Here is a 54,570-nt window from a genome sequence, read left to right on the forward strand (position 1 = left end):
TGTGCTGTTCGGGCTGGGACCGATGATCGCGGTTTATGAAAAGGAGCGGCGCTAGAAGCCCTTCCGGTCTGATCGGATCGCAATCAGACCGGTAACCGGTCACTTCCTGAAGTTCAGGAGGCCGAACCTGATCGGATTCGGCTCAAGATCAGCCAGCCAAAATGTTTGACGCAGACCAGCTGATCGATGATCGCGACATACGACGCAGCGCCGTGCCCGATTTGCGGCATGCGCTGCCGCCGGGTTGAGCGCATTGCTTCGGACTCAAAAAAAATAACGGCCGAAAAGCGCGGCCGCAGGAGACTTTTTAATCGAAAAGACCGGGAGGCGCTGACGGAGCCGCCTAAGCGGCGTGAGAAGCCGCCTTCTCGGTGAGCACCGCATAGATCGCAGCGCGGTCGCGGCACGCGCGCAGTTTCTCGACGGATTTCTGATCGCGCAGCAGGCGCGACACGCGCGCGAGCGCCTTGAGGTGATCCGCGCCCGCGCTTTCCGGCGCGAGCAGCAGCATGATGATGTCGACGGGTTCTTCGTCGATCGACTCGAAGTCCAGCGGCTCTTCAAGGCGTGCGAAAACGCCGACACTTGCCTTGATGTTGGTGAGCTTCCCGTGCGGGATCGCGATGCCGGAGCCGACCCCGGTCGACCCCAGCCGCTCGCGCTGGATGAGGGTGTTGAAGATCTCGACGCTGTTCAGCCCTGTCAGATCGGCCGCGCGGTCGGACAGGATTTTGAGCGCCTGCTTTTTGTTCGCGGCCTTCAGAGAGGGAATCACCCCGTAGGGCGTTATCAGGTCGCTCAAATCCATATCGTCTCCCACGCGTAATCCTCCATATGCTGCCCGCATCAAAGCACCATTACGATTTCGCGCTTGTGACAACGCCGCCGGTGTCGATCCATCCGATATTGCCGTCAGCACGCCGATACACGACGTTGATCCCGCCATGCGCGGCGTTGCGAAAAACGAGGAAAGATCTGTCGGAAAGATCCAGCTGCATGACCGCGTCGCTGACCGACAAAGCCCTGACCTGCACGGGGTTTTCTGCGATTACCGCCGGAGCGCCCTCGCCATCGTGCGCGTCATCGGCATGCTCATCGCGCTCCACATCGATAACGTAGTCGACACCCGCGCTCTCGAACTGCTGCGCGGCCGCGTCGCCCTTGCCATGGTCATTAATCCGGCGCTTGTAACGGCGCAACCGCTTTTCCAGGCGCTCCAAAGCGGAATCCACACTGGCGTAACCATCCACACCCGTGCCTGTCGACTGGAGGTCGAGGCCGCTTTCGAGATGAATCGCGCAATGCGAGAAGAAACCATCGGTGTTTTTCTCGACGCTGATTTGCCCCGAAACGGTGCGACCTGAATATTTATCAAGCGCAGACTCGACCCGATTGAGAGCGTATTCGCGGAGACTTTCTCCGAGATCGATATTTTTGCCGGTTACTTTGATTGTCATTTCAGTATTTTTGTGTTGCACCGTTCTGGATTTAGCCGCCGCTCACCCGCCCATCATAATATAGGATCGGGCGAATATTGGGCAACAGGTAATAAAGTTATTTCAACACGAGGAGAACATGCGCGCGTTTGCGCAAAGAATCAACCGGGTTGACAGACCCGGCATCCGCGCCGCGCGGCGCATTCCCAGCCGTGCTGCATCTGGCGTTATCGCGGTGCGAGCACCATGATCATCTGACGCCCCTCAAGGCGCGGCTCCAGCTCGACCTTGGCGATGGCTGTCGTTTCCTCTTTCACCTGCTGCAGAAGCTGCATGCCGATGTCCTGGTGAGCCATTTCGCGGCCTCGAAAACGAAGAGTGACCTTGACCTTGTCGCCTTCTTCGAAGAACTTCTTGATCGACCGCATCTTCACGTTGTAGTCGTTCGTGTCGATGTTCGGACGAAGCTTGATTTCCTTGACCTCGACTGTTTTCTGTTTCTTGCGCGCTTCTGCCGCTTTCTTCTGCGCCTGAAACTTGTACTTGCCGAAATCCATGATCTTTGTGACGGGAATTTCCCCGTTCACTGCGATCTCGACGAGGTCAAGACCGGCTTCCTGGGCTTTCGCAAGCGCGTCGCGCTTCGAAACTGTTCCGTGATTTTCGCCAGCTTCGTCGATCAATTGGACATCGCGAGCAATGATGGCTTCGTTAATGCGCGGCCCTTCTTTAACGGGGGCGCCTCTCATGGGACGGCGTATCGGACTCTCCTGTCGTTGTTTATGGAAGCAGCAATTCGGCCGTGCTCGACCCGAGCACGCGCCCATAAAATGAGGATAAAAATCCGCCTAGACAAGTCAAGCGCCATATTGATGCATAAGAATTTGGCGCCGCGTTTTCAGGACATCGCGCGGCGGATTCAGCGTGAAACGGCATTGGCGAAATTCACCGCAAGCTGCGTTCCGATGAGGCGATCGTAAACCGCAAGCGTCTGATGCTGAAGGGCACGCTTTGAAAACGACGTGCGCGCACGATCCATGGCATGCTGGCGGAACGCATCGAGCGCGGCCGGCTCAAGCGCAAGGGCGGCTGAAAGGGAATCGCACAAAGCCTGGGGATTGCCCGGCTCGAAAAGCCACGGTCTCTGCCCGGCAGGGGGCACCGCCTCGGATAACGCGCCTGCTCCCGCGCTTGCGAGAATACCGGGTTCCGGCGCGATCGTCTCGGGCAGCGCGCCGATGTTCGACGCAATCACAGGGCAACCCATCGCCTGCGACTCGATCGACACGCGGCCGAACGCTTCGGCCTCGACCGACGCAACGACCGTCAGCCACGAAGCCTTGAAGGCTGCGGGCATGTCGTCGCAATGGCCCGCGATGATCACACGGTCGGAGAGGCCGCGCGCTTCCACGAGGGCGGCCAGTTCCTCGCGGTACGGCGTACGGCCCTGATCGTCGCCGACGAGCACGAAAACCAGATCGCCAGCGCGCGCGCTCAGGAGCGCGGCGGCCTCGACGAGAACGCGCTGACCCTTCCAGCGGGTCAGGCGTGCGGGCATGAGAACGATGCGTTTGCCGGACGGCACGCCCCACGCCTCGCGGAGTGCGCGGACACGCTCGGTCGATACGAGCGCCGGGTCGAACCGCTCGACATCGAGCCCGCGATAGATCACGCCGACGCGGTTCGTCGCCTTCGGGTGACGCTCGCGAACCACCCGCGCTGTGTATTCGGAGTTGCAGATCACGGCGTCGCCTCTGGCCATGACGCCGTTATAGAACGCCTTGACACGGCCTTTCTGGTTATAGATGCCGTGATAGGTGGTGACGAAGGTGCGCTTCAGACGCCGTGACGCGATCCATGCGCTCCAGGCGGGCGCGCGGCTCCTGGCATGCACGAGACTGACGCCGCGCTCGCGGATGACCCGCGCAATCCGCATCGCGTTGGCGAGCACGAGCGCCGGATTCTTCGTCGCCGCCGACATGCGGATGAGTTCGCCGCCAACCGCAGCAAGCTCGTCTTCGAGGCGCCCGCCCTCGGATATCACGAGGGCCTTGCCGCCGCCGAGCGTCACGGCTTCGGCGATCTCGATGGCCGTCCGCTCCGCGCCGCCCGTGGAAAGCTCGGGGACAACCTGAAGAATGAGTGGCCAAGGGCTTCGTTTGAGCATCATCGCCCCCAAATTTCACACTGTACGGCGAGGGGTCGCGACAAAGGGCGAACGGACCTCACTGTTCTGCTCGGTCTCATGGGAGAAGCATAAGATGAACAGCGAAAAACTGCAATTGCTCCCCGTTCCGGCAGCGGACGGCAGTACTAGCTCTATCGCGTGGCAATTTCGGAAAGCTGAAGAAAATAGGACGACATTCGTCTGGTTCTCGGGTTTCAGATCGCAGATGGACGGCGAGAAGGCGACGGCGCTGGACGCGTGGGCTGCCGCGAACGGCGCGGGATGCCTGCGTTTCGATTATTCAGGCCATGGCCGTTCCGGCGGAGCCTTCGAAGACGGCACGATCAGCCGCTGGCTCGGCGAGGCGAACGCGATTCTCGGGGCGGCGGCGATTTCCGGTCCCTCGGTGTATGTCGGTTCGAGCATGGGCGGCTGGATCTCGCTCCTGCTTGCTCGACGGCTGGCTGACGAGAACCGCGCTCCGCCCGCCGCGCTGGTGCTGATCGCGCCCGCCTGGAACATGACGCGCCTGATGCTCGACCGCTTCCCGGCGGAAGCGAAGGCCGCGCTCGCCCGCGACGGCGTTTTCCTTCGCCCCTCGGCCTATGGCGCGGAGCCTTATCCGATCACGAAGACGCTTGTCGATGACGGCGAACGCCATCTGTTCGGCGAAACAATCCCGGTCCGCACTCCCGTGCGCATCATCCACGGTCAGCAGGACGCGGACGTGCCGTGGCGGCATTCGCTGGATTTGATCGACCGCCTTGCCGCGCCCGATGTCCGCCTGACGCTCGTCAAGGACGCCGGGCATCGTCTGTCGCGCCCGCAGGATCTCGCGCTCTTGTTCGCGACGCTTGCCGAATTCCTGTAGCCGCGCGTCAATTCTCCCTTGCGAGCGCGCGCAAGCCTTCGCGGTAGGTCGGGTAGCGCAACAGCACGCCAAGCTCGCGCTTGATCTTGGCGTTGTGCACGCGCTTGTTGCCTTCGTAGAAGCTGCGCGCCATCGGCGACAGCTCGGCTTCCTCGTAGGGAATGAGCGGCGGCTTCGGCACGCCGATCAGATCGGCCGCATAGGCGAGAACGTCCGGATTCGGGGCCGGTTCGTCGTCCGTCACGTTGAAGATATGCACACCGCCGAGCCGGTCGCGGCGAATCGCGGCGATGACGGTCTGCGCGATATCATCGACATGGATGCGGTTGAACACCTGCCCCGCCTTGTGAATCCAGCGCGCCTCGCCCGACCTGATGCGGTCGATCGGGCTGCGGCCGGGGCCGTAGATGCCCGCCAGCCGGAAGATGTCGAGCGCGATGCCCTTCTCTTTCGCGAGCGCCGTCCATTCGATCTCAACCTCGGCGCGCGCCGACCGCCGTCCAACGGTGGCGGACACAGGCGTTTCCTCATCGACCCACCCGCCGCCATGGTCGCCGTAAACGCCGATCGTGGACAGATAACCGATCCAGTGAAGCTCCGGCGCCTCCAGCAGCGCGTCGCGGTAGGCAAGGAGCGCGGGATCGCCCTCAGCTTCCGGCGGCACCGATACGAGGCAGTGAGACGCCGTCTGAAGCGCGGCCTCCACGGCTTCGGCGTCGCTGAACAGGATCGGCGTGATCCCGTCTCGCGCGACATTTTCCAGCTTCTCGCGCGAACGCACCGTGCCCGTCACCGGCCATCCGCCCTCGGCGAGGTGCGCGGCGGTCGCAAGCGCGGAATATCCAAGTCCGAAAACGAAAAGGCTGCTCATGGCATCCGCTCCCATTCCTCGCGCACTGTGGCGTCTTTTTCTTCTGAACTATATCTTTCTTTCAGTTTCGATTTAAGCTCAAGCCCGCCTAATCGTGACACCGCCCAGACTGCCATGCCCCGCACGAGCGGCGAGTCGTCGCAGATAAGCCGCAATGCGTCGTCGAGAAGCGCCGGATCGCCGGAGTTGCCCGCCGCGACGAGCGCGTTCCTCACAAATCGGTCGCGCTTGATGCGCTTGACAGGGGAGCCCGCGAAGCGCGCGCGAAAGGCGGCGTCGTCGAGGCGCAGAAGCTCGTGAAGAGGCGGATTGTCGGCCGCCTCGCGCGCATGGAAGCGAACCTCGCTCGCTTTTTGCGCGAACTTGTTCCACGGGCACGCCGCGAGGCACTCGTCGCAGCCATAGATGCGATTGCCGATGGCTTCACGAAATTCGGGCCCGATCTGCCCCTTGTGCTCGATGGTGAGGTACGAGATGCAGCGGCGCGCGTCGATGCGATGCGGCTCGGGAAAGGCCCTTGTGGGGCACGCGTCGAGGCAGGCGCGGCAGGTGCCGCAGCGGTCGCGCTCGGGCGTGTCGGACGCAAGTCTGGCTGTGGTGAAGATTGCGCCGAGGAAGAACCACGAACCGAGATCGCGCGAGACGAGATTGGTGTGCTTGCCCTGCCAGCCGAGTCCCGCCGCCTGCGCGAGCGGCTTTTCCATCACCGGCGCGGTATCGACGAAAACCTTTACATCTTCGCCCGCCATGGCGGCAAAATCCCGCGCCACCGCCTTGAGCTTCGCCTTGATGATATCGTGATAATCGGCGCCCTTCGCGTAGACGGAGACGGCCCCTCGCGAAGCATCCGCTCGCGCGGTGCGCGGATCGGCGTCCGGGCCATAATTCAGCGTGACGAGGATCACGGAGCGCACCTCCGGCCACAGCACACGCGGATCGGCGCGCTTGTCCGCGTTCGCTTCGAGCCACCCCATGTCCCCATGAAAGCCGGCCGCGAGAAAACCGATAAGCCCCTCGCCCGCCCCGCCAATGGCCGCCGGGTCCGCGATGCCGACCGTGTCGAACCCTTCCGCCAGCACGCGCGCCTTCACGACGCCGGAAAGATTATCTCCGGCCGCCGCCGTTCGCACGGGCTCAGAAGTCAAGATCCGCATAAGTCTCCGGAGGGCTGAAGCCCGGTATGCGATCGGCGAGGATGGATCTGAACGATGGCCGCGATTTCAGGCGCTGATACCATGCCTTCGCCTCGGGAAACTCCGTCCAGGGCACTTCGGACAGATAATCCATCACCGAAAGCTGCGCCGCCGCCGCCACGTCGGCGAAGCTGATATGATCGCCGCCGAGCCATTTCCGCTGATCGCTCAAAAAGCTGACATAGGAGAGATGATAGCGCAAATTCGAGCGGCAAGCGCGGATGGCCGGAAGATCCGGCGCGAGTCGGCCGCGCGCCATCGGCTTGAAGAGCTTTTCGTCGAGCAGGGTCTGGCTCACCTCGCCGTCGAATTTCGTGAGAAACCAGTCTGCCACGCGCCGCGCCTCGGCCCGCTCGGCAGGCAGTCCGGGCCAGATCTGCGCCCGTGCCGCAGCCCCCGTCTCGCGCGGGGTCGTCTCCGCGAGGTATTCGATGACCGGATACACCCCGCATATCGCCCTCGCGTCGAGCATGAGAACGGGCAGCGTGCCGGCAGGGTTGATATTCAGGAAGTCGCGCCCGAGTGCCCAAGGCTTCACCTCCGACAGATCCGCCTCCACGCCGCACTCGAACAGTGCCACCCGCGTCGCGCGGGAGGCTGGGCAGAGCGGAAAATGCAGCAGCGTCGTCGGCATCGGCCTTGTTGCTCGCTAGGCGGTGCGCGGAGCTAAAACGCCGCGGCGCGGCCGGTGGAGAACTCGCCCCTCGGCCGGTAGCGACTGAGATAGGGCGGTACGATCACTTCGATGCTTTTCGGCTCCGTGACGCCCAGTCCCTCGAGCGTGCGCTGATCGCGGATTGCCTCGGCGCTGACGACATTGTCGTGCTGCAAGAGGCGCACCTGATCCAGCGTGATCGGGGCGCCCGGAAGCGCCTGAACGAAAAACGCCTGTAACTTCGCCGCCCAGAACGGCACCGGCAGCAGGACGCGGGGCCGCTGCGTCCACTCGCAGACTTTCTTGAGAATTTCGCGGAAACTGTAGATGCTCGGCCCGCCAAGCTCGTAGACGGCGCCCTCGGTCGCGCGTCCCTCGACCGCCGCCGTCACGGCGCGGGCGACATCGCCGACATAGACCGGCTGGAAGCGCGTGTTGCCGCCGATGAGCGGCAGCACCGGCGACAGGACCGCCAGCCTCGCGAAGCGGTTGAAGAACTCGTCCTCCGGCCCGAAAACCAGCGACGGACGCAGAATCACCGTTTGCGGGAACGCGGCGAGAGCGCGTGCCTCGCCCTCCCCTTTCGTGCGCGCATAGGCCGAGCGCGAAAGCCGGTCGGCACCGATGGCCGAGATATGGACGAAGCGCTTTACGCCCGCCGCTCGCGCCGCCTTCGCGATGGTTTCCGGCGCATCCGCATGCACCGCCTTGAAACGCTGTCGCCCGGACGGTGCGAGGATGCCGACGAGATTGACGACGGCATCAGCGCCTCTGACTGCCTCCGCGACGGACTTCTCGTCGCGGACATTGGCGCTTACAATAGCGATCTGGCCGACCGAGCCGAGCGGCTGGAGATACAGCGCCAACTCAGGACGGCGCACCGCAACCTTGATGCGGAACCCGGCCTTGGCCAACGCCTGCACCACATATCGGCCGAGGAACCCGGAGCCGCCGAAAACGGTGATCACGGTCGAATTTCCATTTGCATATGCCATGCGAAACCCTGTGGAGATCGAAGCGCGCGTGAGGGAAAGGGAATTAAGCATAACGCATATCGCGGCTTCGCCCGAATGAAAAGCTGCGATGGTCAAAAGAGCGTTCCGACGCGATTGACAAAGGGCGCAACGCCATCTACGTACTACCCCCACAGCCCAGATGGCGGAATTGGTAGACGCACTAGTTTCAGGTACTAGCGCTGCAAGGCGTGGAGGTTCGAGTCCTCTTCTGGGCACCACCTTGTTTGTAACGAGTTGGTTTTGTTGGCTTTTTTAGACTGTTGGACAGTCTGTTGGACACTCATCATTTTGGCGGCAGCCGCCAGCGCCATGCGTTTCTGCGCGGCAGCCTTGATGTAGACCCGCGCCATCGCAGGATCATCCCAGCCGAACATGACGCACATCTCATATTCCGTCGCGCCCGCCTCGGCGCACCGAACAGCCGCGATCCGGCTCTCGCGAGGGATCGAATCGCGCCGCCGTAGAGTCCGACCCCACCTTCCAAGAGTTCAGCAAGACATCCGAGCCTTGTGCAATCATCGAGCATTGAGTCGCCACGGCCTCCGGCATAGGCGAGAACTACTCATTCTCGGTCAATGCCCTCGTCGTGCTCCTTTTCTATAAATCCTCCGTACGCTATATTGCGCGCATGATGAGAGGTCTTGTCCTTCAGAGGCTGCGCGATCAGGAGGCCGAGCTGCGCCAGTTCGGCGTGAGGAGCCTTTCTGTGTTCGGATCGGTGGCGCGGGGCGATGAGAGTGACGTGTCCGACATCGACCTTGCTGTGACATTCGACCCCGCGCAAACGCCACGCGGCCTTGCCTATTTCGGACTTCTGGAGCGCTTGCAGGGGCGGCTTGCAGAGACATTGGGGCGCGATGTCGATCTCGTGCCCGAACCTACGGCGAAACACTCTCTTCAGAACGAGATAGACCGTGACCGCGTCATCGCGTTCTAAGACAGCACGCAATCTCGCTCAGGTCGTCGAGAACATCGACGCCATCGAGGCCTATGTCGCGGGTCTCGAAGAAAGCGCCTTCATTGCCGACACAAAGACGAGAGACGCGGTCGAGCGTTGTCTGCAAAGGCTCATCGAGGCCCTCGATCGTATCCGCAAACGCGGCGATGACGGCGTCATTCCCGGCTTGCCATGGGCGGGCATTCAGGGCCTCGGCAACCGCCTTCGGCATGAATACGACGCCATAGACGGCGCGCAAATCTGGGCGACTGTGAGAGACGACCTCCCTGCCCTCAAAACGGCAGCGTTGAAAGCTCAGGAGGGGTTTGGATAACACCTTCGGGCTCTCAAAATCAGGCGATCTTCAGCCTTGCCATGGCACCGATTTGTGACACTCAGAAATTCAGCTCGGCCGAATTTTATGTAGTCAATTCAAGTAGTTGAAGTCGAGCCTGGCAAATCTTCTCTGGGCACCAGCGTGACTTCAAGTCACTAAAAACACTCAAAGAATTGGCATCGTTACGGTTCTGGTCGCCCCACTGTGACAGACGATGCTATTTGTGAACCGTCCGATGCAGCGAGTCGGCTCTTCTCTCATCCAGTTACGCAAGCGCGTCCGGGCCCGCAGCCACTCACCAGGAAGCAACGGGTCGCACTCTCGGGGCTCTTATATAAAGCTTTCGGTTGCCCGCACGCGAATTACAGCGCGCCGCGCAGGAAGTCACGGAGTGGTTCGACACGAATTGCCATGACACGGTGACGCTCGCCGTGCGTCAGCGAGCCGATAAGGCTTCCGTTTCCGACGTGTTTCCGCGGCCGCCGGGACATACCCCCATATGGTATATTTCACCGGCGAGGCGTTCGCGAAGACGTGTGTTGTCATCAGCCTCGGACCTGCGGTTCTATCCACGCCAGGGCACGGTTTCGAACCCGCCCGCCTCGCCGAATATGCCTTCAATCGGGGGAGGAATGGTCACAGCGGCCTTCGTGGCGACATCGGCCATGGTCCTTCTTATGCCGGGACCAACCAACACGATGCTGGCGGCGTCCGGCGCGACGCTTGGATGGCGCAAGGCCGCGCTCCTGCCCTTTGCTGAAGCGATGGGCTATGCGGTCGCCATCTCGATTTTTGCCCTTTTTGCCTCGATCGCGAAGAACGACGCTGCGGCTATGGCCGCCCTCAGGCTTGTCGCCGCGGTCTGGCTGCTCCACACGGCGCTCCATTTGTGGAGGACGCCCATCGCAAGCGCTACGACGCGGCCGCGCGAAGCCTTCGCCCGTGTATTCGTGACCACGCTGCTCAATCCAAAGGCCATGCTCGTCGGAACCGTTCTCATCCCCGCCGACGCCGCAATGACTGGTCTGTGGATTGCCACGTTTGTGTCTCTCTCAACGCTGGCCGGCTATGTGTGGATGCTCGCGGGCTCCCTCGTTCCGTTCGGGCTTCGGCGGCACGCATACAAGGCGACGTCCGTCATCCTTGGCGGATTTTCGATTGCGGCGGCAGCTGGCGCATTTGTGCAAGGCGTTTAGCCGGTCACGCCGACCGCGCAGCGGCAAGCAGGCGCTCAACATAGGCGGGTACGACCTCCGTAGCCGGGCCGTGGATCGCGTCAATGAAGCGGCTGATGCCGTGCGAGGGCTCGAGATTGAGTTCGACCGTATGCGCGCCGACGCGAAGCGCCTCCTCCACGAAACCGGCGGCGGGATACACCGTCCCGCTGGTGCCGATGGAAATGAACAGCTCGCAACCGAGAATCGCCCGATAGATGCGCTCCATCTGGTAAGGCAGTTCGCCGAACCAGACGACATCGGGACGCAACACCCCGGTTCGCCCACAGGACGGGCAGACGCTTTTCAGCGTGATGTCATGATGGATCGCGTGGCGCGACGCGCAGGCCGAACACAGCGCCTTCATGAGTTCGCCGTGCATGTGCACGAGCTTTTTCGAACCGGCCATCTCGTGCAGCGGATCGATGTTCTGCGTCACGATCAGCACGTCACCAGGATACTCCGCTTCGAGGCGTGCGAGGGCCAGGTGCGCCGCGTTGGGCTGAACGTCTGCGTTCTGCCTGCGCCGCTCGTTATAGAATTGCAGCACGAGCTTCGGGTTGCGCTTGTAGCCCTCGGGCGTCGCGACCTCGCGGTAATCGTATTGTGCCCAGATGCCGTCCTTGTCGCGAAAGGTATGGAGACCCGATTCCGCCGAAAGCCCCGCGCCTGTCAGGATGACGATGTTGTTATAGCGGGTTCGCGTTGAAGCGCCTCCCCTTGACTTGTGCGGCATGCCCAACCCACCTCAATCATCACAGCGGTGTACAAGACTAACCGATTTTCCCCGGGAGATGACATGTCAAATCGGCTTGAAGGGGTCGCACATCTTGCGGGGCAGACGCTTCGGACGGTGAGCTATGCCGCGCTCTACCGTTACACGACGCGGCGTTCGCTTGCGCTGGGCGCGGACGTCGACAAGGTGCAGCTTACGAGACCGGCGCCCGGTCTTTTTCCGCTGGTGCAGGACGTGCTGAAGCTTCAGGCCAAGGACGCCAAGGCGGTCGCGAACGGGCTTTATCCCATTCCGCTGGAAGAAAGCGGCTCGTTCGCTGAGCGGATCGAGGCGGTGCGCCGCATGCTCGACGATTTGCCGAAATCGGCCGAGCGGCGCGCGGGAAAGCGGTTCGACGAGGCGGCGGCGCTGCCGGAGGCAGAGGGGCTGCCCGGTTATTACACGCAAAACTTCCATTACCAGTCCGGCGGCTGGCTCACGGACGATTCTGCGAGGCTCTACGACATTCAGGTGGAGACGCTGTTCATGGGGGCGGCGGGCGCGATGCGTCGGCAGGCTATTCCTCCCATCGCCGAGTTCGTGAAGGGCCGCGACCAGCGGCAGCTTCGACTCGTGGATGTCGCTTGTGGAAGCGGCCGCTTTCTTGGGCAGCTCGCGCAGGCGTTCCCCGCGCTGCCGATGACCGGCACCGACCTGAGCCAGGCCTATCTCGACGAGGCTGCGCGCTTCCTCAGCGATAGACGTAATATCGGATTCCGTCAGGCGAACGCGGAAACCCTCCCCTTCGAGACCGCCAGTTTCGACATCGCAACGTGCATCTACCTCTTTCATGAATTGCCGCGTGATGTACGCCGCCGCGTGACGGGGCAGATCGCCCGCATCCTGAAGCCCGGAGGCCTGTTCGTGTTCGTCGACTCGATCCAGTGGGGCGATGTGGACGGCTATGACGGCCTGCTGGAAGCCTTCCCGCAGCGCTTCCACGAACCCTACTTCCTCGACTATTGCGCCGACGATCTCACCGGCGTCGGCGGAGTATTCGCCGATGCGGGTTTCGAGATTTGGGACGCCTTTCCGGCCTTTTTGTCGAAGGTCGTCGTCTGCAAGAAGAAGAGCGCAAGCTGAAGGTCAATTTTCGTTTCGTCCGTATTCGCATAAGGGAACATGCGCTTGCCAGCGTCATTGTCATGGAAAGCCAGAATGGAGGTATTACCATGGCAGAAGACGCAGAACGCGCAAAAGACGTTTTCATTACCGGCCTTCAAAATGCACACGCGCTCGAAAATCAGGCTCTGGAACTGATGAACAGGCAGGTCGAGCGCATCGAGAACTATCCGGACATCAAGGCCAAGCTGCAACAGCATATCGACGAGACGCACGGGCAGATCGAGCGGCTGGAGAAGATCCTCGAACAGCGCGGGCAGAGCAGATCGGTTTTGAAGGATAATCTTCTCTCAATCACCGGCAACATGGCCGCGATAACGCACGCTTTCACGCAGGATGAGATCATCAAGAACTCGATTGCGAACTTCGCGTTCGAGAATTTCGAAATCGCGTCCTACAAGTCGCTGCTGGAGCTTGCCGACCTCACCGGGCAGACGGACGCCAAACAGCCGCTCGAACAATCGCTCCACGAAGAAGAGCAGATGGCGCAATGGCTCGATCAGCATCTGCCGCAGGTGACATCGACCTATCTTCACCGTTACGCGGCGAACGAGAAGGCCGGGCTCTAGCACGCTGCCGCTTCCTGTCCGGTTTGACCAGTGGAGCCTGAAGCGCGCTTTCTACACGGAAAGCGCGCTTTGGATATGGGGGCTTTGTGCGGTCCGACTCTTCGATATCGCACCCTCGAAGGCCGGATAGATTATCGAGCGCGGCGGCATTTCCGCCAAATCTCCAGGCTCTCCTGTCTTGCAGGCGGACGAACGAAGCGCAGCCCCGCTTCCTAGCCGAGCGTGATCGGCTGGTCCGGAAAGGCGAGCTGATCCCTGTCGCGCCATGTCGGGCTGACATAGTTGATTTCCATCAAACGGCGGACGCCGTAGATCGGGCGCGGTTCGAAACCGTGCCAGCTATGCGGGCCAGAAATGAAGATGACCGCCGAGTTGAATTCCGCCGTCCCGCGCCCGCACCACTGCTTGTCGTGATCGTAGATGTCCGTGCCCCAATCCTTCGCGAACGGACCGGTGCAAAGGTAGATCACCATCGAGAACAGCTTTTCCTTGATATCGCGGTGCGGTTCCAGCCACATGCCGTCGAGATCCTGGATGTATTCCATGCGCAGATAAGCGCCTTCGACGTTCACGTGGCAGGTTTCCGCGAACTGGCGCGCGACGAGGCGAGACTGCATCGCGTCGCTCAGCACCGACATGGCGGGGAAAAGTTCGCGCATCTTCGGCGTGAAGAAGATCCGCTGATTGTTGAAGGTGTCGCGTGCGCCCTTGGTGTCGATGGTGACGACCGGTGGCGCGATCGGAAGCGTGAGTATCCCCGTGCACATGGCTTCCGGCAGACAATCGAGGACGCGCCAGCGGCGATAGGGTTCTTCGATTATGTCGGGCCGCGAAAGCGCGAGGGCAAAATGCTCCGCCACCTCGGACGGTTCTGGAAGGAGGGGATAGGTCATCGGCACGTTCTCCCTTTAAATGCGTTACTTTTGCTTTTGCCGTCCCCGATTGTTCAGAATGCCGGCAGCGAGCGATTGTTTTCGCTGACTGCGGCAATCCCCTCGATTTCGACAAGCCACTCCGGGCGGCAAACCGGCCCGTGGACGACGACGGCGGGCACATCGGGGAAGCTCTCGCGCAGCATGCCGCTTATGCGCGGGTAGTCCGACGCGTCGCGCAAATAGACAATCAGATGCTGCATGTCGTCACGGGAGGCCCCCCCCGAGCGAAGGAGCGCGTCGACGTTCGCGATGGCGCGGTCGAGTTGACGGCATACGTCGCCGGGATGCAGCACGCGTCCCCTGCGGTCGATGCTGGCGGTTCCGGAAATATAAAGATGAGCGCGGTCGGCGAAAGCGATTCTGGTGCCGCGTTCGAAGGTGACGCCGTAGTCCTTCGTCGCGCACAGCATGTCGAAGTCGTTGAGATAGGAGACCTGCCCCGGTTCGAGGTCGAGGAGCGACAGAGCATCCATCGAAACAACCTCATGGCGGTTGGGCGAACCGCCTTCGATCCCGGTGCTCGCGATATAATGCGTCGCGGCGGTGAGACCGGCGCGCACGAACAACTCCCGCCGCGCCGTCACCATTCCCTGGTAGAACACATCCGCGTTGCGCAGATAGATCCATGTGCGCACGCAGTTTGCCGCGAGAGAGCCGCCGAGGCCGTGCAACGTGTCGGCGAGCGTCGCGAAAATGGCATGCGTCTGTTCCGCCGCGTCCGGCTCCGGGTTGGACGGGATCGAGCCGAGCCCCGCGCTCCACAAGTGGCGGCGGCCGTTTCTCGTGACGAGCACGTGACGCGCTGCCAGCCGCGTCTTCGTCATCGGCGCCTTGCTGTTGATGTGATAGGCGAGGAGCGCGATCTTCCCGCCGGGCAACGGGGATTGCTGCACGATGGAAGTGGCGACGGGATTGCCGCACCGATCCACTGCCAGATCGCTGTCCTTGACGAGAGCAATCTGATTCAGCGCGTCACTCAGAAAGAGACGCCGGAACACGGCGCTGCCCGCGTCGAGGCCGAGCGACTTCTGAACGTCCTCATAAGCGGCTTGCATGTGCCGCAATTGGGCTTCGAAAGCGAGATGACCCGGCGGCACGATGACGATCTGGTATTCCTCGTCGCCATCATCGCCGCAAAACCGCTTGAAGCTGACGCCGTCCCTCGCAATAACCTTCAACATGCCTTCTCTCCCGCCGCCGGCAGCATCGGCGGCCGAGGCAAAAAATCGCTGTCGCACGCACTTTCAAGGAAGCTGGGGGTGAAGTTCCCACGCCTTAACAGCAGGACACCGTTTGCTGTTGCCATTCTTCATGGCTAGGAGGATCGGCTTGCGGGGGGCTTGTGCGAGGAAGGCGTGAAGCTGTTTTGCGCATCCTTTCAACAGCTTTTTCAGGAAAAGGCCGTGAGCGGCCAATCGAAGATCCTGCGTCTCGTCAGGCAACCTTTCGTTGACTCAGAATGTTACCGATGCAAAAGGGCGCCGAGCCGGTTTCGGCGCGACGCCCTGGGCGTGACGGAAATCAGAGGACCCTTGCGGAGCCTTTCCGCCGTCGCGTCAGGTTCTGATCCCGAGCAGGCGGTAGGCGGGGCAGAAACCGATAAAGGCGGTTGCGAGCGGAACGACGCCGAGCCAGCCCCAGGGCGTCTGCGGTCCGACGTAGACGAGCGCGATGAGACCAAGGCCCACGACGATCCGCAGGATGCGGTCAAGTCCGCCGACATTGCTTGTCATGTAAAATCCTCCACATTTCTTGATGCTGTCTGATGGGGGGAGGCTAGGCGTTCCCCAGGGGCGGGTCTGTGACTTAGTCACGGGAGCGAAATTTATCGCTCTTCTTGCGAATGCGCCCACTTTTGCGGATCAAGTTCCCGCCAAAAAAAGACCGGTTCGATCAGATGACGCGCAGCCTGATCCAACCGGTCTCAAACCTTACGAGCGCGTGCTCGGCGCAATGCGCTCCCGTGTCAGCCGAGCTTGATCTTCGTGTCGCCGATGAAGTCATAGGGCGGAATATCGAGGTTGCGCGGCGCGGGGCCTCCACGGACGCGGCCGGCCGTGTCGTAGATCGAGCCGTGACAAACGCAGAACCAGCCGCCGTAAGGCCCGCGCGGGTCGCCGGGGTTCTGACCCTTCGGCACACAGCCGAGATGCGTGCATATGCCGATGGCCACGAGCCAGTTTTCCTTGCCGGGCTTCGTGATGTTGCCGTCTGTCGCGGGGATCTCAGCGGTGCTGCCAAGGATGCGCGCCACGGGATCCTTCAGATCGCTGACGGCCACGTTCTTCGCCTTCTCGATCTCTTCGGGCGTCCGGTTCCGCACAAAAACGGGCATGCCGCGCCACAAAATGGTGATGGCCTGCCCGTTCTGGATCGGAGCGAGATCGACTTCGATCGTCGCCAGAGACAAGGCGGACGCATCGGGGTTCATCTGGTCGACCAACGGCCAGAGCGCTCCCGCTGCACCGATCGCGGCAAACGCGCCGGTGGCGAGATAGAGAAAATCGCGGCGCGAAACGTCGCCCCCGATATCTTCAACAGTCGCGTTCATCAGAGCGACCCTCCTTCTCGAATGAAACCGATAAAGAAGGGTGGGCGCGTGCGAAGCTGCCGTCTGTGACTAAGTCACAGAACCGTGATCGCTTGAGCGCGCGAAGTCGAAAAGTGCGCTGTCAGCCGGAACGGAAACAAGCCCCCGCCCGATCTTGAGCCAGCCCCGGCGCTGGAATTCCTGCAATTGCCGGCTGACGACCTCGCGCGCCGTGCCAAGTTCGGTCGCGAGTTGCTGATGCGTCGCCTCGACATCGCCATTTGCATTGCGAAGCTGTGCAAGCTTCTGCGCGAGCCTGATATCCACGCGCGAGAAGGCAATCTCGTCGATGATACGGAACAGGTCGGTGATGCGGTCGCTAAAGGTCTTGAAGACGAAGCGCCGGAACGGAGCGGACTGGGCGATGAGATCCTCGAACGTCGCGCGCGGCGTGGCGACGGCTTCCACGGCGGTCTCGGCGACAGCCTCGGCGCGGTAATCCTCGTAACCAAGAATGCAGGCCGTCGTCAGCGCGCAGCTTTCGCCCGCCGAGATGCGATAGAGCACGATTTCGCGCCCGTTTTCCGAAACCTGCTGAACGCGGACGCTGCCGCTCAACAGGATGAGAAAGCTGGACGGCGCCTGACCCGGGCCGAAAATGCGCGTGCCTTCAGGCAAGGCCACAAGCCGACTCTCGTTCAGGAGCCGCGCGCGAAGGGTCGCAGGAACTTCTTCGAGGGCCGGGAATCGGCCGATCCAGTCGCTCATCGAGATTCGTCTTTCTCCGGCAGGACAAGCATGCCGCTGACCCGCAATCAGCGTCATTAAATAGGAATTTCCGTTGCCTTGCGCCGGTTTAGATCAAACCTCGGTGCGTAAATTCTAGGCACGAGCCCTCACTGCTCCGGTGAAGCTGGTGAAAATATAGGCATCGTCACACAATTGCAACTCTCGGAGAGCTTCGAACAAGGAGTCGTTATCTCGTCGTTGCGACCGCCCTATAGCCGCGCGATAGTTCAGCTGGGTGCATATGGGCAATTAGAGACGGAGTGTATATAAAGTGGCACTTGGGGGTGTTTCGAAAATTGGGGCGGGCTTGCTGGCTGGCGCGGCTCTCGCTCTTACTTCAACGACGGCGATGTCGGCCGACCTGTACAGCGGCGGTCTGAAGGATGGCCCGGTTGCGGTCAACCCGTTCACGTGGTCGGTCTGGGCCGGCGTCACGACCGACTACCAGTTCCGTGGCATCTCGCAGAACCGTCGCGACGCGACGTTCCAGGGCGGCGCGGACGTGTCCTATGGCATCTTCTATGCCGGCACGGCACTTTCGGGCGTGAACTTCGATTCCAGGTATAACAACAATTTGCAGGTCGACTCGAACCTCGAAGTCGACTTCTACGCGGGCGTCAAGCCGGTGTGGAACGGCGTCACCTTCGACTTCGGCGTCATCACGTACAACTACCCGAACCAGTTGAAGGGGACCGCCGACCTCAACTTCGTTGAGATCAAGGCTGGCGCCAGCAAGACCATCTGGAGCGATCTGACGGCCGGTGTCACGGCTTACTATTCGCCGGACTACACCGGTGAGGTCGGTGGCGCGTGGGCCGTTGAAGGCACGCTGTCGAAGCCGGTCTACAAGTACGCCGACGTCGATTTCACGCTGAGCGGCACCGTCGGCCACCAGTTCTTCGATGAAGAAACTAAGTACGGTCTCAATGACTACACCTATGGCAACGTCGGTTTGACGGCCGCTTACAAGGCGTTCTCGGTCGACTTCCGCTACTGGAACACGACCCTCGACAAGGGTGAGGCGCCGGGCGGTGCAGACACGTCTTATGCCCAGGCCGGTTCGGCTTTCGTCGCGACCGCGAAGGTTACGTACTAGTCGCTTCCGCGACCCCTTCCGAACTTCCGAAAAGGCCGGGGAAACCCGGCCTTTTTGCTGCGCGCTCGCCTTCTCATGAAAGCCGCATGCCTTGCTCGTTCTCAGGCACGCGCTAAACCGGCGTGACGAGCTTCCCGCCCTTGCGGGCCTTGTAATACGCCCATAGCAGCCGGGCGGCGGCGCTGCCACGGCGTCCACGCATCCGAAATCTCGCGCAGCGCCCGCGTCGAAGGCCGTGCGGGGAGGTCGAACGCGAGCCGCATCGATTCCTGAAGCGCGACATCGGCCGCCGGGAAAATATCGGGGTGTCCTGCCGCGAACAGCAGATAGACTTCGGCCGTCCAAGGCCCGATGCCCTTGATCGCCGAAAGCTCGACGATGGCACGCCCGGCGTCCATGGCTTCGATGGCGGCGAGGTCGAGGCCGCCGGAAAGCGCCGCCTCCTGAAGCGCGCGCAACGTGCGCATCTTGGGCCTCGAATACCCCGCTTCGCGCAAGATCGTGTCGTCCGCCGCCGCGAGCGTCTCGGCGGTGATATCGCCCAGCGCGCCCTCAAGCCTGCCGTAGATCGCCCTGCCCGCCGCCACCGAGATCTGCTGCCCTGTAATGACGAAGACAAGGCCCCTGAAGCCCCGGTCCAGCCAGCGCACGGGGACGACGCCCGCCGATTCCCGGAGCGGTGCGAAGACAGGGTGCGCACGCACAAGCTCTTCGATGTGCCCTGCGAGATCCTCGTCGGAGCGGATGAAATGCATCAGGACGGCGCCGTTTCGACGGCTTCGCTGAAAGGTTCTGCCGTGGCGCCTGCAAGACTATCGGACAGAAGCGTCTCCTCGATCCGGAAACCGTCCCTCCTGTTCTCGACAGGCCCGGCGAGACAGCCCGCGTAGTCATGCCCGACGAGCTGCGACATGAGCCAGAAATCGTAGCTCGCGTTCTTGACGCGCCGCCCGTGCGCATCGAGATCGGGAAAAAACTCCCGGACCTTCGTGCCCGGCTTCGCCCAGGCGATATGCGCCAGCCCCGCGCCGTGCGGCGCGACGATCGCCTCTGCATTGCGGAACAGCGCCACCTGGCGCTCGATGGGGAGCTTGCCGAGCACCAAACGCTCGAAACCGAAGGCTCGCAGAATCGGCACCAGCTGTTCCTCGTTGAGCACGCGCCGCAGACGCGCATCGTTGCGGCTGATATAAAGGCGCTTCGGATCGTCCGGCCGCTGCGAGCCGCCAGCCACGAAACGTCCGAGATCGTCAAGCAGCGCAAGTGCCAATGGCGACTGTAATCCGCGCGGATTATGGGGCACAGGCACATCCGCCAGAAGGCGTGGCACAGTCGCCGCGTCGGCGGGGCCGAGAGCCTCGATAACGCCGATGCCGTAACGCTCCTTCAGATATGCCAAGGTGCGGTCCTGAAACGGGCTCGGAGTCGCGTTGACGAGAAGTCCCGGCTTCTCCGCTGCCCGTCCGCTTTCGAGGTAGGCGAGCAACGGCAGGATGTAATTGCAAAGCCAGTGGAAGATGTGGCCGCGCGCTGGCACGGGCGTCATCAGGTTGAACCACGGGCGCTCGGCCGACAGGGCGCGCATGCGGTGCGGACGCGCGCGAAGGCCGCTTACCCAATTGTGCCGCGGCCGAACGGTGAGCAGCAGGCCATCCTTGATCATCGCGCCCGCCCAGCCGGTCACGATGACATCATCGAGCGTATAAATGTGGTCGGTCAGTTGCAGCGGTGACGGCGGAACGAGGCCAAGCGTCCGGTGCACATCCGGCAGCGGGGCCTCGACCCGGACCGAGGGCAGAGCGATATCGCCGGACGCCACATCCCCGATGGGTACCGGCTCGACAGGAAGCAGCCAGCGACGCTGGAGCGCCGGGAAAAGCCGCGCGGCCTGATCCGACAGGATGTAACGCAGGCTTCGCGCCGTGAATTTTCCACGGTGTATCCGGCCCTTGTATTGAAGGGAAACCATCGTTCGGGCTCCGCATTTTTCGCGTGCATAAGCATAAGGCCGCTGGCGCGCAAGCGATTTCCGGCGCCCCCGCGCCGTTGAAGATACGCGGGCGCCGTCGAGGCCGCCGCCGCCCCGAGCATTTCCGCGCCCATCTGTCGATGGCACGAAATTCCCGCCCCAAAACCGGAAAATGTGCTTGTGCGACCGGCATCATGTGTTATGTAAACGAAATGCGGACGCCACTCGCGCTGTTCGCTATTCCCCGGTAGCTCAGTCGGTAGAGCAAGCGGCTGTTAACCGCTGGGTCGCTGGTTCGAGTCCGGCCCGGGGAGCCACCTTCCTGTTTCTGTTGATGTTTCAGGGCGTGGCTTCGATAAGGCCGGCTCAATGTGTCATCGCCAGCGGTCGGCGCGGACATTGTCGGTCTGGTGCGCATCCACCCAGCGCCCGCCCTCGTTTCCTTCCTCGAATTTCCAGAACGGCGCGTCGGTCTTGAGCCTGTCGATCAGGAATTCGCAGGCCGCGAACGCTTCCACGCGATGCCGTGCCGCTACCCCCACAAAGACGATGATTTCGCCGGGCATCATGCGGCCCACGCGATGCACGATGCGAACATCAAAAAGCGACCAGCGCCCCCTCGCCTCCGCTTCGAGCCCAGAAAGCGCGCGCTCCGTCATCCCCGGATAGTGTTCGAGCGTCAGTGCGAAAAGCGTGCCGCCTTCGTCGCGAACGAGACCGACGAAGGTTGCGATGGCTCCCGTATCACCGGCGCGGGCGAGGTGAGAGATTTCCTCGCCCGGATCGAACGCGTCGCTCTGTACCCGGATCATTTGCCCTCCTGACCATGGAAGACCGCGCGCAGGTGCGGACGGTTCCTGGAAGCCTTATATATAGGATCGGCATTCAGCCACTCCGGGGAAACAGCCAATGATTCCTATCGGCATCGTCACCGTTTCTGACAGGGCATCACAAGGCGTCTATCGCGACGAAGGCGGTCCGGCAATCGAGGCTTGGCTGTCGCGCGCGCTCGTCTCGCCATGGCGGCCCGAAAGGCATCTCGTCGCCGACGAGCAACCGCACATCGAGGCGGTGCTGCGAGCGCTTGCCGACGACGACGGGTGTGCGCTCGTCGTCACCACGGGCGGCACCGGCCCCGCTCCGCGCGACGTCACGCCGGAAGCGACAGCCGCCGTGTGCGCGAAAATGCTTCCGGGATTCGGCGAACTGATGCGCCGCGAGAGCCTGAACGCGGTGCCTACGGCGATCCTCTCGCGGCAAACCGCCGGGATTCGCGGGCGAACGCTGATCGTAAATCTGCCCGGAAAGCCCGCCGCCATCGACGTCTGCCTTCGCGCTGTCATGCCGGCGATCCCGTATTGCATCGATCTCATCGGCGGCGGTCGCCTCGAAACGAACGCCGACGTGTGCGCCGCCTTTCGCCCGCGCTGAACCGATCAGATTTGATCGACCTGATCGGACCCGACTCTAGTGGAGCGAATTTGACATTTTAGTCCCGGTGGCTGCGAGCTCTCGCTCAAATGTCAAATTCAAAAGCTCCACTAGAATCAAGATGTTGCTAGTGGTTTTTTCGATTCCGACATTTGCTCGCAAGCGAGCTGCAAACGGATGCAAATGTCGGAATCGGACCACTAGTCGAGGCGCGCCGCCACGAGATGCTCGGACAGGAACCACACCTGCTGTTCATGCAGGCGTATCAGATCGCTGACGAGAAGGTCGTTCGTGCCGTCGTCACCCGACTCGGCGGCTATTTTCGCCCCCTCGCGAGCTTCCGCAAGAATGTGCCGGTGCGCTTCCAGCAAACGCGATATCTGTTTCGCGGGGTTCTCGCGCCCCTTGGGCGGACGGCGGATCATCGTCATTTCGGCCACGTCGGGCGCCATCGCCACCTGCACGCCGCCAAGCCCGCTGATGCGCTCTGCGATGGTGTCGACAAGCTCGTTCTGCTCGCCATAGTGCTTATCGAAAAGCAGATGGAGCTGGTAGAAGGTAGGGCCGCTCACCTGCCAATGATGTTTCTTGTACATGTCGCGCAGCGTGATCGTGTCGGCCAGCACCTGATTCAAGGTCTCGATGCTCTGCGCGCGCACATTCTCCCCGAGCGCGATGGGAAGGTCTGTCAGCGTGCCCCAGGGTTGTGTCTCCTGCCCCTTGTCCAGATCGAGATGCGGTTGCGCTTCGGGGGCGCGGACGACGTGCTTTGCTGCGTATTTGTCGCTCATGGCGGATATTGCCTCGCTCGTTCGGTAAGTTCCCCGGGAGAAGCTCGCAAAGGTTGAAATGTTCCGGCATGACCACAAAGCTCGCCCGACTGGCGGCAATGTCATGCCCGCATGGATAAGGATAATTGATCGAGCCTGAGACAGATATGTCTTGCCGCGCTTGCGCGTTTCGTTGTTATGGGGGCATATCCACGGTCGTCATGGAACAAACGAGCCTGCATTTCAGGGAGAACGCGGCGCGCGCGCTCACCGATTCCCGCCTTCAACGCGCGCTGGGCAACGTCAAAACGGGCTTCATCCTGAAGCGCGCAGCCGCTCGCGCGGCGTTACCAGAGTTCGACGCGCTGCGCGACGAAGCAACGGCCATCAAGACGCACGTCATCGGCCACCTCGATATTTATCTGGAAGAATACGAGCGCCGCGTGATTTCGTCGGGCGGCCACGTCCATTGGGCGCGGGATGCCGCCGAGGCCCGCGACATCGTGCTCGCGATTTGCCGCGAAGCGGGCGCGAGGACCGTCACCAAGGGCAAGTCCATGGTGTCGGAGGAGATCGGCCTGAACCCCGCGCTCGAAGCGGCGAACATGCGGCCCGTGGAAACCGACCTCGGCGAATACATCATCCAGCTGAGGGGCGAAACGCCGAGCCATATCATCGCGCCGGCCGTGCATCTGAACCGCGACCAGATCGAGGGCGACTTCCGCTCCGCGCATTCGGACCTGCCGCCAGAGCGGGATCTGTCGGAGATCGTGGACCTTGTAGGCGAGGCGCGAACGGTGCTCCGCCAGAAGTTTCTCGCCGCCGACGTCGGGATCACGGGCGCGAATTTCCTCATCGCGGAAACGGGCAGTTCCGTCATCGTGACGAACGAAGGCAACGGCGACCTGACCCAGCTTCTGCCGCGCACGCATATCGTGGTCGCGAGCATCGAGAAGCTCGTGCCGACGCTCGAAGACGCATCCACCATCCTGCGCGTGCTCGCCCGCTCCGCCACGGGGCAGGAAATGACGAGCTACACCACGTTTTCCACCGGGCCGCGCCGCGACCAGGATCCGGACGGCCCCGACGCCTACCACGTCGTGCTGCTCGACAATGGCCGCTCGGAGATGCTCGGCACCGATTTTCAGGACATGCTGCGCTGCATCCGCTGCGGAGCCTGCCTCAACCACTGCCCGGTCTATGGGGCGGTCGGCGGCCATGCCTATGGTTCCGTCTATCCCGGCCCGATGGGCGCGGTGTTGACGCCGCACCTTGCAGGCATCCATGACGCAGCACATCTGCCGAACGCCTCCACTTTTTGCGGGCGCTGTCAGGCTGTCTGTCCGATGCATATCCCCTTGCCGAAGATGATGCGTCACTGGCGCGAAAGAGACTTCGCCGAACAGTCCACGCTCGCCGCGCCGAAGCTCGCGCTCAGGGGCTGGGCCTTCCTCGCGAAGCGGGCGGGTTTCTATCGGCTTGCAACAGCGGCGCAGGGGCGTCTGTTCTCGCTCATTCCTCGCTCGATGCTGACAAAATTGCCGTTGACGAAGGGATGGACCGCTTTCCGCGCGATGCCGAAACCCGCCTCGCGCCCCTTCCTCGTGCAGTGGCAAGCGCGGGAACAGGAAAAGCTGCGTCTCGAAAGGCGGCATCATGGCTGAAAAAATTTCGGCTGGGGAGACGGGGAACGCGCGCGACGCGATCATGGCGCGCGTCCGCAAGGGGCTTGGCGTGCGCGGCGACGAGCCGGGGCGGCGCGGCGTGGTGCAGACGAGGCTTCGCAATCCCGCCGCCAACCTCATTCCGGAGAAAGCCAGAGGCACGAAGCCGGAACTCGTGAAGCAATTCCAGACCACGCTCGAAAACGGCGGCACCGGCGTCGTCCGCGTCCGCACCTATAAGGGCATGCCAGAAGCGGTCGCGGCGGCGCTTCGCGAACGCAATCTGCCAAGCCGCGTGCGCCTTGGCAGCGACCCGTTCTTCAGGACGTTCGAGGCCGAGCCCGGTCTGCTCGAAATCCTCGGCGGCGCGGCGGAGGCGACCGATCCGATCGGCTTGAGCCATGCCTTCGCAGGCGCTGCGGAAACAGGAACGCTGTTCCTTGCGTCCGGGCCGGACAATCCTTCGACGCTCAACTTCCTGCCCGAGCACCATTTCGTGCTGATCGACGCGGGCGACGTCTTCGGCTCCTATGAGGAATGCTGGACGAAGTTGCGCGGCGTCTATGGTGCAGGCGTCATGCCCCGCACGGTCAACCTCGTCAGCGGCGCGTCGCGCACCGCCGACATCGAGCAGACCATCGTGAAGGGCGCTCACGGCCCGAAAAATCTCGTGGTGTTCATCGTCGGCTCGGCGCGCGAGTAGCGCGCCCGCGTCCCGCGCGCGATCCTTTTGCCCCAACCGGCAAAGGCGTAGCCCCCACACCACCCGCTTCGGGCACACGGTGCAGTTTGGTGCGCCGTTGCCACACACCTGTCATGAGACCGCGCGATGCTGTGATCTTGGAGGCTCGATGAGATACCTCCGGGAAGGGCCCGGCCAAACCCCGCACCGGGCTCTTCCCCGCCCATAGCGGTTGCTGAAGATGCGGCGCCCACGGCTTTGCTTTTGGTCGCTTCCTTGAGCGCGACCGGAAAGCGCGAAGCGGTTTTCCAACAAGATGCGCGTCTATCGAAAAGATAAGGCGCGCTTGAGAGGCTAGAAAGTCGCCATGAACTCGCGGTAGCCGGGGTTCTGCCGCAGCAGGCTTCCTGCCGACGAGATGAGCAGATCGACATCGTCCTTCGGCAGCTTGAAGCGCGTCGGGATCTTTTCGAGGCGCGCGCGCACGGACGCCTCGCGCATCTGGTCGAAGCTCACCTTAGACACGGTGAGCGTGAGATCGCGGCAATCCCAGCCCTCGGTAGTACCGCGATACAAGACCACTTCCGGCGGCGTCAGCCCGCAGCGATATTCGATCATGCGGTCGCGCCAGCTTTCCATCTGCGCGACAAAGGCATCGTAGGCCGCGCGCACATTCGCATCGACAGCCGTGTCCGAGACGGCCTGAATGAGGTCCATCAGCTCCGGCGACTCGGCGCTTTTCGCGAGATCGCCTCCGGGCGGGCGCCCGGCGTCCACGACCACGAAAAGGAATCGCTTGAGGTTCACCACCTGCTTCGGCGTCAGCGGCTCATAGGGTTTCGTAGCCGCCGCGAGTTCGAGCACGAAGCCGGAGAGGCCGAGATTGTCGGTCATGCCGCCGTCGAGGAGCTTCACGAACTGCACGTCGCTTTTCTCGCGGTAGCGCTTCAGCGCCCCCGCCGACGCGCGAAGGATCGCAGGCGCGCCAGCCCGATCGGCCGAATAGGTCCAGTCCGGCATGTCGAAGCGGCAGCGGTCGGCGTAGTTCTCGATCACGATCGGCGCGAACACGAAAGGCACCGCCGCCGACGCGGCAACGGCTTCGGAAAGCGGATAGCGGCGCAGATCGGAGCACAGCGCGCCGAAATTCGTCTGATTGTAGATGAAGGTCGTCCGGTTGTAGATGTCGGACGCGTTGATCCAGAGCTGCGGGCGTCCCGGCTTCAGCACATCCGCGAAGGTCGCGCCGCGAAACAGGTTCTTTTCGAGCCATGTCGGCAGACCCGAGCGGTCGTTCACGCCGCCCTTGGCGAGCAGCATCAGGTTCGGCAGGTTGACCGAGGTCGAAAGCGACGCCTCGACATCCTGCACGAGAAAACGCCTGCGGAAGTCTGCGAGGGTGTCGCGGCCCTTCAGCGCAAAATACGCCGCCGTGACCGAGCCGCCCGACACGCCCGAAACGAGCGAGACCTGATCGATGAGCGGCTGCGGACCGGCCTTCCCCCGTGCTTCCGTGCGGGCAAGTTCCTGAAGCACGCCGAACGCGAAGGCGCTGGCGCGCGTGCCGCCGCCCGAGAAGCTGAGGCCGATCACGGTGTCCGACTCGCCGCTGGCGACGGTGGGGCTTGCGGTCGGCACATAATTGCCCGCCTCGGCGGCCTCCGCGCTGTCGGTCAGCGCCGAGTTGATCGGAGCGTTGCGGATGCTGAGCCCCGCGCAGCCGGAAAGCGCGACAGCGGCTCCGAGACACGCAGCGGCGGCGGCAAACACACGAACCCGCGCGGAAACTCCGGCACGAATGGCAAAAAACGGCGGCAAAATCGCTACCCTCTTGCGCCTCTCAAAGGCATTGGCCGGTCTCGCCGACCGGCTTCACCGTTCCCGGACCCCGCGCCGTTTGCGCGACGGAAACGAAATCGTCAGCCTAGGGAGGTGCATCACGGACACGTCCAAAATGTGGCGTCGCACAAAATCGGTCAGCGCGGGGCATGGCTCGGGGCTTATAGGAAGGGCGGGTGTTTTCGGATGTCTCGGATCGCCCTTTCGGGTATAGTGGGGCCGATGACTAAGCCGTTCTCATGGTTGGATCTTTCGCGTTGGCGAGGGTTTCCCCGCGCATGCGTCTGCGCGCTCGCGCTGGCTCTCTCATTGACCTTTGTCACAACGACTTATGCGCAAACGCCGCTGCAGGAGGCGATCGCGCGCCTTTCTCCGCAGCAGCAGGCGATCCTTCGCGCCTACGAATCCGCGCGCATCGCCTACACAAAATCGGTTGACGCCTACTGGAAGCGCGTGGAGCTGAAGCGCAAGCGCCGCAAGACGAAAATCGCGCGCTCCCTCCCCCTGACGCTCGACGATTACGTGGCCGAGCAGCCACCCGTCTATAACGGCCCGAAGCGCCCGGCCGAGATCATGGCGATGCTTCCGAGGCCGCCGAAGCCTCCGGTCACCGAAGCGCCCACGCCGATTCCGGTCGTCTCGGATTTTCTGCGCGAGGCAGAAGCGACATACGGTTTTCGCCCGGATCGCGTGCCCGAAGACGATTTCATGATCGCCTATGCTCTGGAGGCGGTCAAACTTGGCCTGAGCCGCGATCAGGTGGTGCGCGTCTACGCGCTGGAGACCGGCGGCATGGGTACGCACGATCTCCAATCCGGCTATAATCCGAGAACCGGCCGGGCCGCCTCGACGGCGCTGGGCTATGCGCAGCTTCTTGCGGCCAATTCCATCGAACAGGTCCGCAAGGAGGGCAATGAGTTCGCCTCCCGGCTCGAAAGGCTGGCGCAGGAACCCGGCATGCCGCGCGCAAAGGCGCAGTCGCTGCTCTACAAGGCGGCGCTGGTGCGCCGCATGAACGCCGACGCCCGCCGCGTGCGGGACGGCTGGGCCGCGCATGTGGAATACGCCAAGACGCCGAGGGGGCTCGCCATGCACGCCCTCAACCTCGATGGCGACATCGGGCCGTGGATGCAGGTGGTGAAACTTCGCAGCGTGGTGGAATATGCGCGAAAGAAGGGCCTTGGCAGGCTCACGGGCGCGCAACTCGAACTCATGAACCTCGCCGGCCCCGGCAGCGGCTTCGAAATGCTGGTGCCGCCCGGCCGCAACATGCCGACGTCAAACTTCTTCGAGCGCGGCGGCTACGAGCGGAACCCTGTCGTGCACGACAGGACAGGCGCGGAATTGCTGGCGAAGCTCGATGAGATCATGGATCGCAACATCCAGAAGCCCGGCGCGCAGAAATTCGCGGCTATCTTCGACCGCATTCAGCGACGTCTCGCGCAAGGCGGACACGCGCAGAGCAGCACGGCCGAGCAATCGCCGCTCTCGTTCATCAATCCGTTCTCGCGGTGACGAGCGACGGAGCGCCGACAGGCGGGCCGGTGCGCCGACGAAAACAGGAGCCTTCGGTCTGAACGTTTCGGCGACCATTCCAGATAGAGATCGAGTTACCGGCTTGACGCCCCCTTGGGGACAGCGGTTATGCGAAAGGGTTCTTCACTTTCGCGGGAGGCTCGGCTGACGCGACCACGACGGGCAGATCGCCGCCGGTCTCAAGCTCCTTCACGATCCGGTCCACCGTCTCCTTCAGAACCTTTGCAGCCTGAAGCCCGGCACGGTCGCGCGTGATCGCCAGCGTGCCATACACTGCAACGCGATCCTCACGATTCTCGATGGTGAGTCCTCCGAGCGTGATCGCGTCCGTTTCGTTCCTGAAAGGCGAAAAGGTCATCATTGTCTCCGGCCGGCCGCCTCGGAGGTCTGAAGCCGGCACCCGAAATGCGGCTTGGGTCTCGGAAGGATCATAGCACGCCGACGCGCTGCGCCGTCAAGTTGCGGGAACACATCGACACCAACCTTGGACTCAAGCTCGTCGATCGAGAGCGCCTCCCACGCCTGGCTGTCATCGTTCGGCGCGAAATAAGCGGCTGCCGCGTTGCGCGACGGGACATAGACCGCCTTGAAGATATGGGTGGGGACCAATACCCTGCCCTTCAGGCTTTCGAGTTCCGCGCCGAGAAACGCCGGGCCAGTGACGACATACACGGTCTCGCTCTCGGCGATGGCCCGCACAGCGGACTCGATGCCCTCCCATAGAACCTCGTTGTTGCAAGGATGCTGCGGGATCATGTTCGCGAGCGAAAACGACTCCTCCTGCGCCTTGCGCGTCGACATATCGCCGTTGGGGGCCATGTGGCCACGGTCGTAGCCGCTGCGCTTGTAGTCCGACAGCTCGGAACGAACCTGCGACGGCAGCATCGTTTCATCGTGGAAGCTGTTCGAGCTGATGCGCGTGAGCGTTTTGGCGGCGGCGACGCGGGCGGGCGTCAGCATCTCGGCGGCCCAGAGCGGCGTTCGCGACACACCCGAATAGAGCACCGCGATTTCAGAGAAGCACAGGCCGTAGGTTTCCCGCGCGAGCTGTTCGCTCTTGATGGCCGGGAAGCCGCCGCGATAGAGCTGCGCGTCGCAGCCTCGTTCCTGCGCCTGCCCCTGCGTCCCGATCTGGACCGAAGCGAGAAACACGAAAAGAAGGGTCGACAACACGTTGGCGCGGAGGAGAAGCGAAGCCATGGGCAACCCTGGAATAAGAGCATGTGTCTTATCCGGGGTACGCGATTCGCGGGTAACGCCCTATGGGTTGCACGAATAAAGTGCAGCTTGTCCCGCGCCTTCACGGGCAAAAAAAATGGCCGGAAGTCCGGCCATTTCATGAGGGGATTTGCGTCCAGATCGCTATTTGCAGGATTTCGCAAGCCCGTCGAGCACGGTCGAGGCGTCCTCATCCATCTCGGAATCCATCACGTATTTCTCGAAGTCCGGCCCGAGTTTCTTGGCGCCGTCCTGCATCTCCTTGTCGAGCGCTTCCAGCTTCTTCTCGTCCTTCTTCTCCGCAGCGGCCGTGAAATCGTCCTGAAGCTTCACGAGCTTGCAGAACTGCGTCGTCTTCGCCTTGTCGGCCTTGATGCCGTCGACGACCTTCTGGATGTCGGCCTTGGTCGCCTTGGGCGCCGCGGGCTCTTCCTTCTGCGCCGGTTCGTTCGCCGGCTCCTGCTTCTGCTGCGCGAGCGCGGGCGTGATGGCAAAGGCGGCTACGACCGCGATGGCGGCGGCGAGTTTCGTGTTCATGAAAACGGACTCCTGAACGGGATGGTTCTTGGGGTGCAGCGAAATCGAAGGCTGGAATTGCGTGACTTATTGGCCCCGATCCTTGCCAAGAAATGGCGGCGATTTCGCGACTCCCAAAATGAATTCTTGTCAACTTTTCCAGATCGACCAGCGTGAGCCGGAACGTCGTTCTACGGCAGGACGATGGGAGGATAGAACCGAACCGGCGCGCTCGTCGGTGGCGGAGCGCCTTCGGGGAAGGCGCACAAAAGAGCGGAAAAAGCGGCGCGCCGAGGAACTGTTCGCGCTGCCGCTTTCGCCGGAGGCCTGCTAGTGGAGCGAATTTGACATTTGTGTCCCGGTGGCTGCGCGCTCTCGCTCAAACGTCAAATTCAAAAGCTCCACTAGAAGATGTTGCTAGTGGTTCTTTTCGAGTCCGACATTTGCTCGCAAGCGTGCTGCAAACGGATGCGAATGTCGGAATCGGACCACTAGCGGGACGCCAACCTGCGCCGACTGCTGCCAGCGTGGCGCGACCGCTTGCCAGACTTCGCGTAACGCGCCTTGCCGCCCGCCTTGGCGTAACGGGTGTTGCGAACCCGCACGGTGCGGGTTGTCTCGTTCGACCGGACCATTTGGATCGGCTCGCGCAGTTCCGCGCTTTTCACGGTGCGGCTGCTGCCATAGCTCACGACTTCGAGGCAGACCGGCGCGAGACCGTCCATGCCGAGCGCGTTCTTCGCGCCGGTGGACAGATCGATGATGCGCCCGCCCACGTATGGACCGCGGTCGTTGATCCGCACGGTAATGCTGCGTCCGGTCCGCTGATTGCGGACCACGACACGAGAGCCGAACGGCAGGGTCTTGTGAGCTGCGGAAATGCCCATGTGATTGTAGGCTTCCCCGTTCGCGGTGCGCGAGCCCTCCGAGTAGGTGGAGGCAATGCCGCACTCGGCAAACGCTTGCTGGCTGGCAAAAGACATCGCAGCCATCAGGACAACCGCACGGATACGCTTCACGTTGTTCATCACAACCTTTCCTTGTCAACTTCCGACCGGCGCGATTGAGAGGGTAAATAAGGCGTAAATTGGGAAGCACCCGGCGATTGGCTGGCATGCATAAATTGCATGCGCCCCGGTAAAGGCACATGATCCGCCAACGGAAACAGGCTGTTAAAATTAGAAAGGCCCGCGTTAATCTTTTTAAATGTAACGGCTTATGTCAGAGCCTGTAAAAAGTTTTCTCCATTTGACAGACAGGACCGCAAGGGTTTGTGCGTCAAACCGGCGCACGAATGTTTAAGACTTAAACGGCATCATTTTCGAGGGCGGTTTCGACGAGATTTCGATTTGCGCTCATAAAAAATGATCGACGGGCATGCGCCGGCAAGTGACCTGCGGGACACACACAGTCCGGTTGTGAAAGGCTATCCGAGCGATCAGGGCCGAAATCGGCGATGACTTGCGGCTTATTGGAAATAGCGCCTTTTTAGTGGGTTCCCTGAAATTCCAGTCAAGTAAAAGCCGGGAGAACTTGTATGAAGTACTCACCCGCGAGCATGAGTGCGGTTTCCCTCGGGCTGCTCTCGCTTCTCGCCCTGTGGCTGGTAATCCAGCAACACCCCGTGCCCGTAAATCTCGCCCTGATCCTCGGCCTGTTTTTTGCGCTGCTTCTGCCCGCCGTCTTCGTGATCGTCCGCAATCAGACGCGCGCCGACCGGCTCCGCACGGCGGCGCTCATTCGCGAAACGCTCGATCCGGGCCCTCGCACCGACCTCTATTTTGAGTTTCTGAAACGCAAATATCTGACGCGCGAGGACGAGGCTCAGCCGACACCTGCGCGCCCTCCCTTCACCACGCTGAACGACTGGGTGATTTCCCTTGCCTGCGTTCCCTTTGTGCTCTTCACGGCTGCCGGCTTCTTCGTTCTCTTCCTGCCTGCCAACCAGCTCCCGGAGATCCTCGGCGGCTCGCTCGGCGCGAATGTCCTGAGTGTCGGCGGTCTTAGCGCTCCGTCGTCGAAGGATTACGAAGATGTTGTGACCATCGCCTCGCTCGCCTTCGCCGGTGCCTACCTGTACAGCGTCCGCCTTTTAATGAAATCGCTGATCTCGTTTGATTTCTCGGTGATTGCGCCGCTGCGGGCCTTCTTTCACATCCTCTTCGCGGTCATGCTCGCGGTGGTCGTCTGGCGCGTCGCGCCGGAAGCGAAAACGGTGTCCGCGCTGATCGCGACGCCGCAGCAGATCGCAGCCGAGCAGAAGGCACATCCCGCCGTGGAAACGCCTGCGGCACCCGTCCCCGCTCCCTTGCCGAAAATCTGGCTTCTGTTCGCCTTCGCCATCGGATTCGTGCCGGACGCGGCCTTCACCTGGGCAGCGAGGCGAGCCCGCCTCACCCTGGACAACCGCTATTCCGGGTCGAAACACAGCGCAATTACACCGCTCACCGTCATCGACGGCATCGACTTCATGACGTCCTATCGCCTCGAAGAGCGGCGCATCGCCAATGTGCAGAACCTCGCGACCGCCAACCCCATCATGCTCCATGTCGAGACGCCGTTCTGCGTCTTCATTATAATGGACTGGATCGCACAGGCGCAGCTCTGCGCGGCCGTAGGTCCGCAGCGCTTCCTTCTCTTGAGGAAGCTCAATCTGAGAACGATTTTCGATCTCGAACACGCTGTCCTCGATCCGGCTGCCCCGATGGGGCTGAAGCACATGGTGGGTTCTGTCCTGCTCGCCAATGACGGCAAGACCAACGTCATGCGCGACTTCGGTATCCGCCCGCTCGAAGCCACCTATCGCGATTTCGACAAGGCGCTGTCGTCCTGGGTCAACATCGAGGTCATCGAGCATCTGGTTCGAGTGATCCTCGACGATCTGCACGTTCAGCGCCTCCGGCAGGTCTGGCAGGACATCGAAGCGTCGATGCATGTCGAACCCCAGGCGGAGCAGCCGCGCCCGCAGCTCAAGATCCCGGCGTCGCCCCCCTCCCCTCGCTCCAACGGCTATTCCAACGGCATTGGCAACGACCGGGAATATTCGCGCGTTTCGGAGTGAGTCCGTAAAGCCGTCATGGAGAGACTATAATGTGACGCCGCCGGGCCGCGTTCGCCTGGCGGCGTTCCGCGTCCGAATGCGCGGTCGGAGAGCGATCCGTACGAAATCAGCCCCTTTGATTGCAATCTTGCCGGAAGTTCCTATACTGCCCGGCGCGCAGCACCCCATTGCCACTCAGAGGCCGCATGTCCACCGCATCTTCCGCCGTCGCATCGTTTTTTTCCGCGCCGCTTTCCGACGCCGATCCCGATATCTATAAAGTGCTCGGCCGCGAGCTTGAACGCCAGCGCGATGAAATCGAGCTGATCGCGTCCGAGAACTATGTATCGCGCGCCGTGATCGAGGCGGCGGGCTCGGTTCTTACCAACAAATATGCGGAAGGCTATCCGGGCAAGCGTTACTATGGCGGCTGTCAGGAAGTCGACGTCGCCGAGGAACTGGCCATTGCCCGCGCCAAGCAGCTTTTCGGCTGCGATTTCGCGAATGTGCAGCCGCATTCCGGCAGTCAGGCCAATCAGGGTGTGTTTCTCGCGGTCCTGAAACCCGGCGACACCATCCTCGGCATGGGCATCGACATGGGCGGCCACCTCACCCACGGCGCAGCCCCGAACCAGTCGGGCAAATGGTTCAACGCCGTTCATTATGGCGTCCGCCGCGAAGACGGCTATATCGACTACGAGCAGGTCGAGCGGCTTGCGAAGGAGCATAAGCCGAAGCTCATCATCGCGGGCGGCTCCGCCTATGCACGCCAGTTCGATTTCAAGCGCTTCCGCGAGATCGCGGACGAAGTGGGCGCGCTGCTCCTCGTCGACATGGCGCATTTCGCGGGGCTGGTCGCGGGCGGCCAGCATCCGAGCCCGTTCCCGCACGCGCATTTCGCCACGACGACAACGCACAAGACGCTTCGCGGCCCACGCGGCGCCATCATCCTGACGAATGACGGCGACCTCGCAAAGAAGGTCAATTCGGCGATCTTCCCCGGCCTTCAGGGCGGCCCGCTGATGCATATCATCGCTGCGAAGGCCGTGGCTTTCGGCGAAGCCCTGAAGCCGGAATTCCAGCACTATGCCAAGGCGGTGGTGGATAACGCGAAGGCGCTCGGCGTGGCGCTCAAGGAAGGCGGCGTCGATCTCGTCTCCGGCGGCACCGACAATCACCTGCTGCTCGTCGACCTGCGGCCGAAGGGCCTCACCGGCAAGGCCGTGGAAGCCGCGCTCGGTCATGCTCATATCACGGTCAACAAGAACGGCGTTCCCTACGATCCCGAGAAGCCGACCGTTACCTCGGGCATTCGCGTCGGATCGCCCGCTGGCACCACGCGCGGTTTCGGCGTCGCCGAGTTCACGAAAATCGGCGGCCTGATCGTAGAGGTGCTGGAGGGCCTGAAGGCTGGCGGAGACGCCGCCGTGAAGGCGCAGGAAAAGGTCAAGGCCGAGGCGCTGGCGCTGTGCGGGCGCTTCCCGATCTATCCGGGCATCAAGGCGTAAGGACCAACGGCGGAGAGTCCGCCAGAGCAGGCCAGACCAATGCGGTGCCCAACTTGCGGTGCGCTCGATACCCAGGTGCGCGACAGCCGCCCGTCAGAAGACCACACGGCGATCCGGCGGCGGCGTTCGTGCGCAGAATGCGGGGCGCGCTTCACCACGTTCGAGCGCGTCCAGCTTCGTGAGTTGACGATCATCAAGCGGAGCGGGCGGCGCGCGCCGTTCGACCGCGAGAAGCTCAGACGCTCGATCGAGATCGCGACCCGCAAGCGTCCCATCGGGGAGGATCGAATCGAACAGTTCGTGAGCGAAGTCGTGCGCAAACTCGAAATCTCGAATGAGTCGGAAATCCCCTCCGAAACAGTTGGCCGCCACGTCATGGAGGGACTGAAGGCGCTCGACGGCGTGGCCTACGTCCGTTACGCCAGCGTCTATCGCGACTTCAGCGAGGCGAAAGACTTCCACCGCGTGCTTGGCGAGCTTGACAGCGCAGCATTCGCGCGCACCGCGGACGACAAATGAACGAGCCTGCCGCATCTTTCAACGCAACGTCGGTGACGGCGTCGGATGAAGCCGCGCCTCTCCCTCTTTCCTCGACCGTCATCGAGGCGCTTTGTCGTCGCGCTCTTTTCGTCGCCAGGACCAATATCGGCGCGACCTCGCCCAACCCGAGCGTCGGCGCGGTCGTGGCCGACATCGCCACCGGCGAGGTCATCGCCAGCGCGGCAACCGCGCGCGGAGGCCGTCCGCATGCCGAGGTTCTCGCTCTTCGCGAAGCGGGCGAGCGGGCGAAAGGCGCGCTGATCGTCACCACTCTCGAACCGTGCAGCCATTTCGGTGCAACCCCGCCTTGCGCGCATACGATCGTGGATGCGGGCATTTCGCATCTGATCTACGGCTCGCTCGATCCCGACATGCGCGTCGCGGGCCGGGGGCTGACCTACGTGGCGCAGCATGGGGTTCGCGCGATACGCGGCACCGCCGGTTTCGTGCGCGATTGCGACTGGCTGAACCTCGGCCATTCCTTCCGCGTCACCGAACGGCGCCCTTTCGTGCAGGTGAAGCTCGCGGTCGACGCGGCAGGCTTCGTTCCCCGCGGGAACGGCAAGCCCGTGTTCATAACCGGCGACGTGGCGCGCGCGGCGGCCCATCTCCTTCGCGCCCGCGCAGACGCCATCCTCGTCGGCCGCAAGACGGTCGAAGCGGACGACCCCGAACTTACCTGCCGCCTGCCGGGCCTCGACGACCGCTCGCCGGTTCGCGTGGTGCTGGCGTCGCGCTGCAATGTGCCTCCGGCAGCAAAACTTTTCGCCAATGAACGCCCGCCGGTGTGGATCGTCTGCGGCGACTCGTCGGAGGGCGCGGCTTTCTTCGGGCGCGCCGGTGTGCGCGTTCTCGACATAGGCGCGTCGCTCGCCGGCCGCCTCAACCTCCGGCTCGCGATGATGCGGCTCGCCGCCGAAGGCATCACGCGCCTTCTCGTCGAGGGCGGCCCGTCCACCGCGCGCGGCTTCATCGACGCCGGGCTTGCCGACGAAGTCATCATCATGCACGGCGCCCAGACGCTCGATCCGCAAGCGGGCATGCCGCCTTTCGGCGACCGCGGCCTCGATCTCGTTGCCGCCTCGCCCCAATTCACCCTGTTCGATAAAAGAAAAGCGGGCACGGACACGATTTCCATTTATCGCTCAACCGCACACTGGCAGAATTGACGCATGTTTACCGGGATCATCACCGCACAAGGGACCGTCCTTGAGGCCGATAGCGGCCGTTTCGCCATATCCTGTCCGTGGGAGGCGTCGGGCATCGCGCATGGCGCCTCGATCGCCTGCGACGGCTGCTGCCTCACGGTAACCGGCGTCGAATCGTTCGGCGGGGGCTCGATCTTTCGTATCGACGTCTCGAACGAGACGTTGTCCAAGACGACGCTCGGCGGATGGGCCAGGGGCCGCAGGATCAATCTCGAACGCTCGCTTCGCTTCGGCGATGAAATGGGCGGCCATCTCGTTTCGGGTCATGTCGACGGCGTGGCACGCATCGAGAGCATTACGCCGGAGGGCTTTTCGAAGATCTTCGCCATACGCGCACCGGAAGAACTCGCGAAATTCATCGCGCCCAAGGGGTCCGTCGCTCTCGACGGCGTGTCGCTCACCATCAATGACGTGAGCGGCTCGCTTTTCACCATCAACCTCATTCCAACCACACTCGAAGTCACCGTATTCGGTGAGAAGCAGCCGGGCGACGCCATCAACATGGAAGTCGACCTCATCGCCCGCTATGTGGGGCGGCTGCTCGGACAACAGGCTGAAAACTCATGAAACCCGACCAGTTGCGCGTTCTCGACCCCGCCGCCATCCGCGGCCAGCTCGCTTCGATAGAGGAAATCCTCGAAGATGCGCGGCAGGGGCGCATGTTCATCCTCGTCGACGCCGAGGACCGCGAGAACGAGGGCGATCTCGTCATCCCCGCGCAGATGGCGACGCCCGATGCCATCAATTTCATGGCGCGCTTCGGGCGCGGGCTGATCTGCCTCGCGATCACGCCGGAACGCGCGGACGTGCTGCACCTTGAGCACATGGCGCGCTCGAACCGCTCGCGCAACCGGACCGCGTTCACCGTTTCGATCGAGGCGAAGGAAGGCATCACCACCGGTATTTCGGCCTTCGACCGCGCTCATACCGTCTCCGTCGCCATCAATCCCGAGAAGGATTTTCAGGACATCGTGAGCCCCGGCCACGTCTTCCCGCTCATCGCGCAGGAAGGCGGCGTGCTGGTCCGCGCGGGCCACACAGAAGCCGCCGTCGATCTTGCACGGCTTGCGGGGCTTATCCCGGCTGGTGTCATCTGCGAGGTGATGAACGACGACGGCACCATGGCCCGCATGCCGGACCTGCTCGCCTTTGCGCAACGGCACGGCCTCAAGATCGGGACGATTGCCGACCTCATCGCCTATCGCCGCCGCACCGAGAGCTTCGTGAAGCTCGTCGACGAGCGCAATATCACGAGCCCCTATGGCGGCGCGTTCAAGCTCCGCGTCTATGTGAACGAGGTCGACAACACCGAGCATCTTGCGCTCATCAAGGGCGACGTGTCCGGCCCCGAGCCGGTGCTGGTGCGCATGCACGCGGTCAACATTCTCGAAGATCTGTTCGGCATCGGCAGGGGCGACGACAACCGCCGCTCGCTCGTCGAGCGCGCGATGCGCCGCATCGGTCAGGAAGAACGCGGCGTGGTCGTCGTCATCCGCGACGTGCGCGAAGGCACGATCCGTTCGCGTCTATCGAGCATCGCCGCCATCGCCGAGGGCAAGGCGCCCGAGAACCGGCTCGTCGATTATGGCATCGGCGCTCAGATCCTGCTTGATCTCGGCGTCCGGAACATGGTCCTTCTTTCGAACTCGCCGACGCCGAAAGTCGTCGGTCTCGAAGGCTACGGCCTCAACATCATCGCGCGACGCCCCATCGAAGACCAATGACAAAGCCAATTCATATCCTCATCATCGAAGGCCGCTATTATAACCATATCGCGGATGCGCTGCTCGAAGGCGCGACGCGCGCGCTCGACGAGGCGGGCGCGACCTGGGAATTGAAGACGGTTCCCGGTGCGCTCGAAATCCCGCAGGTTCTGGCCCTCGCCAAGGACGCCGACCTGTTCGATGAGGGCGGCGACCGTCCTTTTCATGGTTGTGTGGCGCTCGGATGCGTGATCCGGGGCGAAACCTCGCATTACGACATCGTTGCAAACGAATCGGCGCACCAGCTTCTGTCCCTCTCGATCCGGCACGGCATTCCGTTCGGCAACGCGATCCTGACCGTCGAGAACGAGGCGCAGGCGCTGGCAAGGGCTGACGTCAGCCGCAAGAACAAGGGCCGCGAGGCCGTTCTGGCGTGTCTTGAGGTGCTCCGCCTCAAGCGGTCGTTTCGCCAGTTGGCGTGACGCTCAGCCAGAGCCGATCGGGGGATCCGACCTGATCGGGTGAACCCATCCGGGTGCCGCATTGAAAGTCCGGCGCTCTCTATTCTGGAACGCATTCCCGCCGCGCCCATGCGCATGGCGGTGTGATATGATCGGCGCGAGTTGCGCGGGCTGCTCGCGGCCTTGAACCGAAAGCTTGAACGATGGACTTGGAAGACGGTCACGAAGCAGGCCCGGTAGCGGACCTGCCCGAAGGACAGCCTCGAACGCGCGCGAGACTCGCCGCCGTGCAGGCGCTCTATCAGATGGAAATGACGCAGCGCGACCTTAGCCTCGTGCTTCAGGAGTTTCTCGGCCGCCGTTTCGAGACAGTGGAGATCTATGCGGGCGCGGACCGCCAATTCTTCCGCGATGTGGTCGAGGGCGTCGCGCGGGGGCAAGCGAAAATCGATCCCGAGATTGCGGGCTATCTGGCGTCGGGCTGGAAACTCTCGCGCATCGACAGCATCCTGCGGGCTATCCTGCGGCTTGGCGTTTACGAACTCACCGAGCGCGCCGACGTCCCCGCGCGCGCCGCCATCAACGAATATGTGGAGATCGCCAAGGATTTCTTCGGCGGCGAGGAACCCGGCGTGGTGAACGGCGTTCTCGACCGCGTGGCGCGGACAAGGCGTCCCGGCGAATTCGGCCGCAAGTCGGCCGGCAGGAGCGGTCCGGCAAAGAGATGATACGAGCAAGACCCGAGCCGCAAAAATCGGAGGCAAAAAGGCGCCCGCCTGCCGGGGCGTTTACGCTGCCGGGTCGGCCCGCGTCAAATCGGGTCCGATTGGACGCTGGGAGGGTAAGCCGATCGAACGCCAAATCCCGCGGCGTCGGGCCGCATCTGATCTACCGCACGAAGCCGTAGCGATGTGACATGCGCAGACTCGGTGAAAACGCTCTCATTGCTGAGGTTCTGTCTCCGCTCGCAACCAACCCCGGCGCGTTCGGCCTGTCCGACGACGCGGCGCATTTGTCGGCACTGCCACCGAGCGGGCTTGTGATAACGACCGATGCACTTGTCGCAGGCGTGCATTTCTTCGAGAACGACCATCCGGGCGACGCGGCTTACAAGGCCGTCGCGGTGAATGTGTCGGACCTCGCGGCCAAGGCGGCAAAGCCCTTCGCCTATCTCCTGACCCTCGCTCTTCCAGCCGCGCCGACCGAAGATTGGGCGCGCGCTTTCGCGGACGGCCTCGCCCGCGCGCAGTCGGCGTTCGGCATCAGCCTTATCGGCGGGGATACGGTGACAGCGAGGGGCCCGTGGTGGCTTTCGGTGACGGCGCTCGGCGAGGCGCCCGCGCGCCCGCTTCTGCGCGGCGGCGGCAAGCCCGGCGACGTGCTCTATGTCACGGGCACACTCGGCGACGCGGCGCTCGGCCTGAAACTGCGGATCGGCCTTGCCGACCTCGTCGGCGTGCTTTCGGCGGCTGAGACGGACCATCTCGCGCGCCGCTATCTTTATCCCGAGCCGCGCCTGTCGATGAGCGCCGCGCTTGTCGCGCACGCGTCGGCATCGATGGACATATCGGACGGGCTTGCGCTCGACCTCACGCGGCTTTGCGCAGCTTCGGGCGTGACCGCGACAGTCGACACGTCTGCGCTGCCGCTGTCTGAGGCTGCGCGAGCGGCCGTCACCGCCTGCCCTGCCCTCCTCGAAACGATTCTTACGGGCGGAGACGATTACGAGATCCTTGCCGCCGTGCCGCCAGACAGCAGCGCATCTGGTTTGGGACCACAGGCCCGCTCGCTCTCCTTCGAAGCCGCTGCCCGTGCCAGTGGCTGCCCCGTCTCGCGCATCGGAGCACTCGCGGAAGGCGCGGCGGCCCCGTCCTTCCTCGGCCCGTCTGGCGAGCCGCTCATCCTTTCGGCCAAAGGCTTCGAACATTTCTCACTTTGAGTTTTTCTCGGCAGCGCTTTCGCGGCAAAGTGCCGCTTCGGCTTCACAGCCGCCTCGCCCTTCGTTTCAACCCGCCCCCGGCCACACATGACACTCGAACTCGTTCGCCTGCCCTCCGCCGCGCCCGAAAAGCCGGTGCGGCTTCTGTTCGTCCACGGCATCTGCACCGGCGCATGGGTATGGCGGCAAAGCTTCCTGCCCTATTTCGCAAGCCTCGGCTATGACGCGTCGGCGCTCTCGCTCCGCGGACACGGCGAGAGCAAAGGTCGCGAGAGCGTGCGCAGCCTGAGCCTCGGCGATTTCGCCAACGATGTCGAATGGGCCGTAAACGAGATCGGCGGCCCGGTCGTCGTCGTGGGGCACTCGCTCGGCGGCGGCGTCGTGCAGAATTACATCAGGCGCGGCGGGCGCGCGGCGGGCGTGGTGCTGATGTGCGCCGCGCCGCCGCACGGGCTGATGCGCGCGTCGGCGGAACTGTTCATCCGCAATCCGGCGCTCTTTCGTGAGTTGCAGCGCGTGCTCGAACGCGGCATCCGCAACGCCAACCTCGACATCATCGAGGACGGCCTGTTCGCGGAACCGCCATCGCCCCAGCTCCGCCGCCTCTTCTTCGAGCGCATGGACGATATCGCCGAGACCGCGAGCCGCCAGCTTTACGGGTTCACATCCTTCGCGCCGCTGCCGTGGAGCATGCCGAAGCTGATGGTGCTCGGCTGCGAAAAGGACGAGTTCGTGCCGCCCGCCGATGTGCGTCTTACCGCGATCTATTACGGCGCGCGGTCGGTGATCGTGAAGGGCGGCGGCCATGCCATCATGATGGATTCGAACTGGCGCGATGCGGCGGAGCCGATCGCCAGCTGGCTCGATCGGGAATTTGGCGGCGGCATTTGAGCGGAGCTTTTTCGGAAGGCGGGCCATAAGGAGCCGTTAGCCGTGTTTCGGCTTCTCGCGCGCCTTGAATAAAACACGAACCGGCACAACCCTATCCTGCTAGGCTGACCGGCCAAAGGCCCGTCGCTCCTTTCCGCACAGGAGGCCACGCATGCCTAGACTCTTCACCGGACTCGAATTGCCTCACGATGTGGTCGGACACCTTTCCGGTCTCAGGGCTGGGCTATCCGGCGCGAGCTGGATCGACGCGGAGAATTATCACATCACGCTGCGTTTCGCGGGCGACATCACCGACGCGCAGGCGAACGACTTTGCGGACGCGCTGGCGGACATCCGCTTCGAAAGCTTCGACATCGCGGTTTCCGGCCTCGGGAGCTTCGGCGGAAACAAGCCACGCTCGCTTTGGGCGGGTGTGAAAGCGTCGCCGATGCTGGAGACGCTGCAAAAGGCGCACGAGCGGGCGGCGCGCGCGGCGGGCCTGCCGCCGGAGCCCCGCAATTTCACCCCGCATGTGACGCTCGCGCGGCTTCGTAATGTGAGCCCCTTCGCCGCCGCCGACTATCTCGCGCGCCATGGCGGCTTCACCTGCGAACCGTTCACCGTGAGCCGGTTCGTGCTGTTCTCGTCGCGGCCCAATCAGGGAGGCGGCCCGTATATCGTCGAAGAAGCCTACTCGGCGTGGGATGCACTTTTCGCGGAGGAGGAAGACGTGATCGCGCATCCTTACGGCCACCTCTTCCCGACTACGCAATCGCGCTGATAAGCCGGGAGGATGGGGCGCGGCGATGCGGACGGACGAAGCATCGAAAATGGCCGCCAGCCGCAACAATCACGCGGTGACGATGGAACCTTGGCGCGCGCCGCGAACTTTGCTGAAAAAACATCAAGGGCGTTTTCGCGCGGCGATCCTGTCGCAGCGATCGCGCTTGAAAAACGGAGGAGAACGAGGCCCGACGCGGCAATGAAGCTGCGAAAGAGCCTCAAGGATGGTGGAGCGATGAGCGTGAGCGGGAGTTGTCTTTGCGGGAGCGTACGCTATGAGGTCGAACGCCTCGACGCACCGATCCGCGTCTGTCACTGCCGGAGCTGCCGGAAAGCGCATGCCTCGGCGTTTAACGTCTCGGCCAAGGTGGCGCGCGAGCATTTCCACTGGATAGCGGGCGAGGACAAGCTCACCTGCTACGAATCCTCGCCGGGAAAATTTCGCCGCTTTTGCTCGATCTGCGGTTCGCAGATTGTCGCCGAGTATCCCGACAAGCGTTATGTGACACTGCGGGTGGCGACGCTCGATGACGATCCCGAGGCTCGCCCGAGCCAGCACATGTGGCTGTCGCACGCCGTGCCGTGGGCTGAGCCGGGAAACGCGATCCCGGCTTACGAAGAGTGGCACGAAGACGTGGAAACGCCAAAAGAAGCGGAAGCTACCACGGTTGGCCGAACCTGCAGCGTTTAGCCATAAAGCGGGCGCAGCGCTACAGGTTCGTATTGTCCATCAGCTGTCTGCGTGGAATACCGCTCCCCATGGGAGCGGTCAGTCGACTGGAAGGCGATTGCCGAACGCCACCCGATTCGTCAGACCGCAGCGGCGTGCCGCAGCTCCTGGTTCTGCTGAAGGTAGTCGTCGAACACGGAGCACACGACGCGAAGCGCGGGCCGCGCCGCATCCGGAACGCGCACCTTGCCGCCGTCGATTTCGCAAAGGCCCTCGTCCTGCAGCGCGCGAAGCTGGGCAAGCTCGTCGTAGAAATCGTCGCGGTTCGGCGCGTAAAGGCGGCGCATCTCGTCGAGGTCGACTTCCATGTCGCACATCAGGCGTTCGATGATCGCCGAACGCAGCTTGTCCTCGCCGCGGAACGTCACGCCCTTCGCCACCGGCAGCTCGCCCGAGTTGACCGCGCGCGAGTAAGCGCCCGTCTCGACGATATTCTGCATGTAGCCGTCAGGCGTCTGGGAGATGGCGCTCGCGCCGAATGCCACGATGGCGCCCGCCAGGTCGTCTGTATAGCCCTGGAAATTGCGGTGCAGGCGGCCTTCGCGCAGCGCGATCGCCATGCTGTCCTCGGGCCGCGCGAAATGGTCGAGGCCGATACGGACGTAACCGGCCGCTTCCAATGCGTCGCCCGCAGCCGTCGCCTGCTCGAAGCGCATCAGCGCCGTCGGCAGAGCGTCTTCGGGGATCATGCGCTGGTTCTTCGCCATCCACGGAACATGCGCATAACCGAACAGCGCAATGCGGTCCGGCTTGAGCGTCGCAGCCTGTTCGACGGTGCGGGTGAGCATCTCCGCTGTCTGATGCGGCAGGCCATACATGAGGTCGAAGTTCAGACCCTTCACGTTCTGCTCCTGCAGCATGCGGATCGTGCCTTCGATGACATCCATCGGCTGGACGCGGTTGATCGCTTCCTGAACCGTGGGATCGAATTCCTGAATCCCGAGGCTCGCGCGGGTGCAGCCGATCTTGCCGAGCGCGTTCGCGTTGTCCTGGGTGAAGGTGCGCGGATCGATCTCGACCGCGATTTCCGCGTCGGGCAGAATGTCGAAACGGCTCGCCACCGCCTCATGGATGCGCACCATATCCTCGCCGTTCAGCGCCGTCGGCGTGCCGCCACCCCAATGGATGTGACGCACCTTCATGCGCTTCGGAAGCTTCGCGCTCGCGAGGTCGATTTCCTTGATGAGCGTGGCGACGTAGTCCGTTACCGGCGAATAGCGCGCGATGACGCGCATGTTGCAGCCGCAATACCAGCACATGCTCCGGCAGAACGGAACGTGAAGGTAAAGCGAAAGTTCCGTCTCGGGATCGAGCCGCGCGAGCCACGAGCCGTAGCGCTTGGCGTCGACCTCGCCCGTGAAGTGTGGCGCGGTCGGATAGCTCGTGTAGCGGGGAACCCGCGCGTGGAAGTATTTCGCGATACCTGGAATCATGATGCTAATTCCCGTTGACGGTGGCTGCGGGGGGCGTGTTCTGCTTTTTGGGCCGCGCTTTTCGGCCATGCAATTTCGAAGATGCAGGCGCTGCCGCCCATCGCTTCGCACTCGATCTCGCGGACGGTGGTGTTGCGGCTGACGAGCGTCTCGAACAGGCGCTGGAACGTGCCAGCATAAAAATCGCATTGTGGTTCGGCGCCGTGACGGCCACGGCAAAGCGGACAATTCGCGATGGAAACAAGCACGGGATAATCGGCCTTCGCCTCGAAGGTGCCGCTTCCCGCGAACGTCCAGGAGTGCTTGCCGATGGCCGAAAGCAAGGTGCGCGCGGCCATGCGCGGCGGCAGGCGCTTCAGCACGAACTGGGCGAATTTCGGAATGCGGCGCGCGAGCAGATAGTCGCCCGTGCGCAGTCCAGCCTCGAAGGATATCCTCTTCGCGTCTTCCCCGGCCAGCCCCTCGAACAGCGCGGTTTGCAGCGCGCCGACTTCCGTTTCCGGAACCATGCTTTCAGGCGGGGTAACGAGGCGCGTCTCAAGCTTCGCGCGGGCGAAAACTTCCAGAGCCGCATCGTCGCCAAGCCGCTCCCGAAGCGTCTCGGCGACCCGGATTATGGCATTGGGGCCGATAAGGCCCGCATTCGCATGCGCCATAAAGCGCGCCTTCTTGTTATATGGCAACCGGGCGCAGCCGCAAGCGGTGCGCGGCACAGGATGCCGTTTTGTGTCAGTCTGGCTTGACAAGGCAGGTGTCAAGCAAACCTTACTCCTACTGAATAGCAGCGTTTTGACTTAGATCAAGATTTTTTCGAGAATAATCTGCGGGAGGGTCGAAAAGTCCTTGCGAAGGCTTCTCTGAAGGGTATCCGCGCGTTTGTCGATCTGAAAGCTTCACGCACCTGAATTTGAGGCATTTCTCGCAGCGACACGGCTTTTTCTTCGCGCCGAGACGGCCCTAGCAATCGCGCATTTTTCTTGCAAAATCAAGCGCGGTTTTGATGCGACGCGCAAGCGCACGCCCCGATTGTGTCGGCAAGGCGCCGTCGGAAGCTGGGGCTGACCTTGATCGGCACTCGCCTCAAGCTTGTCCCGCATGAAGCAAAGCGCGCAATCGCGACGACTCTACCTTCTCCGAACGCATCGCGGCGCGCCGTCGTCACGCTCCGCTTTGTAAAACGACACAGAAAGGCGCACCGCGCTTTGTCGCGGGTGTCTCTAGCGCGCGCGTGAAAAAGGGTACCGCGTCACTTAGGCGATTGGAGCCGTCGGGAACCGCAAAACCGCGATTGACCTAAGCTTGCTCGTCGTCGGTCTCGAAGCCGCGAAAAGCCCATCTCGTGGCCAGGCCGAAGAGAAAAAGCGCGAGCGGAGGGCCAAAAAGCACGACCGGAATGCCGAGCAGCTCCTGCCGGGTTTCGCCGTTGATGAATTCGATGGCAAAATAGAGGGACCAGCCCATGATCCAGGCAGCGGAGGCCAGGATCCAGAGCCGGATCATGCCGCGCCGCCAGTTGATCGGAGGCGCCTTCTCTCTTTCGAGATTGAACCGCCGGTTTTGCATCATTTCTAGCCTCACTTTTTCAGTGAAACGCGGTCGCCAACCTTAAGCCCGAGTTTCTTCGCCTGCCCTGCCCCTATTTCGAGCACACGCGACGCGGGCCGACGCGAAGATATCACGTCGGTTGAAAATGGCTCGGCGTTCTGCGCGATGGAGACAACCCGCCAGTCGTCCCCGATGAAAACCATGTCGAGCGGGATGAACGTGTTCTTCATCCACATCGTGATCTCGCGCTCCCGGCCGAACAGAAAAATCATGCCGTGATTGTCCGGCAGCGAGCGCCGGAACATAAGCCCCTGTTCGCGCTTCGGATCGGTGTCGGCAATTTCGACATCCAGAAGCACGGGCCCATTCGCGGTCTCGATCGTCAGGCTCGCTTGATTGAAAATCACGTCTCCAAATGCTGGCGCCATGATTGCCCGGCTGAGAACAGGAGAACTCAAAAAGAGAAGGGCCGCAAGCGCGGCCCTCGTAATATTTGGTCGACCCTTGGTCATGGGGTCATGATCCCTTAATGCGAGGACGGATAGCCCATCGTGCCGTCGGGACGAAGCTCCGCAGCCATGAGGCCTTTGTCGCCATGGCCATAACGCACCTGAACGATTTGTCCAGGACGAAGCTCGGCAAACCCGAAGCGACGAAGCGTCTCCATATGGACGAAGATGTCTTCCGTCCCGGCGCCACGGGTGAGGAACCCGAAGCCCTTGAGGCGGTTGAACCACTTCACCATGGCCCGTTGCCAATCGCTTTCCGGAACCACATGGACGTGTGTCCGCTGGGGCAGTTGCGAGGGATGGATGGCGGTACTCTCGTCCATCTCGATCACACGGAACGCCTGAAGTCCGCGGTCGCGCCGCAGGACTTCGCAGACAATTCGGGCGCCTTCATACGCAGTCTGATAGCCGTCCCGCCGCAGTACGGTAACGTGAATCAGGATGTCGGGCAGACCACCGTCAGGGACGATGAAGCCGAAGCCCTTAGACACGTCGAACCACTTGATGTGGCCTGCGATCACGAAGACGTCTATGCTTGGTTGCTCTGCGATGTCGTTAAAAGAGGTAATGGTTGGAGGTAAATTGTCCCCCATTTTGTAGTCCCCCGCTTCACTGAAAAACGTGGCGCCCGCAAAGATCTCGCCCAAGACCTCAACGCCCGCCAACTCACATCCGAAACATAACATTCCACGCCAGCGAGGCTAGAGAAAATTAACTCTTTCCCCAACACGCGACGCGGTCCGCCTTGCCTGCCGCTGGCCCTCACCGCGGCAAGTGATTGATATTCCGTGCTAAACTTTGACAAAAATGTGACATAAATCCACATAGACCGCGAAGCCGGACCTTTCGCAAGGCTTTCTTAACATTTGGCGAGGGACGAAAATCCACCCTGGAGCGGAAACACGGCCTGCGAATCAATGGCATGCCGCTTCGGCCATCGATTGCGGCGCCTCACTATCCACACCTGTTGAAACGCGCACCTGCATAACGGTCATGATTGTATCCTAAGCGCTCAAACGGGTTGCGGCACCCGCCATCGTGCCTAAATGACGGTCAAGCTGGAGGCTCGAAATGAAATATCTGCACACCATGGTCCGCGTCAGCGACCTCGACCGATCGCTCGACTTCTACGTGAACAAGCTCGGCCTGAGGGAGGTGCGCCGACTCGAACGGCCCGAGGGACGCTACACGCTCGTGTTCCTCGCCGCGCCGGGAGACGAGAGCGCGCTTGTGGAACTCACTTATAACTGGGACCCCGAGGAGTATGGCGAGGGGCGTAATTTCGGTCACCTTGCCTACGAAGTCGAAAACATCTACGAGACGTGCCGGCGTCTTGCCGACGCAGGCGTGACGATCAACCGCCCGCCGCGCGACGGGTACATGGCCTTCGTCCGCTCGCCGGACAACATCTCCATCGAACTCTTGCAGAAAGGCGCGCCTCTCGCGCCCGCCGAACCTTGGAAATCATTGCCGAACATCGGCAAGTGGTAAGGAGACAGTGTCGTCATGATACGCCAAGACTACGCTGCAGGGCTGAAAGTCCTGCATTGGGTGATAGCCGCCCTTATATTTTTCATGCTCTATCTCGGCTGGACGATGGGCGGCATCGAAAACGTCGTGGAGAAGATCCAGGCTTACAATCTGCACAAGTCGCTCGGATTCACCATCCTTGCGCTGATGGTGCTGCGCGTCCTGTGGCGTGCGTTCACGGCGACGCCGCCTGAGCCCGCCACCATGTCCGGGCTGGAGAAGCTCGGCGCGGCGCTTGCCCATCTCGCGCTTTACGGCCTCGTTTTCCTGATCGTGCTGTCCGGGTGGGCGCTTATCTCCACGTCTGACAAGCCCTCCCTCCTGTTCGGTCAGCCCTTCCCGCTTCTTCCCTGGTTCGTCGCGCTCGGCCCCGACGAGAAGAAGAGCATCCATCACGCGCTGGAAGAGGTGCACGAGTTCGCCGCTTTCGGTCTCGCCGGGGTGATCGGTCTGCACGTGCTGGCGACGATCTGGCATGTAATCAGGCGTGACGGCATCTGGTCGCGCATGGCGCCGCGCTTTCTCGGCGGTGGCGTCGCGGTGGCGTTCGCCGTGACGGCGGGCGGCGCGGTCGCGCTGCTTGGAGCGCATGACGCGCGGGCGAGCGAATGGAGCGTCGATCCCCAGAAGAGCGCCATCGCCTTCGAGGCGAACGGCAGCGGCTTCGTCACGAAAGGCACGTTCAAGACATTCAAGTCCGAAGTGGAGTTCGATCCGTCCCTGCCTGAGCAGACATCGGTCCGGGTTCTGATCGACGTGAAAAGCGTGGACACGGGCCAGAGCGACGTCGACCAGACGCTTCTTTCGCCGGACTTCTTCGACCCCGCACGCTTTCCAACCGCGGAGTTCGTCGCGAGCGGCGCGAAACCGGCCGGGAAAGGCAAATACGTGCTCGAAGGCCGTCTCACTCTGAAGGGCGTCGCGAAGCCTGTCTCCCTGCCGTTTACGATTGCCACGACGAACGGCGCGGCATCGGTGAAGGGCGAGACGATCATCGACCGCCTCGAATTCGGTGTCGGCCCAAAATCGGTTGCGGGTTACGCGGTCGAGAAGGACGTGAAGCTTTCTATCGACCTTGCCGCTCTGAAGCTCACGAATTAGCCAAAAGGCGGGCGGCGGGAGACCGCCGCTCCCTTGATTGCGGCCGAGCGCGTCATAAGCTAAGTGAATTGCGTCAGAAGCGCTTGAGTTGTCAGAGTGTCCATGGATACGCGCCGCCCTACACTGATTTCGGTCGTCCTTCCCGCCTATAATGAAAGCGAAGGACTGCCCATCGTCGTCTCCTCGATTCTTCATGCGCTCGCAAATACCGGCTTCGCCCATGAGATTCTGGTGGTCGACGACGGCAGCACGGACGGCACGCGCGAAGTGATGCTCGATCTCTGCGCGAAGCAGCCCGCTCTGCGCTACATCCGCTTTTCCCGAAATTTCGGCAAGGAAGCCGCGCTGTCGGCGGGGCTCAAGACTGCGGCGGGGGACGCCGTCATCCTGATGGATTCGGACGGTCAGCATCCCCCGGCCCTCATCTCGGTATTCCTCGACAAGTGGAGCGAAGGGGCCGAGGTGATCGCGGGCGTGCAGAACGAACGCCTCGAAACGTGGCTGAAGCGCCGTTTCAAGGCAGGGTATTATTGGCTGATGCAGGCCGGCAGCCATGTGGTAATCCCGCCCGACGCGGGCGACTTCCGGCTTTTGGACCGCAAGGTGGTCGACGCGATCAACGCGCTGCCGGAGCGGAACCGGCAGATGAAAGGGCTTTTCGCCTGGGTCGGCTTCCGCACGGTGCTCGTGCCTTTTCAGCCGGAACCGCGCGTTGCGGGCGTCACCAAGTTTACATGGCGGCAACTTTTCAAGCTCGCCTTCACCGGGCTCACCTCGTTCAGCGTCGTGCCGCTGCGGCTTGTTTCGCTGACCGGGCTCGTCATATCGAGCACCGCATTTCTCTATGGCTGCTACCTGCTGTTCGAGCATTACGTGCAGGGCAGCCGCGTGCCGGGCTGGCCGACGCTCGCGGTCGGCATGATGTTTCTCTCAGGCGTTCAGCTTCTCGCGCTCGGTATCATCGCGGAATATCTCGGACGCACCTTCGAGGAAGCCAAGCAACGCCCCATCTACATCGTTGCGGAAGACAGCCGCGTGAAGTCGCCGCCGCGTGCGGCCTCCCCCGTTTACGACGCGACCGCTCTGGTCGTGGAGGCACAATCTTCCGGAACGGACAGGCGCCTGTAATGCGGCAGATCGCGATCTTCGTCGCTGTCGGCTGCGCCGCCGCGCTCACGCATCTCGGCGTCGTGGCGCTCGTTGTCGAGCTTTTGAGCCTAAAGCCGCTCGCCGCAAACGCGATCGGCTTCGGTGTGGCTTTTTTCGTCAGTTTCGCGGGCCATTCGCGCTTTACCTTTCCTGTGTCCCGTGAGAGCCTTGCCGTCGCCCGGCGACGCTTCTTCGCGGTCGCTTTCGCCGGGTTCGCAATCAATCAGGCCGCCTACGCCGAGCTCTTGCGCGTATTCGGTCCGACCTATTACCTTCCGATACTTGCGGCCGTGATTTTGGGTGTCGCTGTCGCCACTTTCCTCCTCTCGAAGCTCTGGGCCTTCGCTCAGCCGCAAGGCTAGCTCTTATGAAAAACATCATCATCAACGCGGACGACTACGCGCTGGACGAACGTGTGGACGCAGCGATCCTCGAACTGGCTGGCAAGGGTGTCGTGACCGCCGCGAGCGCCATGGTGCTTTCGCCCCGATGGATGGTTGCGGCGCGCTCATTACGGACCGCGCCACTGTCCCGCGGCCTTCATCTCGACCTCACCAGCCCGTTCGTGGAAGGCAAGAGGCCGAACCATCGCCTGTCGACGCTCATCGCATTGGCGCATGCTCGCCGCCTCGATCTGAAGCTCGTGCGTCAGGCCATCGCGAAACAGCTTCTCATCTATGAAGAAGGCATGGGCGCCCCGCCGCAGTTCGTCGACGGTCATCAGCACGTGCATCATCTTCCCGGCGTGGCGGAAGTTCTCGTCGATGTCCTGTCAGACCGCTACGCGGGCAATGCGCGGCTCGTTGGCCTTCGCATCTGCACGCCGAAGGTCAAGCGCGGTACAAAAGCGGCGGTGATCGCGCGGACGGGGGCGGTGCGGCTGTCGAAGCTCGCCGAAGAGCACGGACACATCACCAACACGGATTTTGCGGGCGTTTACGACTTCTCCGAAACGGCGAGCCTTCCGCAACTCTGGCAGGGATGGCTCGAAAGTGCCGCAGGCGCGTGGCCTCTCATCATGTGCCATGTCGCCAAGCCGGGCGGCGGCGATGGGGAAGGCGATCCCATCAGAGCCGCCCGCATCCGCGAATATGACTGGCTGCGCAGTCCAGCCTTCGCGGCGCTCAGCCAGCGGGCCTCGGCGACACCGGCAGGCTGGCCTCAGGCCTGATCCGCGGCATTCTTGGCGGCAGGCCAGGTTCGAGAGACTTCCCTTCGAGGCGCGCACGGACTTCCCTCACCGCGCCTTCCACCGGCTTGAATTCGAACCGTACCAGATGCCTGCCGGACGGCACCTGCACCGCGCGGAACAGCACATTCGCGCGGTAGATGTCCGTCGGCTTGCCATCGACAGTGGCGAACCACCATGGGTGCCAGTTGTCGTTCAGCACGACGAAGCCGGGCGCGGACGTCTCGACCTCTATCTCGACGACGGTATTCCGATAGCTGCGCAGGGACGTCCGCGCCTCAGGCATCGACACGGGCTTCGGCGGCAGCACGACCGTCTGCGGCCGCTCGGCGTGGAAGAGCACCGTGCGCCGCGGATCGAAGACGGGCCAGCGGCCATCCTTCTTGAGCTGCGCGAAATTCGCGGGCTGCCAGTCGAAGGCGAAAAGCACGCGTGGCAGCGCGCGGGGATTCTCGTAGATGTAGGCGTCCTTCGTATGCGCGACGAGCTTCAGATCGCCCGGCTTCAACTGCTTGTCGAGATGTTCGATCGGCTCATCGATGGCGATGTAGCGAATGCCCATCATGTCGGCGAGGGTCGAGCGGTAGGACGGAAACAGCCGTGTGAAGTCGCGCTGATAGGTTTCGGCGGTCGTTTCCACATCGCCCATCGCTTCCACGAACTCCGCGATGCGCAGCGGGTTATAGCCGAGCGAGTGGTCGAAGCCGTGCACGAGGCTCGTGTTGGGCCACTCGAAGCCGAGGCCGACCATTTCCACGCGGTCACGCCGATCTGAACCCGGCCGCTGTGAAAGCCGCTCCTTCAGGAGAGCGAGCGTGTCGTTCTTCGAATCCACGCGCAACTCGTCATAGGTGGACGGCGGCAACGCGGTTGAGCGGTTGGGACCGTTGTTGATGACGAGATCGGCGGTCATGAAACCGCCAAGCGCGAGCACGGCCAGAGCGCCCTGGCCTGCGGCGTGTCTGCGCGCAAAGGCGAGCGTGCCCCACGCGACGGCGAACACCGCGAGCGCCAACGCTACCGGCTCCATCGCATCGAGAAGATGTTCATGAAAGGCCGCGACGCCGAGACCCGTGAGGCACAAGCCCCCGACCGCGACCGCAAGCCACTTCGTCTGCTCCCGCGTCAGCTCATCCGCGCCGGTGAGGACACGGTGCAGCATGTAGCCGCCAAGAATCGCCGTCATGGCGCAGAGCGCATAGGTCGCGTCGGCGGGCCTGCGGAACATGTCGACGCCGGGCAGATAGTAATAGAGGAGCGTGAAAGCGCCGGTGTAGCGGCCCAGCGCGTACAGGAGAAGGCCGGTGATGGCGAGGGTGAAGAACCGGATTTCCCGCGCGAAGATGCGCCCCTTGAGGAAGCCTACGCCCAGCAGCAACAGCACCGGCAGCGCGCCGATATAGAGCTGGCCCATGTTTTCGGTCATCGCCAGCCAATCGGCCGGCCATTCGATGCTCGCAGGGCCCCAATAGGGCTCCTCGGTCTTGACGCCGAAAAGATCCGGGATGAGCGTCGTGAGAAGCGACGCCGGGTGCAAGGCGCCGCGTGCGGCCTCGTCGAACGGAATTTCGGGCCGGTTCGAATGTTCCACGAAAAGGAACGCAAGCAGGATCGGCCCCGCCGCGATGAGCGTGGCGGCGATGGTTCCGCCCGCGAGCGGAAGAATGCTCTGACGCACCGCCGGCCAGAAGCGCGGCGACGCGATCCAGTGATGGACTGTGTAGCCAAGGAGCACATAGGCGCCGATCAGCGCGATCTGTCCGGGCTGGATGATCATGCCCGAAGCGGCAACACCGGCAAGCGTGCCATAGAGGATCGATTTGCGGTCGAGCGCGCGCGCCAGAAGCCACAGGCAGAGCATGAAGAACGCGAAGGCTTCGATCTGCGCGATGTGCTGGATGCGCCAGATTGCCGAGCCGCCAAAAGCCGCGCCGAGCGCGGCAACCGTCGCCGCTGCCGGATGCCAGCCCCGGTCGCGGAACAGCATCAGCACCGAGAATGCCGCGATCCCCAGCAACAGAAAGCAATAAAAATCGAGTTGCCTGAAGCTCGGGGCCGGGTCAAGGTAGGCGAGAAGGAAGGCTGGCGAGAAGATCAGCGATTGCGGATCGGCGATCTGGGGCGATCCGCCGAAAACATTGGGCGCCCAGAATGGCGATTGCCCCGTATGGAGCGCGTTCGCCAGAAACTGAAGCTGCGGCTGAAAATGTGCCTTCGCGTCATAGGGGATCGTGACATCCCCGGACAGCCATGGCCACGAGAAGATGAGCCAACCGAACCCGACCGCGATGAATGCCGCAGCGTAGCCGCCGAGATACCGTAACTTCATGTGACTGCCGATCCGGAATAAGAAGGATGCGCGCTTGTGCAACCCTAATTTGTCTTTTTTTGTAACGAACATTCTGACGCTTCCGCGACAGAGGTTTTTCGTCGTCAAAATTCCAACAACCGGGAGCCGGGAGCCTTGCGCGAAGATGGCCTTTCGGTTGTGGCAATATGAGGGCCTTTTTAGAAGGCTTCAAAAAAAGAATGCGGCGACTTTGCGTCTGTTTTCTTAATGCGACGTGCGGGCGCGTTCAATCGTACCCGAAAGCCGCCCCGCCGAGCCGCCGGTGGGCGGGCCGACCTCTCCCATAGCCATCGGCCCGTAGAAAAAGATGCGGAAGGAACGCCAAAAAACCGCGCATCTGGGCTTGCAGGCGCTTCGCTGATCGCTATAGTGCAGCCTCGCGCTGCTTCGGCTTCGGTTTGTCCGGCGCGTCTGGAGAGGTGGCCGAGTGGTTGAAGGCGCACGCCTGGAAAGTGTGTAGGCGGGAAACCGTCTCGAGGGTTCGAATCCCTCTCTCTCCGCCAGATCTCATCGCCTCCCCCCTGCTTTCCCCCGTTGCTCCCGAGCTGGCTTAAAAAGAGTCGCGGTTTCGCCGCCACTGACAAAGCACGCCAACCGCTTGGACCGGCTCATCGGGATAAGCAAAGGCGATCTCATTCCTGCGTCTTTTCTTCAAAAAATTAGATCGATCTTTCGCATCGCGCTGTTTATTACTTCACATAGGTGTCATAAATATCGCCGATATTGAAGCGTTTCGGGGCCCGTCTTACCGCAAGGGATTGCGGTATTACTTTCTTGTGTCCCCTCGGGCTTCTCGCTTTACAACAACAAACCGCCTAAATATATCAAGAGCCCGCACAGACGC

At 62.6% G+C, this 54,570-nt stretch carries 57 protein-coding genes and 3 tRNA genes; 31 read left to right on the forward strand and 29 right to left on the reverse strand.

Annotated features, from left to right (window positions below; all coding sequences use genetic code 11):
* Positions 1-343: 343 nt before the first annotated feature.
* The 4 genes from QM659_RS09920 to QM659_RS09935 form a co-directional block, all read right to left on the reverse strand.
* A complete protein-coding gene (locus tag QM659_RS09920) occupies positions 344-808 on the reverse strand; it encodes a PTS sugar transporter subunit IIA (protein WP_127075834.1) in 465 nt (154 codons plus the stop codon).
* Between the two features lie 49 nt (positions 809-857).
* Positions 858-1,478, reverse strand: a complete 621-nt coding sequence (gene hpf / locus QM659_RS09925; RefSeq protein ID WP_303486805.1) for a ribosome hibernation-promoting factor, HPF/YfiA family — start codon at positions 1,476-1,478, stop codon at positions 858-860.
* A 185-nt stretch (positions 1,479-1,663) separates the two neighbouring features.
* Positions 1,664-2,185, reverse strand: a complete 522-nt coding sequence (gene infC, locus QM659_RS09930; RefSeq protein WP_127076335.1) for a translation initiation factor IF-3 — start codon at positions 2,183-2,185, stop codon at positions 1,664-1,666.
* A 170-nt stretch (positions 2,186-2,355) separates the two neighbouring features.
* On the reverse strand, positions 2,356-3,603 hold the full coding sequence (locus QM659_RS09935; RefSeq protein WP_415188308.1) for a glycosyltransferase family 4 protein: 1,248 nt from the start codon (positions 3,601-3,603) through the stop codon (positions 2,356-2,358).
* 94 nt (positions 3,604-3,697) lie between these two features.
* Here QM659_RS09935 and QM659_RS09940 point away from each other — a divergent pair, with 94 nt between their 5' ends.
* Positions 3,698-4,474: an alpha/beta hydrolase gene (locus QM659_RS09940; RefSeq protein WP_415188309.1), complete on the forward strand. Its 777-nt coding sequence runs from the start codon at positions 3,698-3,700 to the stop codon at positions 4,472-4,474.
* A 7-nt stretch (positions 4,475-4,481) separates the two neighbouring features.
* Here QM659_RS09940 and QM659_RS09945 read toward each other — a convergent pair whose 3' ends face one another.
* The 4 genes from QM659_RS09945 to QM659_RS09960 are packed head-to-tail and all read right to left on the reverse strand — an operon-like array spanning position 4,482 to position 8,188.
* Positions 4,482-5,345 carry an SDR family oxidoreductase gene (locus tag QM659_RS09945; RefSeq protein ID WP_415188310.1) on the reverse strand — a complete coding sequence of 288 codons (864 nt, stop codon included), beginning with the start codon at positions 5,343-5,345 and terminating at the stop codon, positions 4,482-4,484.
* Positions 5,342-6,499, reverse strand: coding sequence for a tRNA epoxyqueuosine(34) reductase QueG (queG, locus tag QM659_RS09950; protein WP_415188311.1), 1,158 nt, complete (start codon positions 6,497-6,499; stop codon positions 5,342-5,344). The genes QM659_RS09945 and queG overlap by 4 nt, the downstream gene beginning before the upstream one ends.
* Positions 6,480-7,172, reverse strand: coding sequence for a glutathione S-transferase family protein (locus QM659_RS09955; RefSeq protein ID WP_127075822.1), 693 nt, complete (start codon positions 7,170-7,172; stop codon positions 6,480-6,482). Before QM659_RS09955 ends, queG begins: the two co-directional genes overlap by 20 nt.
* 32 nt (positions 7,173-7,204) lie before the next feature.
* The gene (locus QM659_RS09960; protein WP_415188312.1) at positions 7,205-8,188 is read right to left on the reverse strand and encodes a complex I NDUFA9 subunit family protein; all 984 of its coding nucleotides are present in this window, start codon (positions 8,186-8,188) and stop codon (positions 7,205-7,207) included.
* Positions 8,189-8,342: 154 nt separating this feature from the next.
* On the opposite strand from QM659_RS09960, the gene QM659_RS09965 reads away from it, so the two are divergent.
* The 4 genes from QM659_RS09965 (at position 8,343) to QM659_RS09980 (ending at position 10,679) form a co-directional block, all read left to right on the forward strand.
* A tRNA-Leu gene (locus QM659_RS09965) sits at positions 8,343-8,427 on the forward strand.
* 413 nt (positions 8,428-8,840) lie between these two features.
* Positions 8,841-9,146 carry a nucleotidyltransferase family protein gene (locus tag QM659_RS09970; protein ID WP_415188313.1) on the forward strand — a complete coding sequence of 102 codons (306 nt, stop codon included), beginning with the start codon at positions 8,841-8,843 and terminating at the stop codon, positions 9,144-9,146.
* On the forward strand, positions 9,124-9,480 hold the full coding sequence (locus QM659_RS09975; RefSeq protein ID WP_415188314.1) for a DUF86 domain-containing protein: 357 nt from the start codon (positions 9,124-9,126) through the stop codon (positions 9,478-9,480). Before QM659_RS09970 ends, QM659_RS09975 begins: the two co-directional genes overlap by 23 nt.
* Before the next feature lie 635 nt (positions 9,481-10,115).
* Positions 10,116-10,679, forward strand: a complete 564-nt coding sequence (locus QM659_RS09980; RefSeq protein WP_415188315.1) for a threonine transporter — start codon at positions 10,116-10,118, stop codon at positions 10,677-10,679.
* Positions 10,680-10,683: 4 nt separating this feature from the next.
* Here QM659_RS09980 and QM659_RS09985 read toward each other — a convergent pair whose 3' ends face one another.
* Positions 10,684-11,433: an NAD-dependent deacylase gene (locus QM659_RS09985; protein ID WP_303486821.1), complete on the reverse strand. Its 750-nt coding sequence runs from the start codon at positions 11,431-11,433 to the stop codon at positions 10,684-10,686.
* A 63-nt stretch (positions 11,434-11,496) separates the two neighbouring features.
* Here QM659_RS09985 and QM659_RS09990 point away from each other — a divergent pair, with 63 nt between their 5' ends.
* Both QM659_RS09990 and QM659_RS09995 read left to right on the forward strand, forming a co-directional pair.
* The gene (locus QM659_RS09990) at positions 11,497-12,555 is read left to right on the forward strand and encodes a methyltransferase domain-containing protein (protein ID WP_415188316.1); all 1,059 of its coding nucleotides are present in this window, start codon (positions 11,497-11,499) and stop codon (positions 12,553-12,555) included.
* 89 nt (positions 12,556-12,644) lie between these two features.
* Positions 12,645-13,163, forward strand: a complete 519-nt coding sequence (locus tag QM659_RS09995) for a ferritin-like domain-containing protein (protein ID WP_415188317.1) — start codon at positions 12,645-12,647, stop codon at positions 13,161-13,163.
* 212 nt (positions 13,164-13,375) lie between these two features.
* Here QM659_RS09995 and QM659_RS10000 read toward each other — a convergent pair whose 3' ends face one another.
* The 5 genes from QM659_RS10000 to QM659_RS10020 all read right to left on the reverse strand — a co-directional run bounded on the left by QM659_RS10000 (position 13,376) and on the right by QM659_RS10020 (position 17,396).
* Positions 13,376-14,056 (reverse strand): 2OG-Fe(II) oxygenase, encoded by a 681-nt coding sequence (locus tag QM659_RS10000; protein WP_127075793.1) that lies wholly within the window; start codon positions 14,054-14,056, stop codon positions 13,376-13,378.
* Between the two features lie 53 nt (positions 14,057-14,109).
* Positions 14,110-15,279 carry a Rid family hydrolase gene (locus QM659_RS10005; protein ID WP_415188318.1) on the reverse strand — a complete coding sequence of 390 codons (1,170 nt, stop codon included), beginning with the start codon at positions 15,277-15,279 and terminating at the stop codon, positions 14,110-14,112.
* Between the two features lie 375 nt (positions 15,280-15,654).
* Positions 15,655-15,831 carry a DUF2892 domain-containing protein gene (locus QM659_RS10010; RefSeq protein ID WP_127075789.1) on the reverse strand — a complete coding sequence of 59 codons (177 nt, stop codon included), beginning with the start codon at positions 15,829-15,831 and terminating at the stop codon, positions 15,655-15,657.
* A 233-nt stretch (positions 15,832-16,064) separates the two neighbouring features.
* Positions 16,065-16,649, reverse strand: coding sequence for a ubiquinol-cytochrome c reductase iron-sulfur subunit (gene petA / locus QM659_RS10015; protein ID WP_127075787.1), 585 nt, complete (start codon positions 16,647-16,649; stop codon positions 16,065-16,067).
* A 69-nt stretch (positions 16,650-16,718) separates the two neighbouring features.
* The gene (locus tag QM659_RS10020; protein ID WP_415188319.1) at positions 16,719-17,396 is read right to left on the reverse strand and encodes a Crp/Fnr family transcriptional regulator; all 678 of its coding nucleotides are present in this window, start codon (positions 17,394-17,396) and stop codon (positions 16,719-16,721) included.
* Between the two features lie 370 nt (positions 17,397-17,766).
* Between QM659_RS10020 and QM659_RS10025 the strand changes: the two genes are divergently transcribed.
* Positions 17,767-18,513, forward strand: coding sequence for a TorF family putative porin (locus QM659_RS10025; RefSeq protein ID WP_415188320.1), 747 nt, complete (start codon positions 17,767-17,769; stop codon positions 18,511-18,513).
* 101 nt (positions 18,514-18,614) lie between these two features.
* Here the strand turns inward: QM659_RS10025 and QM659_RS10030 are convergent, their stop codons facing one another.
* Together QM659_RS10030 and QM659_RS10035 are read right to left on the reverse strand one after the other, a co-directional pair.
* Positions 18,615-19,268, reverse strand: a complete 654-nt coding sequence (locus QM659_RS10030; protein ID WP_415188321.1) for a DNA-3-methyladenine glycosylase family protein — start codon at positions 19,266-19,268, stop codon at positions 18,615-18,617.
* Entirely contained in the window at positions 19,268-20,482 is a 1,215-nt protein-coding gene (locus QM659_RS10035) for a glycosyltransferase family 61 protein (RefSeq protein WP_415188322.1), read from the reverse strand. The genes QM659_RS10030 and QM659_RS10035 overlap by 1 nt, the downstream gene beginning before the upstream one ends.
* A gap of 241 nt (positions 20,483-20,723) precedes the next feature.
* Between QM659_RS10035 and QM659_RS10040 the strand changes: the two genes are divergently transcribed.
* Positions 20,724-20,799, forward strand: a tRNA-Asn gene (locus QM659_RS10040).
* A 57-nt stretch (positions 20,800-20,856) separates the two neighbouring features.
* Here the strand turns inward: QM659_RS10040 and QM659_RS10045 are convergent.
* Positions 20,857-21,294, reverse strand: a complete 438-nt coding sequence (locus tag QM659_RS10045; protein WP_415188323.1) for a molybdenum cofactor biosynthesis protein MoaE — start codon at positions 21,292-21,294, stop codon at positions 20,857-20,859.
* Positions 21,295-21,391: 97 nt separating this feature from the next.
* Between QM659_RS10045 and mog the strand changes: the two genes are divergently transcribed.
* Complete coding sequence (gene mog / locus QM659_RS10050; RefSeq protein WP_415188324.1) at positions 21,392-21,913, forward strand: molybdopterin adenylyltransferase; 522 nt, start codon at positions 21,392-21,394, stop codon at positions 21,911-21,913.
* A 200-nt stretch (positions 21,914-22,113) separates the two neighbouring features.
* Here mog and QM659_RS10055 read toward each other — a convergent pair whose 3' ends face one another.
* Entirely contained in the window at positions 22,114-22,704 is a 591-nt protein-coding gene (locus QM659_RS10055) for a Dps family protein (protein WP_127075773.1), read from the reverse strand.
* 200 nt (positions 22,705-22,904) lie between these two features.
* Between QM659_RS10055 and QM659_RS10060 the strand changes: the two genes are divergently transcribed.
* The gene (locus tag QM659_RS10060; protein ID WP_415188325.1) at positions 22,905-24,347 is read left to right on the forward strand and encodes a LutB/LldF family L-lactate oxidation iron-sulfur protein; all 1,443 of its coding nucleotides are present in this window, start codon (positions 22,905-22,907) and stop codon (positions 24,345-24,347) included.
* On the forward strand, positions 24,340-25,050 hold the full coding sequence (locus QM659_RS10065; RefSeq protein ID WP_415188326.1) for a LutC/YkgG family protein: 711 nt from the start codon (positions 24,340-24,342) through the stop codon (positions 25,048-25,050). Before QM659_RS10060 ends, QM659_RS10065 begins: the two co-directional genes overlap by 8 nt.
* A 333-nt stretch (positions 25,051-25,383) precedes the next feature.
* Here QM659_RS10065 and QM659_RS10070 read toward each other — a convergent pair whose 3' ends face one another.
* Positions 25,384-26,847 (reverse strand): patatin-like phospholipase family protein, encoded by a 1,464-nt coding sequence (locus QM659_RS10070; protein WP_415188327.1) that lies wholly within the window; start codon positions 26,845-26,847, stop codon positions 25,384-25,386.
* A gap of 330 nt (positions 26,848-27,177) precedes the next feature.
* On the opposite strand from QM659_RS10070, the gene QM659_RS10075 reads away from it, so the two are divergent.
* Positions 27,178-28,383 (forward strand): hypothetical protein, encoded by a 1,206-nt coding sequence (locus tag QM659_RS10075; RefSeq protein WP_415188328.1) that lies wholly within the window; start codon positions 27,178-27,180, stop codon positions 28,381-28,383.
* A 127-nt stretch (positions 28,384-28,510) separates the two neighbouring features.
* On the opposite strand, the gene QM659_RS10080 is transcribed toward QM659_RS10075, so the two are convergent.
* The 4 genes from QM659_RS10080 to QM659_RS10095 all read right to left on the reverse strand — a co-directional run bounded on the left by QM659_RS10080 (position 28,511) and on the right by QM659_RS10095 (position 31,166).
* A complete protein-coding gene (locus tag QM659_RS10080) occupies positions 28,511-28,762 on the reverse strand; it encodes a hypothetical protein (protein ID WP_415188329.1) in 252 nt (83 codons plus the stop codon).
* Positions 28,762-29,604: a DNA/RNA non-specific endonuclease gene (locus QM659_RS10085; protein ID WP_415188330.1), complete on the reverse strand. Its 843-nt coding sequence runs from the start codon at positions 29,602-29,604 to the stop codon at positions 28,762-28,764. The genes QM659_RS10080 and QM659_RS10085 overlap by 1 nt, the downstream gene beginning before the upstream one ends.
* 162 nt (positions 29,605-29,766) lie before the next feature.
* Entirely contained in the window at positions 29,767-30,159 is a 393-nt protein-coding gene (locus QM659_RS10090) for a hypothetical protein (RefSeq protein ID WP_415188331.1), read from the reverse strand.
* A 470-nt stretch (positions 30,160-30,629) separates the two neighbouring features.
* Positions 30,630-31,166 (reverse strand): septal ring lytic transglycosylase RlpA family protein, encoded by a 537-nt coding sequence (locus QM659_RS10095; protein WP_367998490.1) that lies wholly within the window; start codon positions 31,164-31,166, stop codon positions 30,630-30,632.
* Positions 31,167-31,675: 509 nt separating this feature from the next.
* On the opposite strand from QM659_RS10095, the gene QM659_RS10100 reads away from it, so the two are divergent.
* From QM659_RS10100 to QM659_RS10155, 12 genes are all read left to right on the forward strand, one after another.
* On the forward strand, positions 31,676-33,199 hold the full coding sequence (locus QM659_RS10100; protein ID WP_415188332.1) for a hypothetical protein: 1,524 nt from the start codon (positions 31,676-31,678) through the stop codon (positions 33,197-33,199).
* A 185-nt stretch (positions 33,200-33,384) separates the two neighbouring features.
* Positions 33,385-34,686, forward strand: coding sequence for a serine hydroxymethyltransferase (glyA, locus tag QM659_RS10105; protein WP_415188333.1), 1,302 nt, complete (start codon positions 33,385-33,387; stop codon positions 34,684-34,686).
* A gap of 39 nt (positions 34,687-34,725) precedes the next feature.
* Positions 34,726-35,205 carry a transcriptional regulator NrdR gene (gene nrdR / locus QM659_RS10110; protein ID WP_127075754.1) on the forward strand — a complete coding sequence of 160 codons (480 nt, stop codon included), beginning with the start codon at positions 34,726-34,728 and terminating at the stop codon, positions 35,203-35,205.
* Positions 35,202-36,395, forward strand: a complete 1,194-nt coding sequence (ribD, locus tag QM659_RS10115) for a bifunctional diaminohydroxyphosphoribosylaminopyrimidine deaminase/5-amino-6-(5-phosphoribosylamino)uracil reductase RibD (RefSeq protein ID WP_415188334.1) — start codon at positions 35,202-35,204, stop codon at positions 36,393-36,395. The genes nrdR and ribD overlap by 4 nt, the downstream gene beginning before the upstream one ends.
* 3 nt (positions 36,396-36,398) lie before the next feature.
* Complete coding sequence (locus tag QM659_RS10120; RefSeq protein ID WP_127075750.1) at positions 36,399-37,001, forward strand: riboflavin synthase; 603 nt, start codon at positions 36,399-36,401, stop codon at positions 36,999-37,001.
* Positions 36,998-38,158: a 3,4-dihydroxy-2-butanone-4-phosphate synthase gene (gene ribB, locus QM659_RS10125; RefSeq protein WP_127075748.1), complete on the forward strand. Its 1,161-nt coding sequence runs from the start codon at positions 36,998-37,000 to the stop codon at positions 38,156-38,158. The genes QM659_RS10120 and ribB overlap by 4 nt, the downstream gene beginning before the upstream one ends.
* Entirely contained in the window at positions 38,155-38,619 is a 465-nt protein-coding gene (gene ribH / locus QM659_RS10130) for a 6,7-dimethyl-8-ribityllumazine synthase (protein ID WP_303486864.1), read from the forward strand. Before ribB ends, ribH begins: the two co-directional genes overlap by 4 nt.
* Positions 38,620-38,801: 182 nt before the next feature.
* Positions 38,802-39,326 (forward strand): transcription antitermination factor NusB, encoded by a 525-nt coding sequence (gene nusB, locus QM659_RS10135; protein ID WP_415188335.1) that lies wholly within the window; start codon positions 38,802-38,804, stop codon positions 39,324-39,326.
* A 188-nt stretch (positions 39,327-39,514) separates the two neighbouring features.
* The gene (gene thiL / locus QM659_RS10140) at positions 39,515-40,537 is read left to right on the forward strand and encodes a thiamine-phosphate kinase (protein WP_415188336.1); all 1,023 of its coding nucleotides are present in this window, start codon (positions 39,515-39,517) and stop codon (positions 40,535-40,537) included.
* A gap of 87 nt (positions 40,538-40,624) precedes the next feature.
* A complete protein-coding gene (locus QM659_RS10145; RefSeq protein WP_415188337.1) occupies positions 40,625-41,428 on the forward strand; it encodes an alpha/beta hydrolase in 804 nt (267 codons plus the stop codon).
* Between the two features lie 151 nt (positions 41,429-41,579).
* The gene (thpR, locus tag QM659_RS10150) at positions 41,580-42,188 is read left to right on the forward strand and encodes an RNA 2',3'-cyclic phosphodiesterase (protein WP_415188338.1); all 609 of its coding nucleotides are present in this window, start codon (positions 41,580-41,582) and stop codon (positions 42,186-42,188) included.
* A 201-nt stretch (positions 42,189-42,389) separates the two neighbouring features.
* Positions 42,390-42,881, forward strand: a complete 492-nt coding sequence (locus QM659_RS10155) for a GFA family protein (protein WP_415188339.1) — start codon at positions 42,390-42,392, stop codon at positions 42,879-42,881.
* 119 nt (positions 42,882-43,000) lie between these two features.
* Here QM659_RS10155 and hemN read toward each other — a convergent pair whose 3' ends face one another.
* From hemN to QM659_RS10180, 5 genes are all read right to left on the reverse strand, one after another.
* On the reverse strand, positions 43,001-44,353 hold the full coding sequence (hemN, locus tag QM659_RS10160; RefSeq protein ID WP_415188340.1) for an oxygen-independent coproporphyrinogen III oxidase: 1,353 nt from the start codon (positions 44,351-44,353) through the stop codon (positions 43,001-43,003).
* Complete coding sequence (bchJ, locus tag QM659_RS10165) at positions 44,350-45,009, reverse strand: bacteriochlorophyll 4-vinyl reductase (protein ID WP_303486875.1); 660 nt, start codon at positions 45,007-45,009, stop codon at positions 44,350-44,352. The genes hemN and bchJ overlap by 4 nt, the downstream gene beginning before the upstream one ends.
* A 637-nt stretch (positions 45,010-45,646) precedes the next feature.
* Positions 45,647-45,919 carry a hypothetical protein gene (locus tag QM659_RS10170; RefSeq protein ID WP_245433909.1) on the reverse strand — a complete coding sequence of 91 codons (273 nt, stop codon included), beginning with the start codon at positions 45,917-45,919 and terminating at the stop codon, positions 45,647-45,649.
* An 8-nt stretch (positions 45,920-45,927) separates the two neighbouring features.
* Entirely contained in the window at positions 45,928-46,305 is a 378-nt protein-coding gene (locus QM659_RS10175) for a DUF192 domain-containing protein (protein ID WP_303486878.1), read from the reverse strand.
* A 119-nt stretch (positions 46,306-46,424) separates the two neighbouring features.
* Positions 46,425-47,000 (reverse strand): cold-shock protein, encoded by a 576-nt coding sequence (locus QM659_RS10180; RefSeq protein ID WP_013418453.1) that lies wholly within the window; start codon positions 46,998-47,000, stop codon positions 46,425-46,427.
* A 478-nt stretch (positions 47,001-47,478) separates the two neighbouring features.
* Here QM659_RS10180 and QM659_RS10185 point away from each other — a divergent pair, with 478 nt between their 5' ends.
* The 5 genes from QM659_RS10185 to QM659_RS10205 all read left to right on the forward strand — a co-directional run bounded on the left by QM659_RS10185 (position 47,479) and on the right by QM659_RS10205 (position 51,358).
* The gene (locus tag QM659_RS10185; RefSeq protein ID WP_303486880.1) at positions 47,479-47,898 is read left to right on the forward strand and encodes a VOC family protein; all 420 of its coding nucleotides are present in this window, start codon (positions 47,479-47,481) and stop codon (positions 47,896-47,898) included.
* Positions 47,899-47,913: 15 nt separating this feature from the next.
* Entirely contained in the window at positions 47,914-49,038 is a 1,125-nt protein-coding gene (locus tag QM659_RS10190) for a YceI family protein (protein ID WP_415188341.1), read from the forward strand.
* Between the two features lie 102 nt (positions 49,039-49,140).
* Complete coding sequence (locus tag QM659_RS10195) at positions 49,141-50,166, forward strand: glycosyltransferase family 2 protein (RefSeq protein WP_127075724.1); 1,026 nt, start codon at positions 49,141-49,143, stop codon at positions 50,164-50,166.
* Positions 50,166-50,549: a GtrA family protein gene (locus QM659_RS10200; protein WP_415188342.1), complete on the forward strand. Its 384-nt coding sequence runs from the start codon at positions 50,166-50,168 to the stop codon at positions 50,547-50,549. The genes QM659_RS10195 and QM659_RS10200 overlap by 1 nt, the downstream gene beginning before the upstream one ends.
* A 5-nt stretch (positions 50,550-50,554) precedes the next feature.
* Positions 50,555-51,358 carry a ChbG/HpnK family deacetylase gene (locus tag QM659_RS10205; protein ID WP_415188343.1) on the forward strand — a complete coding sequence of 268 codons (804 nt, stop codon included), beginning with the start codon at positions 50,555-50,557 and terminating at the stop codon, positions 51,356-51,358.
* Here QM659_RS10205 and QM659_RS10210 read toward each other — a convergent pair.
* On the reverse strand, positions 51,312-53,705 hold the full coding sequence (locus tag QM659_RS10210; protein WP_415188344.1) for a hypothetical protein: 2,394 nt from the start codon (positions 53,703-53,705) through the stop codon (positions 51,312-51,314). The genes QM659_RS10205 and QM659_RS10210 overlap by 47 nt on opposite strands.
* Before the next feature lie 434 nt (positions 53,706-54,139).
* Here QM659_RS10210 and QM659_RS10215 point away from each other — a divergent pair.
* A tRNA-Ser gene (locus QM659_RS10215) sits at positions 54,140-54,229 on the forward strand.
* The last annotated feature ends 341 nt before the right edge of the window (positions 54,230-54,570 follow it).

It is taken from the genome of Rhodomicrobium sp., assembly GCF_047605405.1.
Taxonomy (GTDB): domain Bacteria; phylum Pseudomonadota; class Alphaproteobacteria; order Rhizobiales; family Rhodomicrobiaceae; genus Rhodomicrobium; species Rhodomicrobium lacus.

Excerpts from the sequence above, each read along its gene's own strand:
- QM659_RS09920 (WP_127075834.1), bottom strand. The coding sequence starts at position 808 with ATGGATTTGAGCGACCTGATAACGCCCTACGGGGTGATTCCCTCTCTG.
- infC (WP_127076335.1), bottom strand. The coding sequence starts at position 2,185 with ATGAGAGGCGCCCCCGTTAAAGAAGGGCCGCGCATTAACGAAGCCATC.
- QM659_RS09935 (WP_415188308.1), bottom strand. The coding sequence starts at position 3,603 with ATGCTCAAACGAAGCCCTTGGCCACTCATTCTTCAGGTTGTCCCCGAG.
- QM659_RS09940 (WP_415188309.1), top strand. The coding sequence starts at position 3,698 with ATGAACAGCGAAAAACTGCAATTGCTCCCCGTTCCGGCAGCGGACGGC.
- QM659_RS09945 (WP_415188310.1), bottom strand. The coding sequence starts at position 5,345 with ATGAGCAGCCTTTTCGTTTTCGGACTTGGATATTCCGCGCTTGCGACC.
- queG (WP_415188311.1), bottom strand. The coding sequence starts at position 6,499 with ATGCGGATCTTGACTTCTGAGCCCGTGCGAACGGCGGCGGCCGGAGAT.
- QM659_RS09955 (WP_127075822.1), bottom strand. The coding sequence starts at position 7,172 with ATGCCGACGACGCTGCTGCATTTTCCGCTCTGCCCAGCCTCCCGCGCG.
- QM659_RS09960 (WP_415188312.1), bottom strand. The coding sequence starts at position 8,188 with ATGGCATATGCAAATGGAAATTCGACCGTGATCACCGTTTTCGGCGGC.
- QM659_RS09970 (WP_415188313.1), top strand. The coding sequence starts at position 8,841 with ATGAGAGGTCTTGTCCTTCAGAGGCTGCGCGATCAGGAGGCCGAGCTG.
- QM659_RS09980 (WP_415188315.1), top strand. The coding sequence starts at position 10,116 with ATGGTCACAGCGGCCTTCGTGGCGACATCGGCCATGGTCCTTCTTATG.
- QM659_RS09985 (WP_303486821.1), bottom strand. The coding sequence starts at position 11,433 with ATGCCGCACAAGTCAAGGGGAGGCGCTTCAACGCGAACCCGCTATAAC.
- QM659_RS09990 (WP_415188316.1), top strand. The coding sequence starts at position 11,497 with ATGTCAAATCGGCTTGAAGGGGTCGCACATCTTGCGGGGCAGACGCTT.
- QM659_RS09995 (WP_415188317.1), top strand. The coding sequence starts at position 12,645 with ATGGCAGAAGACGCAGAACGCGCAAAAGACGTTTTCATTACCGGCCTT.
- QM659_RS10000 (WP_127075793.1), bottom strand. The coding sequence starts at position 14,056 with ATGACCTATCCCCTCCTTCCAGAACCGTCCGAGGTGGCGGAGCATTTT.
- QM659_RS10005 (WP_415188318.1), bottom strand. The coding sequence starts at position 15,279 with ATGTTGAAGGTTATTGCGAGGGACGGCGTCAGCTTCAAGCGGTTTTGC.
- QM659_RS10010 (WP_127075789.1), bottom strand. The coding sequence starts at position 15,831 with ATGACAAGCAATGTCGGCGGACTTGACCGCATCCTGCGGATCGTCGTG.
- petA (WP_127075787.1), bottom strand. The coding sequence starts at position 16,649 with ATGAACGCGACTGTTGAAGATATCGGGGGCGACGTTTCGCGCCGCGAT.
- QM659_RS10020 (WP_415188319.1), bottom strand. The coding sequence starts at position 17,396 with ATGAGCGACTGGATCGGCCGATTCCCGGCCCTCGAAGAAGTTCCTGCG.
- QM659_RS10025 (WP_415188320.1), top strand. The coding sequence starts at position 17,767 with ATGTCGGCCGACCTGTACAGCGGCGGTCTGAAGGATGGCCCGGTTGCG.
- QM659_RS10030 (WP_415188321.1), bottom strand. The coding sequence starts at position 19,268 with ATGCATTTCATCCGCTCCGACGAGGATCTCGCAGGGCACATCGAAGAG.
- QM659_RS10035 (WP_415188322.1), bottom strand. The coding sequence starts at position 20,482 with ATGGTTTCCCTTCAATACAAGGGCCGGATACACCGTGGAAAATTCACG.
- QM659_RS10045 (WP_415188323.1), bottom strand. The coding sequence starts at position 21,294 with ATGATCCGGGTACAGAGCGACGCGTTCGATCCGGGCGAGGAAATCTCT.
- mog (WP_415188324.1), top strand. The coding sequence starts at position 21,392 with ATGATTCCTATCGGCATCGTCACCGTTTCTGACAGGGCATCACAAGGC.
- QM659_RS10055 (WP_127075773.1), bottom strand. The coding sequence starts at position 22,704 with ATGAGCGACAAATACGCAGCAAAGCACGTCGTCCGCGCCCCCGAAGCG.
- QM659_RS10060 (WP_415188325.1), top strand. The coding sequence starts at position 22,905 with ATGGAACAAACGAGCCTGCATTTCAGGGAGAACGCGGCGCGCGCGCTC.
- QM659_RS10065 (WP_415188326.1), top strand. The coding sequence starts at position 24,340 with ATGGCTGAAAAAATTTCGGCTGGGGAGACGGGGAACGCGCGCGACGCG.
- QM659_RS10080 (WP_415188329.1), bottom strand. The coding sequence starts at position 28,762 with ATGACCTTTTCGCCTTTCAGGAACGAAACGGACGCGATCACGCTCGGA.
- QM659_RS10085 (WP_415188330.1), bottom strand. The coding sequence starts at position 29,604 with ATGGCTTCGCTTCTCCTCCGCGCCAACGTGTTGTCGACCCTTCTTTTC.
- QM659_RS10090 (WP_415188331.1), bottom strand. The coding sequence starts at position 30,159 with ATGAACACGAAACTCGCCGCCGCCATCGCGGTCGTAGCCGCCTTTGCC.
- QM659_RS10095 (WP_367998490.1), bottom strand. The coding sequence starts at position 31,166 with ATGAACAACGTGAAGCGTATCCGTGCGGTTGTCCTGATGGCTGCGATG.
- QM659_RS10100 (WP_415188332.1), top strand. The coding sequence starts at position 31,676 with ATGAAGTACTCACCCGCGAGCATGAGTGCGGTTTCCCTCGGGCTGCTC.
- glyA (WP_415188333.1), top strand. The coding sequence starts at position 33,385 with ATGTCCACCGCATCTTCCGCCGTCGCATCGTTTTTTTCCGCGCCGCTT.
- nrdR (WP_127075754.1), top strand. The coding sequence starts at position 34,726 with ATGCGGTGCCCAACTTGCGGTGCGCTCGATACCCAGGTGCGCGACAGC.
- ribD (WP_415188334.1), top strand. The coding sequence starts at position 35,202 with ATGAACGAGCCTGCCGCATCTTTCAACGCAACGTCGGTGACGGCGTCG.
- QM659_RS10120 (WP_127075750.1), top strand. The coding sequence starts at position 36,399 with ATGTTTACCGGGATCATCACCGCACAAGGGACCGTCCTTGAGGCCGAT.
- ribB (WP_127075748.1), top strand. The coding sequence starts at position 36,998 with ATGAAACCCGACCAGTTGCGCGTTCTCGACCCCGCCGCCATCCGCGGC.
- ribH (WP_303486864.1), top strand. The coding sequence starts at position 38,155 with ATGACAAAGCCAATTCATATCCTCATCATCGAAGGCCGCTATTATAAC.
- nusB (WP_415188335.1), top strand. The coding sequence starts at position 38,802 with ATGGACTTGGAAGACGGTCACGAAGCAGGCCCGGTAGCGGACCTGCCC.
- thiL (WP_415188336.1), top strand. The coding sequence starts at position 39,515 with ATGCGCAGACTCGGTGAAAACGCTCTCATTGCTGAGGTTCTGTCTCCG.
- QM659_RS10145 (WP_415188337.1), top strand. The coding sequence starts at position 40,625 with ATGACACTCGAACTCGTTCGCCTGCCCTCCGCCGCGCCCGAAAAGCCG.
- thpR (WP_415188338.1), top strand. The coding sequence starts at position 41,580 with ATGCCTAGACTCTTCACCGGACTCGAATTGCCTCACGATGTGGTCGGA.
- QM659_RS10155 (WP_415188339.1), top strand. The coding sequence starts at position 42,390 with ATGAAGCTGCGAAAGAGCCTCAAGGATGGTGGAGCGATGAGCGTGAGC.
- hemN (WP_415188340.1), bottom strand. The coding sequence starts at position 44,353 with ATGATTCCAGGTATCGCGAAATACTTCCACGCGCGGGTTCCCCGCTAC.
- bchJ (WP_303486875.1), bottom strand. The coding sequence starts at position 45,009 with ATGGCGCATGCGAATGCGGGCCTTATCGGCCCCAATGCCATAATCCGG.
- QM659_RS10170 (WP_245433909.1), bottom strand. The coding sequence starts at position 45,919 with ATGATGCAAAACCGGCGGTTCAATCTCGAAAGAGAGAAGGCGCCTCCG.
- QM659_RS10180 (WP_013418453.1), bottom strand. The coding sequence starts at position 47,000 with ATGGGGGACAATTTACCTCCAACCATTACCTCTTTTAACGACATCGCA.
- QM659_RS10185 (WP_303486880.1), top strand. The coding sequence starts at position 47,479 with ATGAAATATCTGCACACCATGGTCCGCGTCAGCGACCTCGACCGATCG.
- QM659_RS10190 (WP_415188341.1), top strand. The coding sequence starts at position 47,914 with ATGATACGCCAAGACTACGCTGCAGGGCTGAAAGTCCTGCATTGGGTG.
- QM659_RS10195 (WP_127075724.1), top strand. The coding sequence starts at position 49,141 with ATGGATACGCGCCGCCCTACACTGATTTCGGTCGTCCTTCCCGCCTAT.
- QM659_RS10200 (WP_415188342.1), top strand. The coding sequence starts at position 50,166 with ATGCGGCAGATCGCGATCTTCGTCGCTGTCGGCTGCGCCGCCGCGCTC.
- QM659_RS10205 (WP_415188343.1), top strand. The coding sequence starts at position 50,555 with ATGAAAAACATCATCATCAACGCGGACGACTACGCGCTGGACGAACGT.
- QM659_RS10210 (WP_415188344.1), bottom strand. The coding sequence starts at position 53,705 with ATGAAGTTACGGTATCTCGGCGGCTACGCTGCGGCATTCATCGCGGTC.